Below are 57,671 nucleotides of genomic sequence, written 5' to 3'. Positions count from 1 at the left end.
TAGCCTGATTGAAATTCCCCAAGATCGAGTTTTCTGCATGTTAAAGCGCGTGTTTTACAGCCTGTTAGTCCTGATCGGCTTGCTGCTGTTGACTGTGCTCGGCCTCGATCGCTGGATGAGCTGGAAAACTGCGCCTTATATCTACGACGAGTTACAGGATCTCCCCTACCGCCAGGTCGGCGTGGTACTTGGCACCGCGAAGTATTATCGCACCGGGGTGATTAATCAGTATTACCGCTACCGTATTCAGGGGGCAATAAATGCCTATAACAGCGGTAAGGTGAATTATCTATTACTTAGCGGCGATAACGCGTTGCAGAGTTATAACGAACCGATGACCATGCGCAAAGATTTAATTGCCGCTGGTGTCGATCCAGCTGATATTGTTCTCGACTACGCAGGTTTTCGAACTCTCGACTCTATCGTACGCACGCGCAAAGTCTTCGATACTAACGACTTCATTATTATCACTCAGCGTTTCCACTGTGAACGGGCATTATTTATCGCTCTGCACATGGGTATTCAGGCACAGTGTTATGCCGTACCATCACCCAAAGATATGTGGTCGGTACGTATTCGTGAATTTGCCGCTCGTTTCGGCGCTCTGGCTGATCTTTATATCTTTAAACGTGAGCCACGCTTTTTAGGTCCTCTGGTTCCTATTCCGGCAATGCACCAGGTGCCGGAAGATGCGCAGGGGTATCCGGCCGTTACCCCCGAACAATTACTTGAATTAGAAAAGAAACAAGGAAAGTAGTTATGGATGTTCAGCAGTTTTTTGTCATTGCCGTTTTTTTCCTGATCCCTGTATTTTGTTTTCGCGAAGCCTGGAAAGGCTGGCGTGCTGGCGCAATTGATAAACGGGTTAAAAATTCCCTGGAACCAGTGTATGTCTGGCGTGACAAAAATCCCGGACTCTTCTTCGCTTATATAGTGGCATATAGCGGCTTCGGACTTTTATCCATCGGCATGATTATTTATCTTATTTTTTACCGATAATATTATTTCTTCCTCTTGCTAATTATTGAGAATAATTATTAGTTCACCCACCAGGCTGCGGATATAACATTCTGAACCGCAGCTATTTGTGAATCTTTTCACAGTTTAAATTCCCCCGCACGCTTAGCCTTAATATTAGTACGTTATATTTACCCAAAATAATTTGAGTTGCAGAAAGGTGCGATGTCGCAGCACATGCCACTTGAAGTATTGCGGGTAAAACAGGCGTTCGCCTTAATTACCCATAGCATTAAGGAAGATCACATGCCGCAACAAAATTATCTGGATGAACTCACTCCGGCTTTTACGCCTTTACTGGCGATTAAAGAAGCCTCCCGCTGTTTATTATGTCACGACGCGCCCTGCAGCCAGGCTTGCCCGGCGCAAACCGATCCGGGGAAATTTATTCGCTCAATCTATTTTCGTAATTTTAAAGGCGCTGCCGAGACAATTCGCGAAAATAATGCCCTCGGTGCCGTTTGCGCCAGAGTGTGCCCTACGGAAAAATTATGCCAGAGCGGTTGTACCCGTGCGGGTGTCGATGACCCCATTGATATTGGTCGCTTACAACGTTTTGTTACTGATTTTGAACAACAAACCGGAATGGAGATTTATCAACCGGGCAGCAAGACGCGCGGTAAAGTCGCGATTATTGGTGCAGGCCCAGCCGGATTACAAGCCAGCGTGACGCTGACCAATCTGGGTTACGACGTCACAATTTATGAAAAAGGAGCGCAACCCGGTGGCTGGTTGTGTAACGGTATTCCGCAATTTCGTTTGCCGCAGTCGGTGCTGGATGCGGAAATCGCTCGCATCGAAAAAATGGGGGTGACCATTAAGTGCAACTGTGAAATTGGCAAAACGCTTTCGCTGGAACAACTGAAAGCAGAAAACCGCGCAGTGCTGGTCACCGTGGGGTTATCGAGCGGTTCTCGGCTGCCGCTGTTTGAGCATAGCGACGTTGAGATCGCCGTCGATTTCCTGCAACGCGCGCGTCAGGCACAAGGCGATATCCGCATCCCGCAAAGCGCATTAATTATTGGCGGGGGCGATGTCGCGATGGACGTTGCCAGCACGCTGAAAGTTCTCGGCTGCCAGGCGGTGACCTGTGTGGCGCGCGAAGAGTTAGATGAATTTCCGGCAAGCAAGAAAGAGTTCACCAGCACCCAGAAATTGGGGGTATCGATTATTGATGGCTTTACGCCAGTGGCGGTAGAGGGCAATAAAGTTACCTTTAAACATGTTCGTTTGCCGGGCGAACTGACAATGGCAGCGGACAAAATTATTCTCGCCGTCGGTCAACATGCCGAACTTACCGCTTTTGCGGCGCTGGAGCCGAAGCGCAACATCATCGAAACGAAAAATTACCAGACTCGCGACCCACAACTGTTTGCCGCTGGCGATATTGTTGAGGGCGACAAAACCGTGGTTTATGCCGTGAAGACCGGGAAAGAAGCCGCCGAGGCGATTCATCACTATTTAGAGGGAGCTTGCTCATGTTAACGAAAGATCTTTCTATTACCTTTTGCGGCGTGAAGTTTCCCAACCCGTTCTGCCTTTCTTCTTCGCCGGTAGGCAACTGCTACGAGATGTGCGCCAAAGCCTACGACACAGGCTGGGGCGGCGTGGTGTTCAAAACGATCGGCTTTTTTATCGCCAACGAAGTTTCGCCGCGTTTTGATCATCTGGTGAAAGAAGATACCGGTTTTATTGGCTTCAAAAATATGGAGCAGATTGCCGAACATCCCCTGGAGGAGAATCTGGCCGCTTTGCGTCGGTTGAAAGAAGATTACCCTGACAAGGTGCTGATCGCCTCGATCATGGGGGAAAATGAGCAACAATGGGAGGATCTGGCGCGTCTGGTGCAAAAAGCAGGCGCCGATATGATCGAATGTAATTTCTCCTGCCCGCAGATGACCTCTCATGCGATGGGGAGCGATGTCGGGCAAAGTCCGGAACTGGTAGAAAAATATTGTCGTGCGGTGAAACGCGGTTCCACTTTGCCGATGCTGGCGAAGATGACGCCGAATATCGGTGATATGTGCGAAGTGGCGCTGGCGGCGAAGCGTGGTGGCGCAGATGGCATTGCGGCGATTAACACCGTCAAATCCATCACCAATATCGATCTTAATCAGAAAATTGGTATGCCGATCGTTAACGGTAAATCGAGTATTTCCGGTTATTCCGGTAAAGCGGTGAAACCGATCGCCCTGCGCTTTATTCAGCAAATGCGCACCCATCCGGAACTGCGTGATTTCCCGATTAGCGGTATCGGTGGTATTGAGACCTGGGAAGATGCAGCGGAATTTTTATTACTCGGTGCGGCAACGTTACAGGTGACCACTGGCATCATGCAGTACGGTTATCGCATTGTGGAAGATATGGCGAGCGGGTTGTCACATTATCTTGCCGATCAGGGATTTGATTCGTTGCAGGAGATGGTTGGCCTGGCGAATCATAATATTGTCCCGGCGGAAGATTTAGACCGCAGTTATATCGTCTATCCCCATATTAATCTTGATAAATGTGTCGGCTGTGGGCGCTGTTATATTTCCTGCTACGACGGTGGGCATCAGGCGATGGAATGGGATGAGAAATCGCGCACGCCGCACTGCAATACCGAAAAATGCGTCGGTTGTTTGCTTTGCGGTCATGTCTGTCCGGTGGGGTGCATTGATCTCGGGGAAGTGAAGTTTAAAAAAGGAGAGAAAGAACACCCGGTAACGTTGTAGAACCAGCATCGCATCCGGCATTTAGCTCCTGTCGCCGGATGCGGCGTAAACGCCTTATCCGGCCTACAAAAACCACACAAATCAGTATATTGAGCCCATTGTAGGCCGGATAAAACGCGCCAACGTCTTATCCGGCAATCCCTACATTCATATCACTTCTTACGCGCGTATTTCAGTGAATCCAGCGCCACGGCGAAGATAATAATCGCCCCTTTGATGATGTACTGCCAGTACGGATTTACGCCGATGTACGTCAGGCCATAGTTGATGACCGTAAAGATAATTACCCCGGTCACCACGCCAATGACCGTCCCCACACCGCCGCTGAACGATACGCCGCCCACCACGCACGCCGCGATGGCGTCCAGCTCATACATAAAGCCAAGGTTGTTAGTCGCAGAGCCGATACGTCCGGCTTCTAACATCCCGCCGAAGGCATAGAACACGCCAGACAGCGCATAAATCATCAGCAGGTTCAGGCCGACGTTGACACCAGAAACTTTCGCCGCTTCCGGGTTACCACCGATAGCAAAAATGTTCTTACCGAAGCGGGTTTTGTTCCACAGTACCCAAACGAACGCCACGGCAATCAGCGCGTAGAAGGTAATGTAAGAGAGACGGAAACTCCCCAGCGCGACAAAGCCCTGAGCAAAGGTGGAGAAACCGCTGTCAAAACCAGAAATTGGCGACGCACCCACAAAGTCATAATAGAGCGAGTTGATGCCGTAGACGATAATCATCGTGCCGAGCGTGGTAATGAACGGCGTTACGTTGAGATAAGCGATAATCAGGCCGTTGATTAAACCGATAACTGCGCCAATGGCACAGACAATCAGAATAACCAGTGCAATCGGCATCGTCGCCATTTCCGGGAACACTTTGTTGGCGTTTTCCATCGACTGCAATAACGTCGCGGCTACCACCGCTGCCAGCCCTACCTGGCGCCCGGCAGAAAGATCAGTTCCCTGGGTGACAATTAATCCTGCCACGCCAAGCGCGATAATAATACGTACCGATGACTGGGTGAGAATATTACTTAAGTTCAACAGACTTAAAAAAGTAGGATCCTGGAAAATTATAATCGCCAGCAAAACTAAAAGAACGACGTAAATACCGCCCTCTTTCAGGTAAGTAAGAAAACTTTTCTTATTTAACGCACTCATAGGAAGCCCCTAATCTTAAAGGTGCAAAGACGCAAGACGCAGAATTTCGTTTTGCGTTGTTGTTTTTGTATCGACAATTCCAGAAACGAGACCATTGCTCATCACCAGAATACGGTCTGTTATCCCTAACAACTCTGGCATTTCGGAGGAGATAATAATAATCCCCTTGCCTTTCTTCGCCAGTTCGGCAATTAACTGATAAATTTCAAACTTCGCCCCAACATCAATACCGCGCGTCGGTTCATCGAGCATTAATATTTCTGGTTGCGTTAGCAGCCAGCGACCAATGATCACCTTTTGCTGATTACCGCCGGAAAGTGAACCAATTTGCGTCCGATGCCCCGGTGTTTTTACCCGCATCGAATCAATCACCCACTGGGTATCGCTTTTCATCCGCGAGTTATCCAGTAAACCAACTTTATTTTTGTAGTTGCGAATATTGGAAATTAACGAGTTAAAACCGATATCCAGATAGGCATAAATTCCCGTTGAGCGGCGCTCTTCAGTGACCAGTGCAAATCCGTGGTTAATAGCTTCGTTGGCGTTATGGTTATTGATCTTTTTGCCATGCAGCGTAATGGTGCCAGCCGACTTCTCGCGAATACCAAATAACGTCTCAACGATATCAGTACGTTTCGCCCCCACCAGACCGGCAATACCGAGGATCTCCCCTTTATGCAGATCAAACGAGACATCGCGAATCGACGGCTGGCGCAGCGACGTCAGGTTACGCACTTCCAGAATCACTTCGCCTGGCGTGTTTTGTTTGTCCGGGAAACGCTGGTTAAGAGAACGCCCAACCATCATGGCGATGATCTTGTCCATCGTCAGCCCTGCCAGCGGTTCGGTGGCGATCCACTGACCGTCACGCAATACGGTGACTTCATCACATAACTGGAAAATTTCTTCCATTTTATGCGAGATATAAACAATACCGCAGCCGCGCTCTTTTAATTTACGAATAATAGTGAACAGATGATTGACCTCTTTTTCGGTTAACGAAGAAGTCGGTTCATCCATAATCACAATTTTTGCGTTATAGGAAAACGCTTTGGCGATTTCGATCATTTGCATTTGCGAAACAGATAATGTCCCGACCCGCGCACGCGGATCGATATCAATATCCAGTTCATCAAAAATCGCTTTGGTTTCACAGTACATTTTGTCCTGATCGACAAACATGCCTTTGGTGGGATATCGCCCCAGCCACATGTTGTCCATCACCGAACGTTGTAATACCAGGTTTAACTCCTGGTGTACCATCGAAATCCCATTTTCCAGTGCTTCTTTGGCAGAATGAAAATCGATCTCTTTACCCTGGAATAAAATGGTGCCGGAGTCTTTTTGATAAATACCAAACAGGCATTTTAATAATGTTGATTTTCCTGCGCCGTTTTCTCCCATTAATGCATGGATAGAATGTGGCCGGATTTTTAAATTAACGTTATCAAGTGCCTTAACACCGGGAAAAGACTTGTTGATACCGCTCATTTCCAACAAGTATTCCCCGGAAGACGGAGTCGTTGAGCTGACCATATAATTTTACCTTGTTGGCCATACAATAAGGGCGCAGTAAACGACTGCGCCCAATCAGTCTTATTTCTTGCTGAATTCAGCCAGGTTGTCTTTATCTACGCCGACATAAGGAACGCGGACAACTTTATTGTCGATTTTCCAGTTGGTGCCATCAGCCGCACCTTTGCCATCGGCCAGGTTTTTCGCCAGATCAAAGGTCGCTTTCGCCTGGTTGTTAGCATCGTTCAGCACCGTGCCCGCCAGTGCACCGGATTTCACCAGTGCCAGAGCTTCTGGCAGCGCATCGACGCCAAACACCGGAATGCTGGACTTGTTGTGCGCTTTCAGTGCTTCTACCGCGCCCATTGCCATCGCATCGTTGTTGGCAATAACCACTTCGATTTTGTTGGCGTTCGGGCCAGACAGCCACGCATCCATCTTATCTTTCGCCTGAGCGGTGTCCCACATAGCGGTATCTAATTGTAACTGCTCGGTTTTGATACCTTTATCGTTCAGTTCTTTTATCACGTAGGTAGTACGCGCTTCTGCATCCGGATGGCCCGGTTCACCTTTCAGCAGTACGAACTGAATCTGACCGTCTTTGTTAAGATCCCAACCCTGATTCGCCGCCCAGTGTTTAGCAATCAAATCGCCCTGAATAATGCCGGACTCTTTGGAGTCAGTGCCTACGTAGTAGGCTTTGTCATAGCTATCCAGCGCCTTACGGGAAGGTTCTTTGTTAAAGAAAACCACCGGCACGTTTTGCCCACGCGCTTTCTCAATCACCGTACCCGCAGCAGCCGGGTCAACCAGGTTGATTGCCAGCGCCTTCACCCCTTTCGCCAACAGCACGTCAATCTGATCGTTCTGCTTGGACTGGTCATTCTGTGAATCATTCATCAGCAGCTGGACGTCTGGCGCGGCTTTCGCATCTTGTTCGATAGCCTTACGCACCACGGACATAAAGTTATCGTCGTATTTATAAATCGTCACACCAATACGGGTATCTGCAGCGTGTGCAGCGCCACCGAATAACATGCTGGCCATCACAGCAGACAGGGTTAACACCTTCTTATTCATGGTATCTCCGGTTTTTCTTATGCAGGGTAGTGCTTGAGATAAATGCTCGGCGGGGCAGTATAGTTAATGAAGTGTTACTGAACGCCGAAACTCACGTTTTAAAATTCGTTCTTCCATGCCCGGTAACGCTCCAGAAAACGACTTTAATTGTTGTTATGACGCTATAACCTCGATAAAAGTGATTATTCACTGTTACATATAGGTTACAACGTTAAAACGGTGCAATCATAGCTATCGCATTGTTAATATACTGTGAAATCACTCACAGATTGAAAGCGGTTACATCGCCTGATTTGTTGAGTTAGTGATCGCCGCCGCATTCTGGCGTGTTGCGACAGAATGCCGACGCACTAACGTCGGCATAAAACAGTGGCTGGCTCGCGGATCAATGTTGCCTGCTGCGCCCTGCAAGGCCAGTTCAGTAGCTAATTTTGCCATCGAAGCAATGGGATAACGCACGGTCGTTAATTGCGGGTCGGTGTAACGGGCGATGGGGATATCATCGAAACCGATAATTGAGAGATGTAACGGAATCGCAATGCCATTATCTTTTAATGCCGTCAGTGCGCCAGCGGCCATATTGTCGTTATAAGCAAACACAGCAGTAAGTTGCAGATTGCGTCCCAGCAGCTCGACCATTGCCGTCTCACCGCCGGGCATGTCCGGCGTGCCGGTGCCAATCCAGCTTTCCGGCGGAACAATATCCTGCTCTTTCAGCGCACTCATCCAGCCGGCTTTGCGCATTGCATCATCTTCAATGCCGTGGCTGGAAGAAAGATAACCGATGCGTTGATGACCGTTATTCAGCAACATACGCGTCGCCATTCGGGCACCGCTGAGATTATCCAGGCAAACGCAACGATGGGCGTAACCCGGTACAACGCGATTGATCAGCACCATACCGGGAATGTTGTCCATAAACTGCGCCAGTTCGTCGTCGCTTAACGCTTTCGAATGAACAATCAACGCATTACAACGCTGGCGAATTAACACCTCGATGGCGTGACGCTCTTTTTCCGCTTCATGATAGCTGTTGCCAATCAACACATATTTCTGATGCTGTTGGGCGACGAGATCGACGGCTTTCACCAGTGCGCCAAAAAACGCATCAGAAACGTCCATCACCACCACGCCAACGGTATCGCTCACCTGAGTTGCCAGCGCCTGGGCATTGGCGTTTGGTCGGTAATCCAGTTCGCTTACGGCTTTCATTACCGCTTCACGCGTTTCTGCACTTACCAGCGTGCTGTTATTGAGCACTCGGGAAACCGTTGCCACAGAGACGCCAGCCTGACGCGCTACATCACGAATGGTGATCATATTCACTACCTGTTGTGAGATTGCAGTAGGTTACTGCTTGCTGGCGGCTATTTTGTCAGCACTGAATACAGGACTTCGTGAATCGAGTCACAGCAATGGAAACGATTACAGCCGTTTTGTTAATGAATGTGATCAAGATCGTTATCTTGATGTTTTGGACAATGCAGGTCCCGCAGCACGGAGGGTGAGCTGACGCCAGAGCCATTCTATCGGCCCCTGACGGAAGTAACGTAGCCAGATAACAGAGAAAAGGATATTCGCCAGCCATACCGGAATAACAAACGCCAGCAATTCCAGACGGTCAAACTGCATAAACAAACCGAAGTGGTAAAATAGTGTGGTACAAATCAGCGTTTGTAACAGGTAGTTGGTCAGCGCCATCCGTCCGACGCAGGCGATCGCCAGCACCAGCTTAAAACGGCTTAATTGCGGCCAGTAGCCGAACAGCAACGACGCATAACCCATCGCCTGAAATGGCGCACTCAGTTCACGCGGCATCTGAAGTAAGAAGGCGCACCAGCGATACGCCCAGTCCAGTCGCCATTGTAGTGCGATAGCAGGAAGGTTAATCATCAGCCCAATCGCCACCAGCACAAAACCGGTACGGCGATAGTGGCGCAAGCTGTACTGCCCTTTCAGCCAACCGCTACGCATCAATGCCGCGCCAATTAACATCATCCCCGCCAGTTGCCAGCCATACTGCGCACCCAGTGCCAGTAAACTGTTCCCTACGCCATCGGCACGGTTACTGATGGCTTCCACGCCGCCGTGAAGTTTCCAGTATTTTTCATACAAAATGGCGGACGCATCCGGCGTCCAGGCGCGACTGGTCTGGCTGTCGGAAATCAACCCCAGTAACAGCAAAACGCCAAGCCCTACCAGATATAGCATGACGCCGGTATTAAACAGGCTTTTTACCGATGGCGCATCGCGCACCAGCCGCCAACTGATTAAGCCCACCAGCCCGTAAGCCAGCAGAATATCGCCGTCCCAGAATAACAAGCCGTGAATAAAGCCCAACAAGACTAACAGGGTGAGCCGTGACTGGATCCAGCGTCTGCCACGCGGCAGCAGCATTTGCAGCCCCGCACCAAACAGCAACGCAAAAAGCGTGAGGAATTTCACCTGCCCGATGAGATCGAGAAATACCCATGTCCAGGCGTCAGACGGTGTAATAGCGCCGTACCAGGCGGGGTTGAGATAAGCCGCCTTTGGAAGTCCAAAGGCGCTGATGTTAAGAAGCAGGATCCCCAGAATGGCGACGCCGCGAACAAAATCGAGCGTGACGTTGCGCTCCATGGTTCCTGCCTTTTAATCAGTTGTGATGACGCACGGCGCGCAGAAACTCGTGGCGTGTATTCTGACTGGATTTGAACAAACCACCGAGGGAGGTCGTTGTCGTGGCGCTGGTCGCATCGCGGATACCACGCGCTTTCACGCAGTAATGCACCGCATCGATAGAGACCGCCACGTTATTGGTGCCCAGCAGCGTTTGTAGCGCAATGAGAATTTGCTGGGTCAGACGTTCCTGCACCTGCGGACGCTGGGCAAAGAACTGCACAATACGGTTAATTTTTGACAGACCGATCACCGAATCCTTCGGGATGTAGGCCACCGTCGCTTTGCCATCAATAGTGACAAAATGGTGTTCACAGGTGCTGGTCAGAGTGATATCGCGCACGGTGACCATTTCATCGACCTTCATTTTATTTTCAATGAGGGTGATTTTCGGGAAGTTGGCGTAATCCAGACCGGAGAAAATTTCATCGACATACATTTTGGCGATGCGATGCGGCGTTTCCATCAAACTGTCATCAGCCAGGTCGAGATTCAGTAGCTGCATGATTTCGGTCATATGGCCGGCAATAAGGCTTTTGCGCGTTTCGTTATCCATTTCATGCACGGGCGGGCGTAGCGGTGTTTCCAGTCCTCGCGCAACCAACGCTTCATGAACCAGAGCCGCTTCTTTACTGAGTGATGGCATTTATATTTTCTCCTGCAGGTGTGACGCCTCCGCCCTGCGTGGGGGCAAAGTTATTAAGCTGATTAGCAGCCTGATTATTGTGCGTGAGGTGACGCACATAATCCAGTATTCACAGCGATAATTATTGTAATTGCCGCTGCCTTTCAGCCGTAGATGTTAAAACATCGTTATGCATATGCGGAAGTGAAAGTTACTCACAACACACTGAATAAACGGTATGATGAAAAAATTGCAAACAACATAACAAGGAGCCACGCATGGAAATGCTCGAAGAGCACCGCTGTTTTGAAGGCTGGCAACAACGCTGGCGGCACGACTCCAGTACCTTAAACTGTCCGATGACGTTCAGCATCTTTCTCCCGCCTCCCCGCGATAACGCCCCGCCGCCGGTGCTGTACTGGCTTTCGGGATTAACCTGTAATGACGAAAATTTCACCACTAAAGCGGGTGCCCAGCGCGTAGCGGCGGAACTGGGGATTGTACTGGTAATGCCAGACACCAGCCCGCGCGGCGAACAGGTTGCCAATGATGACGGCTACGATTTAGGCCAGGGCGCAGGGTTTTATCTTAACGCTACGCAACCGCCGTGGTCGGCGCATTATCGGATGTATGATTATCTGCGTGATGAATTACCTGCGCTGATTCAGTCGCAATTTAACGTCAGCGATCGCTGCGCCATTAGCGGTCATTCAATGGGCGGTCACGGTGCGCTGATTATGGCGCTGAAAAACCCAGGTAAATACACCAGCGTTTCTGCCTTTGCGCCGATTGTGAATCCGTGCAGCGTCCCGTGGGGAATCAAAGCGTTTAGCGCCTATCTGGGCGAGGATAAAAATGACTGGGAGGAATGGGACAGTTGCGCGCTGATGTACGCCAGTAATGCGCAGGATGCGATCCCGACGCTTATTGATCAGGGTGATAGCGATCAGTTTCTTGCCGACCAACTCCAGCCTGCGGTGCTGGCAGAGGCCGCACGCCAGAAAGCGTGGCCAATGACGTTACGTATTCAGCCGGGTTATGACCACAGTTACTACTTCATTGCCTCTTTTATAGAGGATCATCTGCGCTTCCATGCGCAGCATTTACTGAAGTAAAACTTAGCCCGGTTCGCCGGGCATCTTCTCATCAGAAGCGATAATCCACCGCCATAAAGTAACGACGACCGTCTTCGTTATAGCTGTAGTCATCACGGCTGAGATCTTTATCAGTCAGGTTCAGCACGCCCGCACGCAGTTTGACGTCTTTGGTCAACTGCCAGGCTGCGCCGGTATTCCAGATCGTATAGCCGCCCGGCGTTTTGGCCGTCGCGCTGTCGGCTCGTTTCTGCCCGGTATAGTGGCCAGAAACATAGAATGACCAGTCTTCGAGCGCCAGCGGTTTCCAGTCCAGCGTACCGTTAGCGGTATGGAACGGCAGGTCGGAAAGTGGTTTGTTTTCGCCATTGCTGACATCACGACCATCGTTATAGGTGTAGTTGAGTGACAGTTTCCATTCGTCATTGAAAGGAATTTTCAACTCCGTTTCCACGCCCTGAATCCGCGCTTTATTAACGTTGTAGTAGCTGAATACCGGTATGCGTCGCCCGTTCGCTCCCGTTTCAAAACCGACAAAGTTCTGGTAACCCGGTGCAGCGTTAACGTCAGACGTGCGGCTGATGCTAATACGATCTTTCACATCGTTGCGGAAAACGGTAACGCTGGATTCAACCCCTTCCAGCCAACCATCTTCGCCCATATAGTAAAGCCCCAGCTCCCAACTTTCGCTGGTTTCTGGTTTCAGATCCGGGCTACCCACAATCTTACATGCGCCACGGCAGGAATTGCTCGTCCAGTCAGGGCTAAGTTGCAGCAGAGAAGGCGCTTTAAAAGCTGTCGCCCAGCCACCTTTCACGGTAACGGTGTCGGTAGCGTTATAGACCAGATAGGCACGCGGGCTCCAGTGATCGCCGTAAGTTTCGTGATCGTCCATACGCACGCCGGTCGTCAGCGCCAGCGGCTCAAAGATCCGCCATTCATCTTCCACAAACAGCGCGTACTGGCTGGCAGACGTTTTGGAACTGGTGCCACCGGTCAGGTTTACTGCATCACTAAGTTTGTCGTGACGCCATTCACCGCCAACCGTGACAAACTGATTAATCGCCGTCAGCGGCAGCGTGTATTTGCCATCAACGGTATTGCTTTCAGAGGTAATTGGGCTGCTGTTGCCAGGGTTTTTGTTTTCGACTTTCTCGCCGTAGTATTTCAGTTCGCTGGTGCCGTAATCCCAGCGACCATTATGGCTGACAGAGTAGTTCTGGCGTTCCAGGCGGTTTTTGTCCAGCGAGTCGGAATCACGATCCTGACGGTCGAAACCGTAACCGGCGGTAAAATCGTGATTTTGATTCGGCGTCCAGGCAAATTCGACATTACCGTCGCGGCTGGAGAATCCTTCAATACGCGGAGTCTCTCCGGTATCGGTGGTGGTTGAGTTTTGCGGGTCATCCTTTTCACGTTTAGCCAGGCTGCCGTAGGCTTTCATTCCCAGCACACCATCAATTAATGGCCCACTGGTGAAGAACTGACCATTGTATGTGTCACCACGATCGCGATGTTCCTGAATGGTGGTATCGATCGTAACAGTGCCCGACCATTTCTGACCGATTTTTTTAGTGATGATATTGACCACGCCGCCGAGCGCATCAGAACCGTACAACGAGGACATCGGGCCACGTACCACTTCAATACGTTCGATGGAATCAACCGGGATCCAGTTCAGATCGAAGTCATTGTGACGAAAGACAGCATTGCGGGAGTTAACGCGTTTACCATCGACGAGAATCAGCGTGTAGCTGCTGTCCAGGCCACGAATACTGACGCCCTTGCGGTTATCCCCTTCGTTAGTCAGTTGTACGCCCGGCACTTCTTTGAGGACATCCTTCAGATTCTGTACTGGTTTACGCTGCAGGTCTTCCTGGGTAATGACGCTGATACTTGCAGGTGCATCTTTAAGGTTTTGTTCAACAGAAGATGCTGTGACAACCATCGTCTCGCCATCATCATCAACCGCCAACACAGGCCATGCACAAGAAATTGCGGACAAACACAGCCCGACCCGTACGAAAGGGTTCAACCTAAACATTCCATATCTCCATGAGGTAACTACGAAAATAAAATGGGTTATCGCTCACATCTTCTTCACGTCCCCTTGCGTACGGCAGCATCGCGGTGGACTTTTTTGTATGCAGGTGATCATCCCAGAAAGCTTGAACAGTCTCTGATTTGTCAGCCTTTTTTGATTTCGGCGTAACGATAATGCAAACGATAACAATTATCAATCCAAATATTAAATTTTATATCCTCGTGTTTTATCAGGGAAATAGAATTGAAAAAGCCCTCTCGGTTGAGAGGGCTTAACAAGGAAGGGTGGAAACTTATTTCTTATCGTTCTGCGGGAACTTCATTTCGCTGTAACGCACGAAGTGGGTTCCTTTAATCAACTTGTAACCAAACCAGATGGCCAGGAACAGCGGGATACCAATATACGTTGCCGCTACGCCGCCCCAGTCGATGGTATCTTTCAGGAACGCCTCGTAGTTCTGGCCCAGGGTAATAATCAGACACAGAATGAAAGCGAAGATCGGTCCCAACGGGAAAAAGCCCGAACGGTACGGCAGGTCGTTAATGTCGTGTCCCTGCAATACATAGCCGCGACGGAAACGATAGTGGCTGATAGCAATCCCCAGCCAGGCGATAAAGCCTGTCATCCCGGAGGTGTTCAGCAGCCACAAATACACCGTCTGGTTACCAAACATGGAGGTCAGGAAACACAGACCGGCAATCACCGTCGTGGCATACAGCGCGTTACGCGGTACACCGCCACGTGACAGTTTGGCGAAAATACGCGGCGCTTTTCCGTCACACGCCAGGGTGTACAGCATACGGGTAGACGCGTACATACCGGAGTTACCCGCCGACAGTACTGCTGTCAGAATGACCGCGTTCATCACCGCCGCCGCAGAAAGCAGCCCCGCGTGCTGGAACACCAGCGTGAACGGGCTGACGCTGATGTCTTTCACATCGTTACGCAGCAGGCTTGGATCGGTGTACGGAATGATCAGGCTGATGATCAGAATCGCAAACACATAGAACAGCAGGATTCGCCAGAATACCTGACGCACCGCACGCGGAATATTTTTCCCAGGATCTTCAGATTCGCCCGCTGCAATACCAATCAGTTCGGTTCCCTGGAAGGAGAAACCAACAATCATTGCCACGCCGATCATCGCCGCAAAACCACCGGCAAACGGTGCTTCACCTATCGTCCAGTTGCTCCAGCCCACAGGCTGCGCACCTTTGAAGATACCGATAATCATCATCACGCCGACGACGATAAAGATAATCACTGTCGTGACTTTGATCAGTGAGAACCAGTACTCCGCTTCACCAAAGCCTCTGACCGAAATGTAGTTCAGCAGGAAAATGACGCCAAGGAACAGCGCACTCCAGATCCAACCGGGAACATCCGGGAACCACCAGCTCATGACCAGCTGCGCAGCCACCAGGTCAACGGCGATAGTCACCGCCCAGTTGTACCAGTAGTTCCAGCCCAGCGCGAAGCCAAAGCCCTCTTCCACATAGTTCTGACCGTAAGTCGCAAACGAACCAGAAACCGGCATATACGCCGCCAGTTCGCCAAGACTGGTCATCAGGAAGTAGACCATCAGGCCAATCAAAATATACGAGAGCAGCGCCCCGCCCGGACCTGCCTGAGAAATCGTTGCGCCAGAGGCAACAAAAAGACCCGTACCGATGGAGCCGCCAATGGCAATCATCGTCAGGTGACGCGCCTTTAATTCACGGCGTAAGCCCGGCGCTTCTGTTGTTTTAGTTTCGGAAACCATACAAAAATGCTATCCATCTTAAAAATGAGGCGCGATTGTAGCAGACGATTTGCAATCCTTCCGGTAGAAATGCGCTTTTATAAGAGACCTTCATGATCGCCCAGGAATTATAAGTAAAGCAGTCTATCTCTTTTCTGGCGAATGCATGACGCTGGCGCTGCGTCACGAAATTGACACAGCACCAGCATGTTCCTGTACCGCAATTTAACGCGGCACATTAGCGGGATCGCAATAGTCCAGAAAGCGCCGTAGCGCGTTGGAAAGGTGTTTTTGCCGATGATGGATACGCCACAACGTACGCATCAGGCGCGGTAGAGGGACAGCAACTTCACTTAATGTGCCAGCCTGTAATTGATCTTCAATTACCCGTCGCGACAGGCAACTAATTCCCAACCCATGACGCACCGCATGTTTGATAGCCTCGGAGTTACCTAATTCCATCGCCATCTCAAATTTCGGTAAATGTGACAGCAACAGATAATCGACAATTTCCCGCGTGCCGGAACCGCGTTCGCGCAGGATCCACGGCGCAGCGGCCAGTTGTTCTAAGGTGACCGGACCACGAGCCAACGGCGAAGTCGGCGCGGCAAAAACCACCAGCTCGTCTTCCAGCCACGGCTCAGAAATGATTTCAGTGCTGTGGCATGGCCCTTCAATAAAGCCAATATCAACGCGGAAATCCAGCACTGCCTGCATCACGTCCTGGCTGTTACCAACGCTAAGTTCAATCGGCAACTGCGGGTAATCATGGCGATAACGGGCGATAACGGCGGGCAGTATGTAATTACCAATGGTGCTACTGGCATAGACACGAATCGCGCCGTTGTCTTCGCGAAACAGTTGTTCGATTTCGACGGCCTGTTCCAGCAACGCCAGCGCACGCGGATAGAGCAGCCGCCCGTGTTCATTAACAACCAGTCTTTTCCCCACGCGATCAAACAGTTGCACGCCTAGCTGCCCTTCCAGATCGGTCAACGCCGCGCTCACTGCTGATTGCGACAACGCCAGCATCACCGACGCCTGGGTGGTGGATCCACTTTTCAATACTTCTGCAAAAACTTCCAACTGCCGGAGGGTGATGTGCATAGTCGCTTACCACTTATAAAGATTAATTATAAATATATAATCAATTTTATTTTTAAACCAGTTAGTCGTAACCTTATGCCCGGATAAAGGAGAGGGTTATGACGAATATCACCTTACAGAAACAACATCGTACACTGTGGCATTTCATTCCGGGGTTAGCCCTGAGTGCAGTTATCACCGGGGTCGCCCTGTGGGGTGGTTCCATTCCCGCTGTTGCGGGTGCCGGGTTTAGTGCCCTCACTCTCGCAATCTTGTTGGGGATGGTTTTAGGCAACACAGTATATCCGCATATCTGGAAAAGCTGTGACGGCGGTGTGCTGTTTGCCAAGCAACATTTACTACGTCTGGGTATTATTCTTTACGGTTTCCGTTTGACGTTTTCACAAATTGCCGATGTCGGTATTAGTGGGATCATCATTGACGTGTTGACACTGTCCAGCACCTTCCTGCTGGCCTGCTTCCTGGGGCAGAAAGTGTTTGGCCTGGACAAGCACACCAGCTGGTTGATCGGTGCCGGTAGCAGTATTTGTGGTGCTGCGGCGGTACTGGCGACTGAGCCGGTAGTGAAAGCAGAAGCCAGTAAAGTGACTGTGGCTGTCGCAACCGTGGTTATTTTCGGAACCATCGCGATTTTCCTCTACCCGGCAATGTATCCGCTGATGACCCAATGGTTTAGCCCGGAAACGTTCGGTATCTACATTGGTTCTACCATGCACGAAGTGGCGCAGGTAGTGGCAGCTGGTCATGCCATCAGCCCGGAAGCTGAGAACGCAGCAGTTATCTCCAAAATGCTGCGCGTGATGATGCTGGCTCCGTTCCTCATCCTGCTGGCGGCACGTGTTAAACAGCTGTCTCCTGCGAATGGCGGCGAGAAAAGCAAAATCACCATTCCGTGGTTTGCCATCCTGTTCATCGTGGTTGCCATCTTTAACTCGTTCCACCTGTTACCGCAGAGCGTGGTGAACATGCTGGTAACGCTGGATACCTTCCTGCTGGCAATGGCGATGGCGGCGCTGGGTCTGACCACTCACGTCAGCGCGCTGAAAAAAGCCGGGGCGAAACCTCTGCTGATGGCACTGGTACTGTTTGCCTGGCTGATTGTTGGTGGTGCTGCGATTAACTATGTAATTCAAAGCGTCATCGCATAAACCACTACATCTTGCTCCTGTTAACCCGCTATCATTACCGTTTTCCTCCAGCGGGTTTAACAGGAGTCCACATATGAAATACATTGGAGCGCACGTTAGTGCTGCTGGCGGTCTGGCAAATGCCGCAATTCGCGCCGCCGAAATCGACGCTACCGCGTTTGCCTTGTTCACCAAAAATCAACGTCAGTGGCGTGCCGCACCGCTCACGACGCAAACCATCGATGAATTCAAAGCCGCCTGTGAAAAATATCACTACACGTCGGCGCAAATTCTTCCCCACGACAGTTATCTGATTAACCTCGGTCATCCGGTCGCTGAAGCTCTGGAAAAATCACGCGATGCGTTTATAGATGAAATGCAGCGTTGCGAACAACTGGGACTTTCTTTGCTCAACTTCCACCCAGGCAGCCATCTGATGCAGATTTCAGAAGAGGATTGTCTGGCGCGCATTGCCGAATCCATCAATATTGCGCTGGATAAAACACAAGGCGTGACAGCGGTGATTGAAAATACCGCCGGTCAGGGCAGCAACTTAGGGTTTAAATTCGAACATCTCGCGGCGATTATCGACGGCGTGGAAGATAAATCCCGCGTCGGCGTCTGCATTGATACCTGCCATGCATTTGCAGCCGGGTATGATTTGCGTACTCCAGCCGAATGCGAGAAAACGTTCGCAGATTTTGCCCGTATTGTCGGCTTTAAATATCTGCGCGGGATGCACCTCAACGATGCGAAAAGCACCTTTGGCAGCCGCGTTGACCGCCATCATAGCCTCGGTGAAGGCAATATCGGTCATGATGCGTTCCGCTGGATCATGCAGGACGACCGTTTCGACGGCATTCCGCTGATCCTTGAAACCATCAACCCGGATATCTGGGCAGAAGAGATCGCCTGGCTAAAAGCACAACAAACTGAAAAAGCGGTAGCCTGAAGATGAATAACCGGGAAAAGGAGATCCTTGCAATTTTACGGCGTAACCCGCTGATTCAGCAAAATGAAATTGCTGACATGCTGCAAATTAGCCGTTCGCGCGTTGCAGCGCATATTATGGATTTAATGCGCAAAGGGCGGATTAAAGGCAAAGGTTACATTCTCACCGAGCAGGAATACTGCGTCGTGGTGGGGACAATCAATATGGATATTCGCGGGATGGCGGATATCCGTTACCCACAAGCGGCTTCTCATCCCGGTACGATTCATTGTTCGGCAGGCGGCGTTGGGCGCAATATCGCCCACAATCTGGCGCTGTTAGGCCGCGACGTCCATTTACTCTCTGTGATTGGCAATGATTTTTATGGCGAGATGCTCTTAGAAGAGACGCGCCGTGCTGGAGTGAATGTCTCTGGCTGCGTTCGTTTACATGGTCAAAGCACATCAACGTATCTGGCAATTGCCAATCAAGACGAACAAACCGTATTGGCGATTAATGATACTCATCTGCTGGAACAGTTAACGCCGCAATTATTGAACGGGTCACGTGATTTACTTCGTCATGCGGGCGTAGTACTGGCAGATTGCAACCTGACTGCCGAGGCGCTGGAGTGGGTCTTTACCCTCGCCGATGAAATTCCGGTATTTGTCGATACCGTTTCAGAATTCAAAGCGGGCAAAATCAAACACTGGCTGGCGCATATTCACACCCTGAAACCCACTTTACCGGAGCTGGAAATTTTGTGGGGAAAGGCGATCACCAGCGATGCTGACCGAAATGTCGCAGTGAATGCGTTGCATCAGCAAGGTGTTCAGCAACTGTTTGTTTATTTGCCCGATGAATCCGTTTATTGCAGCGAAAAGGATGGCGAACAATTTTTGCTGACCGCGCCAGCGCATACGACAGTCGATAGTTTTGGTGCTGACGATGGTTTTATGGCGGGCCTGGTATATAGCTTTCTTGAAGGATACAGTTTCCGCGACAGCGCCCGTTTTGCGATGGCCTGCGCGGCAATTTCGCGCGCCAGCGGCAGCATAAATAACCCTACCCTGTCTGCTGATAACGCGCTTTCATTAGTGCCGATGGTGTAACAATGCTGCCGGATGCGACGCTTGACGCGTCTTATCCGGTCTTATTATCAACACTTAGTGGGTTTTGATGTAGCCGCGAACGCACTCTTCGACTAATCCCCAGAACCAGTCGGTATCAATAGTGATGCCGACTTTGGTATTGGCGGGCTTGCCAAGAACGCCCAGCTCGTCGCAGACGGTACGCCCGTAGCAAGGGCCGCTATTAACGTCCACTTCGACATACATTTCCTGGGTTTTAATGCCATCAGAGTTGATCAGATAACCTATGCAGGTGGCGTCATGTACCGGGCCGCCAGCCAGGCCGTAGTTTTCGAACTGGGTTTTGAGGGTGAAATTCATGATGTCACGGAACAGTTCGCCGGCAGGGCCACCGGCCCTTTCCATCCGCGCAATCACATCCGGGGTACACACGGTCTGGTTAGTGAGATCCAGGCCCATCATCACCAACGGAACGCCGGAGGTGAATACCACGCGTGCCGCTTCTGGATCAGCAAAAATGTTGAACTCGGCAGACGGCGTGAAGTTACCTGTACCATAAGCGCCGCCCATCAGCACAATTTCACGGATTTTTGGCAGGATTGCGGGCTGCATACGCATCGCCACCGCGATGTTTGACAGCGGCCCCACCGGCACCAGAGTGATATCGCCTTCGCTTGCCATCAGGGTATCAATGATGTATTTCACCGCATGGGTGCTTTCAGCCTGGCGGGTCAGCGGTTCGAACACCGGGCCATCCAGACCGGTTTCGCCATGAATATTATCGGCAACGATTTGTTTGCGCATAATTGGCTGCGGCATCCCCGCATAAACCGGAACATTAATCTCCAGTTTCTGACAAACATTCAGACCATTAATTAATGTTTTATCAAGCGTCTGATTACCCGCCACAATGGTGATACCTAATAAATCAATCGCCGGATGTTTCGCGGCCATCATTATGGCAATAGCATCATCATGACCCGGATCACAATCCAGAATAATTTTCCTCTTTTCCATTGTTTATTTCCTCTGTTTCAGTTGCGTTATTTTTTGCTACAACAAAGAAATTTCCACCGGCCGATGATTGAATCTTAACAACAGCGTACGTATGCTAAATATGAGAAATCTCATAGCGGATAAACATCGTGAAAGAAATCCACAATAATGAACTTAAGCAGCAACTGATTAGTGAGTCCGCATTTAATGAGTGCTTTTTAACGGATGTTTCAGCCGATACGCGGCTGTTTCATTTTTTAGCGCGTGACTACATTGTGCAGGAAGGGCAACAGCCGTCCTGGCTATTTTACCTGACGCGAGGCCGCGCCAGGCTTTACGCCACGCTTGCCAATGGGCGCGTGTCGCTGATTGATTTCTTTGCCGCGCCCTGTTTTATTGGCGAGATTGAGTTAATCGATAAAGACCATGAACCACGTGCGGTGCAGGCTATTGAAGAGTGTTGGTGTATTGCACTCCCCATGAAACATTACCGCCCGTTGTTATTAAACGACACGCTATTTTTACGAAAACTCTGCGTCACCTTAAGTCATAAAAATTATCGCAATATTGTTTCTTTAACTCAGAATCAATCATTTCCATTAGTGAATCGCCTGGCAGCATTTATATTACTCTCGCAGGAAGGTGATCTTTATCACGAAAAGCATACGCAAGCGGCAGAGTATTTAGGCGTTTCTTATCGACACCTCTTATATGTTCTCGCACAATTCATTCACGACGGTTTATTAATTAAAAATAAGAAAGGGTATCTCATTAAAAATAGAAAGAAGTTGTTGGGACTGGCGCTGGAGATGGACCCGGAGAATAAATTCTCCGGGATGATGCAGTAAAAATGATTTGCAATAGCGCGATTACCGGATGCGACGATTGATGCGTCTTATCCGGCCTACAAATCGAGCATTACGCCAGCCCAATAAAGAACCCGGCAATGGTCGCACTCATCAGGTTGGAAAGCGTCGCAGCTGCCAGCGCCCGTAAACCAAGCTGGGCGATTTCCGGCGCCCGTTTTGGCGAAATAGCCGAGAACGCCCCAACGACAACACCGATAGAACCAAAGTTAGCAAAACCACAAAGCGCAAAGGAGATAATGGCAACAGTTTTCACGTCCAGCGTGCCGCCCGTTTGCAAATATGGCGAGAAACTCAGGTAAGCGACAAATTCGTTAATCGCCAGTTTCTGCCCAATCAGGCTACCCGCAAGGTTGGCATCACTCCAGTCCACGCCCATGATCCACGCCAGCGGTGCCAGTACATAGCCAAAAATACTTTCCAGAGAGGCATTGGCAAAACCAAACCAGCCGCCAATTCCGCCGATAATGCCGTTAATCAGCGCAATAATCGCCACAAACGCCATCACCACCGTCGCCACACCTGCGGCTATTTTCAGTCCGGTCATCGCACCATTCGCCGCTGCTTCGATAAAGCTTTTTGGCGGCGTTTCGCTGAACGACAGATTTTCAAATGTCACCTGTGAAGGCTCGGTTGCCGGGCTAAGAATACGTGCAAACAAAATACCGCCAGGGATCGCCATCAGCGATGCCGCTAACAGATAGTCAATTGGCACGCCCATTCCGGCGTAACCAATCATCATCGAACCGGCAATAGACGCCATGCCGCTACAAATTGCGGTAAACAACTCGTTGCGATTCATACGATCAATAAACGGTTTTACGATCGCCGGGATCTCGTTTTGCCCAAGGAAAATGGTGGTGACCGCGACAAAAGATTCTATTTTGCTGATGTTGAGGGCTTTCTGGAAAATACTGCCAAGAATGCGAATCAGGAGTCCCATCACGCCAATGTAGTACAGCAGACTGATGAGCGCAGTAACGAAAATAATCGCCGGAAGTACGCGAAAGGCGAAGATAAAGCCCGCGCCATCAAACAGGACATCCATTTTCGGCCCAACCAGCGAACCAAAAATAAAGGCGCTACCCGCATCGCTGTAGGACATGACTTTATGTACGCCCAATGCCGCCTGCTCTACAGCCCATTTTCCCGGTGGGAAGTAGAGCATTATGCCGCCAATGGCGATTTGCAGCAGCAGCGCGGCTCCAACCGTGCGCAAACTGATGCTCTTTTTATTCACTGACAACACAAACGCTATTGCCAGTAACACCACCATCCCCACAACACTTCTCATTATATCCATAATGATTTTCCCTTCATGCCCATAAACCCGGCGCCAGCGCCAGGTTTCGGTTTGTATGATGAGTACGGGCGACGGCTTTCTGCCCGTCAGAAATTAACCCGCGAGACGCTGGTATTCTTTGGCAATTTCGCTCGCCAGAATGGCGTTGTTAAACACCAACTGGATGTTGGATTTCAGGCTGTCGCCACCGGTCAGTTCTGCAACGCGTGCCAGCAGGAACGGCGTGCTTTCTTTACCGATTACACCTTGCTCTTCAGCTTCGGCAACTGCCTGATCAATTGCAGCGTTAATACTTTCTTCCGGCATCGCAAACTGTTCCGGAATTGGGTTTGCCACTACCAGGCCACCGTTCAGACCGCTTTGCCATTTCACCGCCATCGCACGGGCAATTTCGCTGGCGCTGTCGAGACGGATGCTGACTTCAAACGGGCTGGTGCGGCAGAAAAACGCTGGTAATGCTTTGGTCTGATAGCCAATTAACGGCACACCGAAAGTTTCTAAATATTCGGTGGTTAAGCCTAAATCGAGAATAGATTTTGCTCCGGCACAAACTACGGTGACATTAGTGTGCGCCAGTTCCTGTAAATCGGCGGAAATATCGAAGGTATTTTCCGCTCCGCGATGAACACCGCCAATACCGCCAGTGGCAAATACTTTAATTCCGGCAAGCGCCGCAATAATCATGGTGGAAGCCACGGTGGTTGCGCCATTTTTTCCGGCGGCAACAACAAAAGGTAAATCGCGACGGCTAACTTTCGTTACGTTATGTCCTTCACGACCCAGCAATTCAATTTCTTCTTTGCTTAAACCCACTTTCATCACGCCGCCAATAATAGCGATAGTGGCTGGTACAGCGCCCTGCTTACGAATTGTTTCTTCAACTTCAATTGCGGTCTGGGCATTTTGCGGGAACGGCATCCCGTGAGAGATAATGGTCGATTCCAGCGCCACAACCGGTTTTTTGTTTTTTAAAGCGTCCTGCACTTCCGGGGAAATTTGTAATAATTCAGGGGAAATTTTTAATTCAGACATTCTGCGTTCTCCACTAACGATATAACGTTGGCAATCGATAAATCAGGGTTATTGGTGTATTCACAGGAGAGCGCCATTGACGAACATCCCTGTGCAAAACGAACAGATTCGGCAAACGGCATCCCGTCTACCCAACACGAAGCAAGTCCCGCCATCATGGCATCGCCCGCTCCGGTAACGTTAATGACATTGGTTTTAATCGGTGCAGACCAGCCGCTTTCGCCGCTGATATCACTATAATAAACACCATCACCACCCATGCTCAGAACCAGTCGGTTCAGGCCATGTTGATGGAACCAGGCGGCAACCTTTGCTACATCTTCACGCCCGGAAAGCGCAATCCCGCTCAGGGTTTCCGCTTCAAGACGGTTTGGCTTCAGGGTATGAATTTGACTTAATCGCTCGCGTACTTTGACGCATTTCCAGGCCGAAACCGGATCGACAAATACCGGTACGCCAGCGGCATTATCCAGAATCCAGACCAATGTCTCTTCACTGATATTACAGTCTGCGACAATGACCTTTGCCCCCTGAATAAATTCACGGTGCTGTGCGAGATATTCCGCTGAAATACAGTTACTAATATTCATGTCATTTATAGCAACCAGCATTTCACCGGTATTATCGAGTAATGATAAATAGCTCGATGTATTTTCCCCAAGCACAATAAGGCATTTATCGACATAAACACCGGAGTGATTGGTTTGTGTCAGGAGCGATTGACCATAAAAATCACTGCCTACGGCGCTCAGTAGCCAGGCTTTGTTTCCCAGCAACGCCAGATTTTGTGCGATATTGCGCCCTACTCCACCGGGAGTAAATTTTATTTTCCCTGGATTGGAATCCGCATAATTTAATGATTCACGTGAATATCCGGCGACATCAATATTCGCCGAACCTATAATTACGACATAATCCTTTTCGCGCATAGCACGTCCTCTGGTAAAAAATTACCAACCCTTTCAATCCACAAGAATAGAGATAACTGCAAAGACGGTTTAAACATGTGTTCATATTTAAACATGTGCTCATAGTATGCATGTTTTACTTAAAGTAAATTACCGCCAGAGGGGCAAAATGAGCAGATTTGAACAGGCTCACAAAACGCTATTATTGGCGGTTTTAGAAAAAGCGAAGAAATTGTGAAGTGATGCACAGAATGGAAACAATAAAAAAGGGCAGAAATTAATCTGCCCTTGAGGAAATGACGTTACTGTTTGATGAGAGTGTCAGCTTTCTATTGGAAAATAAAACCATTCAAAATCATAGAATTGCCGTCAACAATTTATCACTCACCTTGCACTCATCAAATGATACAGGGCAGAAAATTTCTGCCCTGTAGTTCACGTTTTATTATGCTGCTTTCGCCATAACGTCCGCTTCCGGACGTTTCAGGAAGGCATAAGCCAAACCCGCCACCAGCGTACCAGCAATAATTGCCACCAGGTAACCCAGTACCGGCGTAATGGCGCCTGGGATCAGCAGAACAAACAGACCACCGTGCGGTGCCATCAATTTCGCACCAATCGCCATTGAGATTGCGCCAGTCAGCGCCCCACCAACGATACAGCACGGCAGCACTCGCATCGGATCACGGGCAGCAAACGGAATTGCACCTTCCGAAATAAAGCACAGGCCAAGTACCAGAGCCGCTTTACCGCCTTCCTGCTGCGCTTTGTCGAATTTGCGACGCGCCACCATTGTTGCCAGACCCATTGCCAGCGGAGGCACCATACCTGCCGCCATAATCGCCGCCATCGGGCCATAGGTTTGGGTACTCAGCAGACCCACACCGAATGCATACGCTGCTTTGTTTACCGGACCGCCCATGTCAGTACACATCATGCCACCGAGGATCGCGCCCAGCAGAACCGCATTCGCAGTACCCATGGTTTGCAGCCAGTGAGTCAGACTTTCGAGGATGCCAGCAACCGGTTTACCGATCAGGTAGATCATCGCCAGACCGACCACCAGACTGGAAATCAGCGGAATGATCAGAATCGGTTTCAGCGCCTCCATACTCTGTGGCAGTTTCAGTTGCGTACTGATTAACTTCGCGATGTAACCCGCCAGGAAGCCCGCAATGATCCCGCCAATGAAGCCAGAACCTGTGCTGACCGCCAGCATACCGCCAATCAGACCCGGCGTGAGACCCGGACGATCGGCAATAGAGAAGGCAATGTAACCCGCCAGTACCGGCACCATCAGCGCAAAGGCTGAACCACCGCCAATCTGCATCAGCGCCGCCGCCAGCGTCCCCTGCTCTTTAAACGCTTCGATACCAAAAGCAAAGGAAAGCGCGATACACAGACCCCCCGCAACCACCATTGGCAGCATGTAGGAAACGCCCGTCAGCAGGTGACGATACGCGCCTGCACTCTCTTTCTTACCTTCAGTGGTCGCCGTTTGAGCTTTACCCGCTGGTTCGTAAGGCGTCGCTTCAGCAACCGCTTTATCCAGCTCCTGAGCCGTTTTCTTCAGCGCCAGACCGGTAGAGGTGCGATACATTGGTTTACCGGCAAATTTCGCCAGATCCACTTCGATATCTGCTGCCACAATCACCAGATCCGCTGCTGCCACTTCTTCAGGCGTGATCGCGTTACCCGCACCAACGGAGCCACGGGTTTCAACTTTCACCCACCAGCCACGTTTTTTCGCTTCGGTTTCAATGGCTTCAGCCGCCATAAAGGTGTGTGCTACGCCAGTTGGGCAAGCAGTCACCGCAACCACGCGTTTCGGGCCACTGGCGACAACCGGTGCTGTCGCAGCGACCGGCGCAGTGTAAGGCTTCGCATGGCCTTTGGCTTCACTCAGGAATAGCTCAGGATGCGCGACTGCGCGGGAAATATCGCCCAGCCAGACATTTTTACCGTTCAGCGCGCTGTCGTTCGGGATGGAATCACCCAGAACAATCGCCATTTCAGCGTCGTTCGGATTGTCGATGATTTCCAGTTTTGCTTTTCGCGCCGCCGCGCCCAGCAGGGTCTTCGCCATATAGGCGCGTGCCTGACCGAGATTAGCGTCAATAATCAGCAGCGTTTTCATTATGCCTCTCCTGCTGTCAGTTAAAAGGTTGTAAGTCGACGCGCGCCATCATTGCGGCCAACTGCGGACGATCGGTAATACCCACATTGCTTTGACTGACCGCCAGGGCTGCAACAGCCGTTGCCAGACGCAGTGTGTGTTCACTGGATTCACGCATCAGCAAGCCATAAATGAGGCCGCCAACCATGGAATCCCCTGCGCCAACAGTGCTTACGACATCGACTGACGGTGGTTTGGCGATCCATTCGCCGGAGGCATTAACCCAAAGCGCGCCTTCGGCACCCAGTGAAATGACGACATGCGCGATACCTTGTTCACGTAGCGCATGTGCAGCTTCAATGACATCTTTCATTTCAGGCAGTTTACGGCCTGCCCAGATTTCCAGCTCGCGACGGTTAGGTTTCACCAGCCACGGTGCCGCTTTCAAACCTGCCACTAATGCTTCGCGGCTACTATCAAAGATAATGCAAGGACACTGACTACGCAGGCGAGTCATCCAGTCGGTGAATGCTTCCGGGCTGACGCCTGACGGTAAACTGCCGCTGACACAGACCATATCGAACTGACCGAGCCAGCTCAGAGAATCAGTCACAAAGCGTTCCCAGTCTGCTGGAGTGACTTCAAAACCCGAGAAATTGAGGTCAGTAACTTCGCCGTCTTTTTCCGTCAACTTAACGTTAATACGGGTACGCCCCTGTACAACCTGGAAACGGTTGGCAATGCCCAGCTCGCTGAACAGTTGCTGAAATCCGTCCTGATTGTCTTTACCCAGAAAGCCGCCAACGGTGACATCAATACCCAGATCTTTCAGAACTTTGGCAACGTTGATACCTTTACCCGCCGCATGAAGACCGGTGGTTTTCACCAGGTTCACTTCGCCGCGTTCAATTTCCGGGCAGAAACCAACAAGGTCATACGCCGGATTGAGGGTGATCGTAGCAACACGTCTGCTCATTACGCGCCCTCCCCAAGACCTGCGGCGATGGCGTCGCCAATTGCCTTCAGTGCCTGTTCAGCATCCGCCCCCTGGGCGGTAAAGCGCAGGCGATGACCTTTCTTAACGCCAAGTGCCACAACTTTCATCAGACTACGTCCGTTTGCCGGTTTGCCGGTGCCATCAAGGTTTGTCACGGTAATATCACTGTTAAATTGTTTAATGGTATTGACCAGCATGGTGCCTGGACGAGCATGCAGGCCGTGTTCGTTGCGCACCACAAACTCCGCGCTTAACACGTCGTCAGTCGGCGCATCATCGCTGGTCAGCAGTGCCAGCAATGTTGCCGCATCCGCTTTCAGCAAACGGTCAGCTTTATTGTCGAGTAACAGATCGGCGAGACGCTTAAGAACCGCGACGGGCTGATCGTCATTCATTGCCACACTCACCAGCATGGCTGCCGTTTCGCCCTCCACATCAAAAGCATTTGCCGCGCGGCTTACCGCAATCGCGCTACGCAGGTTGCCTTCGGCGCTATCGCTCAGCCAGATGCCCTGTCCGAGATTCAGAGGTTGTTCATTGATGGCTTTAGTGACGAAGGTGGCGTCAACGGCACCCGCTTCTTTCAGACGTGCAGCGTTCAGCGCCTGCAGAGTCAGCAGATCGCTGGCGACAATATCCAGCGTCAGCATTTCGTTATCGAGTTTCAGCTGCTCACTCTGCTTTTCGCCCATCAGCAATGCGCGAAGTTCTTCTGCTGTCGTTGCTGACTTCAGTTGTTCAGCAACGGAATCATCGCTTAGCACGTGGGTCAGCTGGCGCAGCAGGCCCAGGTGTTCGTCCGAGCTGGCGGCAATACCGATCGCCACGTACGCTACCTGACCGTCACCCCAGGTGACGCCTTCCGGGAACTGAAATACCTGAACGCCGGTTTTCAGCACCTGATCGCGGGTGTCGGTGGTGCCGTGAGGAATAGCAATACCATTGCCGAGGAACGTTGAGGTTTGCTGCTCGCGCGCCAGCATGCCATTGACGTAGCCTTCAGCTACATTACCGGCCCGCACCAGCGCCGCAGCGACCTGGCGAATCGCCTCTTCTTTGTCTCCGGCCTTTTCGCCCGGATGGATGTCCTGTACGGATAACTGGAACATAGTTCTCCTCTCTTGCTGAATTGAAACGATTCAGCTTCTATGAGAAAAAAAGCGCCAACCTGGCTTACGGTTAAAGACAAGATCGCGCTGAAACGTTTCAATAAAGCATAATACTTCTGTTTCAGCACGCAAGGGAAGCTGTAAACTTATGACCAAAATTTTGATGCGCTGCACAATTTTTTGTCATTTTTCCTAATTGCTGACGGGAAAACTCGTTGCCATCAATTTAATTTCAGCAGCGTCAGCAGACAATCAACAAGAGTGAAATGGCATTTTGATTATTCGTGGCGAGTTTGATTTCACTGACTGTTTATTTTCTGACAAGCAGCGTAAACTCCGCGTCTCCATCTTTCAGTGATCGACCAGCATGCATAACTCCCCCGCAGTCTCCAGCGCGAAATCGTTTGACCTGACATCGACGGCGTTTTTAATCGTTGCCTTTCTCACCGGTATTGCGGGCGCTCTGCAAACCCCGACGCTCAGTATATTCCTTACCGATGAAGTGCACGCCCGTCCGGCGATGGTGGGATTCTTCTTTACCGGCAGTGCTGTCATCGGGATTCTGGTGAGTCAATTTCTCGCCGGACGCTCTGATAAGCGCGGCGATCGTAAATCACTGATTGTCTTTTGCTGCCTGTTAGGCGTGCTGGCCTGCACCCTTTTTGCCTGGAACCGCAACTACTTTGTTTTGCTGTTCGTTGGTGTCTTTCTTAGTAGCTTTGGCTCTACCGCCAACCCGCAAATGTTTGCTCTCGCCCGTGAGCACGCTGACAAAACCGGGCGTGAAGCGGTGATGTTCAGCTCTTTTTTACGCGCTCAGGTTTCGTTGGCATGGGTCATTGGTCCGCCGCTGGCTTATGCCCTGGCGATGGGGTTCAGCTTTACGGTGATGTATCTCAGCGCAGCAGTGGCGTTTATTGTCTGCGGCCTGATGGTGTGGTTATTTTTACCGTCGATGCAAAAAGAGGTTCCGCTGGCGACCGGCACGGTTGAAGCGCCGCGCCGTAATCGTCGCGATACGCTACTGCTGTTTGTCATTTGTACGTTGATGTGGGGGTCAAATAGCCTGTACATCATCAACATGCCACTGTTTATTATCAACGAATTGCATCTTCCCGAGAAACTGGCGGGCGTGATGATGGGAACCGCCGCAGGCCTGGAAATCCCGACCATGTTGATCGCGGGTTATTTTGCCAAACGTCTGGGTAAGCGTTTCTTAATGCGCGTTGCCGCCGTGGGTGGCGTCTGTTTTTACGCAGGTATGCTGATGGCGCATTCACCTGTCATTCTGTTGGGCTTGCAGCTGCTGAATGCTATTTTTATTGGCATTCTGGGTGGCATCGGGATGCTCTATTTTCAGGATCTGATGCCCGGTCAGGCGGGTTCAGCAACCACGCTCTATACCAATACCTCGCGTGTGGGCTGGATCATCGCGGGGTCAGTGGCGGGCATAGTCGCCGAAATCTGGAATTATCACGCCGTGTTCTGGTTTGCGATGGTGATGATTATCGCCACTCTGTTCTGCTTACTGCGGATTAAAGATGTTTAAGGCGCGGTCAGTATTTCCAGATCGATAAGCCAGGTCATCGCCTGCTGACGCGTGTTACCGCACATTTCAGCACTGGCTTGTAAACCTGCGCAAACTTTCGGACGTAGCGGCGAAGTAAAAATTTTACAACGTTGCTGTTCATCAAGCTGAATGCAGGGCGTATTGGCGGGCTTGCCATCTGGCATACCGGGTATAGGGCTGGAAATTGAAGGGGCAGTGCAACACGCCCCGCAACCCGGACGGCATTCCATACGTTGTTCTCTTAAGGTTAACCACCGGATTGATGAGCGCGCACAGTACCACCTTTTTTGCACCAGCAAAAGTGCGAATACCACTTGCCTGAAAGGCTCGTCGCGAGTAGTTTGACGCGATATTTTTGACATTTTCGATAACAGGAATTTTTCGATGCCAAGAGCGAACGAAATTAAAAAAGGTATGGTACTGAATTACAACGGCAAATTGCTGCTGGTTAAGGATATTGATATTCAGTCTCCCACCGCCCGTGGTGCCGCTACGCTGTACAAAATGCGTTTTTCTGATGTCCGTACCGGGCTGAAAGTGGAAGAACGCTTCAAAGGCGATGATATCGTTGACACCGTAACGCTGACCCGTCGTTACGTTGACTTCTCCTACGTCGATGGCAACGAATATGTCTTTATGGATAAAGAAGACTATACCCCGTATACCTTCACTAAAGATCAGATCGAAGAAGAGCTGCTGTTTATGCCGGAAGGCGGTATGCCGGATATGCAGGTTCTGACCTGGGACGGTCAACTTCTGGCGCTTGAACTGCCGCAAACCGTTGATCTGGAAATTGTTGAAACCGCACCGGGCATCAAAGGCGCGTCTGCCAGCGCCCGTAACAAACCGGCGACATTGAGCACCGGTCTGGTCATTCAAGTACCAGAATACTTAAGCCCAGGCGAAAAAATTCGTATCCATATCGAAGAACGCCGCTATATGGGTCGTGCTGACTGACTTCAGCCAGATATCAGAAAAGGGATGGCTCAGACTGTCCCTTTTTTAATTTATTATACCAATCTTCTATTTTGCGCTTCCTGAACATCGTTCTCCCGCAATATTCACCACTAAATTGATCGCCCTCACACTTCATCGCATTAACAATCCAGACCAATTTCAATTGCTGTCATATAACTTTACACTGTCGTTGTTAATTAATCGTTACTAAGACGTGACTCCTATGAATACAATCGCCTCCGTTACGCTCCCGCAGCATGTACACTCGCCCCGCTACGATCGGCAACAATTGAAATCTCGTATCGTTCATTTTGGATTTGGAGCCTTCCACCGTGCGCATCAGGCGCTATTAACCGACCGTGTGCTGAATGCCCAGGGCGGCGACTGGGGGATCTGTGAAATCAGCCTGTTCAGTGGCGATCAGTTGATGAGCCAGCTTCGCGCGCAGGATCATTTATACACCGTGTTAGAGAAAGGCGCAGACGGCAACCAGGCTATTATTATTGGAGCCGTTCGCGAGTGCCTGAATGCAAAACTGGATTCCTTAGCGGCGATTATTGAGAAGTTTTGCGAGCCGCAGGTGGCGATTGTTTCCCTGACGATTACCGAAAAAGGCTATTGCATCGACCCGGCTACCGGCACACTCGACATCAGCAATCCACGTATCGTTCACGATCTTCAAAGTCCCGAAGATCCTCACTCCGCGCCAGGCATTCTCGTCGAAGCACTAAAGCGCCGCCGTGAACGCGGCCTTGCCCCGTTTACCGTGCTCTCCTGCGACAACATTCCCGATAATGGCCATGTGGTGAAAAACGCGGTGCTGGGGATGGCGGAAAAACGTTCGCCAGAACTTGCGGAATGGATAAAAGATCACGTCAGCTTTCCGGGAACCATGGTAGACCGCATTGTCCCGGCAGCAACAGACGAATCACTGGCGGAAATTAGCCAGCATCTGGGCGTGAATGATCCCTGTGCGATTAGCTGCGAGCCGTTTATCCAATGGGTGGTGGAAGATAACTTCGTCGCGGGGCGCCCTGCCTGGGAAGTCGCTGGCGTGCAGATGGTCAATGATGTTCTGCCGTGGGAGGAGATGAAACTGCGTATGCTTAATGGTAGTCACTCTTTTCTCGCTTATCTGGGTTATCTCGCAGGATTCGCCCATATCAGTGATTGTATGCAGGATCGCGCATTTCTCCATGCCGCCAGAACATTAATGCTGGATGAGCAAGCGCCGACGCTGCGGATCAAAGATGTCGATTTAACACAATATGCGGATAAGTTAATTGCACGTTTTGCTAACCCGGCGCTGAAACATAAGACCTGGCAAATCGCGATGGATGGCAGCCAGAAATTACCGCAGCGTATGCTGGCAGGCATTCGCATACATCTGGCGCGCGGAACGAACTGGTCATTGTTGGCATTAGGCGTTGCTGGCTGGATGCGCTATGTGAGCGGTGTTGATGATGCCGGAAATGCTATTGATGTTCGCGATCCGCTTAGCGATAAAATTCGCGACCTGGTCGCGGGCAGCAGCAATGAACAACGCGTAACCGCCCTGCTTTCCCTGCGTGAAGTTTTCGGTGATGACCTGCCAAATAACCCGCATTTTGTGCAGGCTATCGAAGAAGCCTGGCAACAAATCGCGCAGTTTGGGGCGCATCAGGCGCTATTAAACACTCTCAAAATTTAACGATTTCTGCGGTTAAAGCGGATGAAGCCCGTCTTCGTCCGCTCTCCCCTTCTCTTTTCTGCCTTTTTTAGCCAGGATTAACGCACAGTTAACTTATCAGAGTATTGCGGAGCCGCTGTGACCAGGACCAACCTCATCACCGGTTTTCTCGGCAGCGGGAAAACCACGTCGATTCTTCATCTATTAGCCCATAAAGATCCCAACGAAAAATGGGCGGTGCTGGTTAATGAATTTGGAGAAGTCGGAATTGATGGCGCTTTGCTCGCCGATAGCGGCGCATTGCTGAAAGAGATCCCCGGCGGCTGCATGTGCTGCGTTAATGGTTTACCCATGCAGGTAGGTCTGAATACCTTACTGCGTCAGGGAAAACCAGACCGCTTGTTGATAGAGCCAACCGGGCTGGGCCATCCGAAACAGATCCTCGATCTGTTAACCGCACCAGTTTATGAACCGTGGATCGACTTGCGCGCCACGTTGTGTATTCTCGATCCACGCCTGCTGCTGGATGAAAAAAGTGTCAATAATGAAAACTTCCGTGACCAGTTGGCTGCCGCAGACATCATTGTCGCCAATAAATCCGACCGCGCGACGCCCGAAAGCGAGCAAGCGTTGCAACGCTGGTGGCAACAAAATGGTGGCGATCGGCAATTAATTCACAGCGAACATGGGCAAATTGAAGGTCATCTTCTGGATTTACCCCGTCGCAATTTAACTGAGTTGCCTGCCAGCGCCGCCCATTCACATCAGCATGGCGTGAAAAAAGGGTTAGCGGCGTTAAGCCTGCCAGAACATCAACGCTGGCGTCGCAGTCTGAACAGCGGACAAGGACATCAGGCCTGTGGCTGGATATTCGACGCTGATACGGTGTTCGACACCATCGGCATTCTGGAATGGGCACGACTTGCACCAGTAGAGCGAGTGAAAGGCGTTATGCGCATTCCGGAAGGCCTTGTGCGAATCAACCGTCAGGGCGATGACCTGCACATTGAAACGCAAAACGTTGCACCACCGGATAGCCGTATTGAGCTGATTTCCAGTAGCGAAACTGACTGGAACGCCTTACAAAGCGCGCTGTTGAAGCTTCGTTTAGCGACCACCGCGTAAGGTTGCCTGCGTTTTTCAGTAAGATAATTAGAGAAAATATGATTAAAAATTTGCCGCAAATAGTGTTGTTGAACATTGTCGGCCTCGTGCTGTTTCTTTCCTGGTACATACCCGTTAATCATGGATTCTGGTTATCGATTGATACGAATATTTTTTATTTCTTTAATCAGAAACTGGTCGAAAGTAAGGCCTTTTTGTGGCTGGTTGCATTGACCAACAATCGCGCTTTCGACGGTTGTTCACTGCTGACGATGGGAATGTTGATGCTGAGTTTCTGGCTGAAAGAAAATGCCCCTGGCAGACGACGTATCGTAATTATTGGTCTGGTCATGCTGTTAACCGCAGTGGTATTAAACCAGCTGGGTCAGGCATTAATTCCGGTAAAACGGGCCAGCCCGACATTAACCTTTACAGATATTAACCGCGTCAGCGAACTGCTACCTGTACCCACGAAAGATGCATCACGAGATAGCTTTCCCGGCGATCACGGCATGATGTTACTTATTTTTTCCGCCTTTATGTGGCGCTATTTCGGAAAAGTCGCAGGTCTTATCGGCATTATTATTTTTGTGGTTTTTGCATTTCCCAGAGTAATGATTGGCGCGCACTGGTTTACCGATATCATTGTCGGCTCCATGACCGTGATATTGATCGGTTTACCCTGGGTGCTGTTGACGCCATTAAGTGATCGATTAATCACCTTTTTTGACAAATCACTACCGGGAAAAAGCAAACATTTCCAAAACAAATAACTCACAGTAATTAACATCATCAGGTTTATTTTTATAGTAAGGATAATCCTGATGATGCGCACGATTGCTTTCATTCATCGAATACAATGCTCATTCTTTAAGCAAATGAATAGGTTGCATGTTTTTCGCACAATCGTTCTTTAATTGACCAATCCCACTTATTAACTTTCTGTATCACTTTTTCTTATAAAAAATCATGTAAAACCGCTCGCCAAGACCGCGCCAATCGGGTAATCTCGGACTCGTTTTGCCTCGGCGTTAAATTATCCTCACAGCATATAATTTTGTGCGTTAGTCCACAGATTTGGCCTTAAGGAATTGTTTCAACATGCCCAGGTAATTAGTCTCGTGTCGCTTGGCATTTTTTATAACGATATTTATCGTTAAGGACTTCAAGGGAAAACAAACAACATGGTCAAATCTCAACCGATTTTGAGATATATCTTGCGCGGCATTCCCGCGATTGCAGTAGCGGTTCTGCTTTCTGCATGTAGTGCAAACAACACCGCAAAGAATATGCATCCTGAGACACGTGCAGTGGGTAGTGAAACATCATCACTGCAAGCTTCTCAGGATGAATTTGAAAACCTGGTTCGTAATGTCGACGTGAAATCGCGAATTATGGATCAGTATGCTGACTGGAAAGGCGTTCGTTATCGTCTGGGCGGCAGCACCAAAAAAGGTATCGATTGTTCTGGTTTCGTACAACGTACATTCCGTGAACAATTTGGCTTAGAGCTTCCGCGTTCAACGTATGAACAGCAGGAAATGGGGAAATCAGTTTCCCGTAGTAATTTGCGTACAGGCGACTTAGTCCTGTTCCGCGCGGGTTCAACCGGACGCCATGTTGGTATTTATATCGGTAATAATCAGTTTGTTCACGCATCCACCAGCAGTGGTGTAATTATTTCCAGCATGAATGAGCCGTACTGGAAGAAGCGTTACAACGAAGCACGTCGGGTTCTCAGCCGTAGCTAATAAATCGTTTGGATGCAATCCCTTGGCTATCCTGACGAGTTAACGAAAAGCACTGCTTAGGCAGTGCTTTTTGGTTTTTCTCATCCGAGAAAATGATGTTTCCACATCTTGAACCAGGCTATAGTCCCGTCATTCTTTCCTTTTAGTGTTGTCGTATTTTCAGGATATTATCGGAACCATGTTCATACGAGCTCCCTCTTCTGGACGTAAGATCCTGCTCACCTGCATTATTGCGGGCGTGATGATTGCGATACTGGTCAGCTGCCTTCAGTTTTTAGTGGCCTGGCATAAACACGAAGTCAAATACGACACCTTGATTAGCGACGTACAAAAATATCTCAATACCTATTTTGCCGACCTGAAATCCACCACTGACAGGCTCCAGCCGCTTACCTTAGATACCTGCCAGCAAGCTAACCCGGAGCTGACTGCACGCGCAGCATTTAGCATGAACGTGCGAACGTTTGTGCTGGTAAAGGATAAAAAGAGCTTCTGTTCTTCTGCAACTGGTGAGATGGACATCCCACTCAGTGAACTGATTCCGGCACTAAACATCGGCAAAGATATTGATATGGCAATATTGCCAGGCACACCGATGGTGCCCAATAAACCAACGATCGTCATCTGGTATCGTAACCCTTTATTAAAAAATAGCGGCGTTTTTGCAGCATTGAATCTGAACCTGACGCCGTATATTTTCTATAGCTATCACCAGCAAGATTTCAACGGTATCGCGCTCATTATTGGTGATACTGCGCTATCGACTTTTACGTCGCATTTGATGAACGTCCGTGAGTTAACCGGCACGCCGGTACGTGAAACCAAAATTGCAGGCCTTCCGCTGACCGTTCGGCTTTATGCTGATGACTGGACATGGAACGATGTGTGGTACGCGTTTCTACTGGGTGGTATGAGTGGAACTGTCGTTGGCCTGCTCTGCTATTACCTGATGAGCGTGCGCATGCGCCCAGGCAGAGAAATTATGATGGCCATCAAACGTGAGCAATTTTACGTGGTGTATCAACCGGTGGTTAATACGCAAACACTGCGGGTAACTGGCCTGGAAGTACTGCTACGCTGGCGTCACCCGGTAGTGGGTGAAATTCCCCCGGACGCCTTCATTCACTATGCCGAATCGCAAAAGATGATTGTACCTCTCACCCAGCATCTGTTTGAGCTGATTGCTCGTGATGCCGCAGAATTAGAAAACATACTGCCGGTGGGCGTGAAATTTGGCATTAACATCGCGCCGGATCATCTGCACAGCGAGAGCTTTAAAGCAGATATCCAAAAACTGCTCACTTCCCTGCCCGCACACCATTTCCAGATTGTGCTGGAAATTACCGAGCGCGATATGCTGAAAGAGCAAGAAGCCACGCAACTCTTCGCCTGGCTGCATTCAGTCGGCGTAGAAATTGCTATTGATGACTTCGGCACCGGGCACAGCGCGCTTATTTATCTGGAACGTTTCACGCTCGATTACCTGAAAATTGACCGTGGCTTTATCAACGCCATAGGTACGGAAACGGTCACCTCACCCGTACTTGACGCGGTGCTGACGCTGGCGAAACGTCTCAATATGCTGACAGTTGCTGAAGGGGTCGAAACACCGGAACAGGCGCGCTGGCTGCGCGAACGTGGCGTTAATTTCCTGCAAGGTTACTGGATTAGTCGCCCCCTGCCGCTGGATGATTTTATCCGCTGGCTGGAGAAACCTCATACGCCACAGTGGTAAGGTGTGCGTGCGTCCCTTATTATTCATAGTGAAAGTATGCCGGATTGCGGCTAATGATGAGTAAAAGGAAATCCGTTGCAGATGATTGTGCGCATACTGCTGCTGTTTATCGCTCTGTTCACCTTTGGTGCGCAGGCGCAGGCTATCAAGGAAAGCTATGCCTTTGCAGTGCTGGGAGAACCCCGGTACGCGTTTAATTTCAACCATTTTGATTATGTGAACCCCGCCGCGCCAAAAGGTGGGCAGATAACGTTGTCAGCCCTCGGCACCTTCGATAATTTCAACCGTTATGCATTGCGCGGCAACCCCGGCGCACGCACCGAGCAGTTGTACGACACGCTATTTACCACCTCCGATGACGAGCCAGGCAGTTATTACCCGCTGATTGCCGAAAGCGCGCGCTATGCTGACGATTATTCCTGGGTGGAAGTCGCCATTAATCCGCGTGCCCGTTTTCATGACGGTTCGCCTATTACTGCCCGCGATGTTGAATTCACTTTTCAAAAATTTATGACCGAAGGCGTGCCGCAATTTCGTCTGGTTTATAAAGGCACTACCGTTAAAGCCATTGCGCCGTTAACCGTGCGCATTGAATTAGCCAAACCCGGTAAAGAAGATATGCTGAGTCTGTTTTCGCTGCCGGTATTTCCAGAAAAGTACTGGAAAGATCACAAACTTAGTGACCCGCTCGCCACGCCTCCGCTTGCCAGTGGTCCGTACCGAATTACGTCCTGGAAAATGGGGCAGAATATTGTTTATTCCCGCGTGAAAGATTACTGGGCGGCAAACTTACCGGTAAACCGTGGGCGCTGGAATTTCGACACCATTCGCTACGATTATTACCTCGATGATAATGTCGCTTTTGAAGCATTTAAAGCCGGTGCTTTTGATTTGCGTATGGAAAACGACGCCAAAAACTGGGCCACGCGCTATACCGGTAAAAATTTCGACAAAAAATACATTATCAAAGACGAACAAAAGAACGAGTCGGCACAGGATACGCGCTGGCTGGCGTTTAACATTCAGCGTCCGGTATTCAGCGATCGCCGGGTCCGGGAAGCGATCACTCTCGCCTTTGACTTTGAATGGATGAACAAGGCGTTGTTTTACAATGCCTGGAGTCGCACGAACAGTTATTTTCAGAATACCGAATACGCGGCCAGAAATTACCCGGACGCAGCTGAACTGGTGCTTCTGGCGCCGATGAAAAAAGAGTTACCACCAGAAGTCTTCACGCAAATCTACCAGCCGCCGGTATCCAAAGGCGATGGCTACGATCGTGACAACCTGTTAAAAGCCGACAAACTTCTCAACGAAGCGGGCTGGGTGCTGAAGGGCCAGCAACGCGTAAATACCACAACGGGTCAACCGCTCAGCTTTGAGTTATTGCTGCCTTCGAGCAGCAATAGTCAGTGGGTATTGCCGTTCCAGCACAGCCTGCAACGGCTGGGTATCAGTATGGACATTCGCAAGGTGGATAACTCGCAAATTACCAACCGAATGCGCAGTCGCGACTATGACATGATGCCGCGCGTGTGGCGAGCAATGCCGTGGCCCAGTTCCGATTTACAGATTTCCTGGTCATCGGAATATATCAATTCCACTTATAATGCACCCGGCGTGCAAAGTCCGGTTATCGACTCGCTGATCAACCAGATTATTGCCGCGCAGGGAAATAAAGAAAAATTACTGCCGTTAGGGCGCGCACTGGATCGCGTATTAACGTGGAATTATTACATGCTGCCAATGTGGTACATGGCGGAAGACCGTCTCGCCTGGTGGGATAAATTCTCCCAACCCGCTGTGCGCCCTATTTACAGCCTCGGTATCGATACCTGGTGGTATGACGTCAATAAAGCGGCCAAACTGCCGTCAGCCAGACAACAGGGAGAGTAGATGGGCGCTTATCTGATTCGCCGTCTGTTGCTGGTGATCCCAACGTTATGGGCGATTATCACCATCAACTTTTTCATCGTGCAAATTGCGCCTGGCGGTCCGGTCGACCAGGCCATCGCCGCCATTGAGTTTGGTAATGCCGGAGTATTACCCGGCGCAGGCGGTGAAGGTGTTCGTGCCAGCCATGCGCAAACGGGCGTCGGCAATATCAGCGACAGTAATTACCGTGGCGGACGCGGATTAGATCCAGAAGTGATCGCCGAGATCACTCATCGCTACGGTTTCGATAAGCCGATCCACGAACGTTACTTCAAAATGCTCTGGGACTACATCCGCTTTGATTTTGGCGACAGCTTGTTTCGCAGCGCCTCGGTGCTGACGCTGATTAAAGACAGTCTGCCGGTTTCCATCACCCTCGGATTATGGAGCACGCTGATTATCTATCTGGTGTCGATTCCGTTAGGCATTCGCAAAGCTGTTTATAATGGGAGCCGCTTTGACGTCTGGAGTAGCGCATTTATCATCATCGGTTACGCCATTCCGGCCTTTTTATTTGCCATCTTGCTGATTGTCTTCTTCGCAGGCGACAGCTATTTCGACCTGTTCCCTCTACGCGGCTTGGTTTCCGCTAACTTTGATTCGCTGCCGTGGTATCAGAAAATCACTGATTATCTGTGGCATATCACGTTACCCGTGCTGGCGACAGTGATTGGCGGCTTTGCGGCACTTACGATGCTGACCAAAAACTCATTCCTTGATGAAGTGCGCAAGCAATACGTGGTTACCGCGCGTGCGAAAGGGGTCAGTGAGAAAAATATTCTCTGGAAACATGTGTTTCGTAACGCCATGCTGCTGGTGATTGCCGGTTTTCCGGCGACGTTTATCAGCATGTTTTTCACCGGTTCGCTGTTGATTGAGGTGATGTTTTCGCTCAATGGCCTCGGCTTACTGGGCTACGAAGCGACCGTCTCGCGCGATTATCCGGTGATGTTTGGCACCTTGTATATTTTCACCCTAATTGGCCTGCTGCTGAATATCGTCAGTGATATCAGCTATACGCTGGTCGATCCGCGTATTGATTTTGAGGGACGTTAATGTCGCGACTCAGCCCCGTCAATCAGGCCCGTTGGGCGCGTTTTCGCCATAACCGTCGCGGCTACTGGTCGTTATGGATTTTCCTCGTCTTGTTTGGTTTGAGTTTGTGTTCTGAACTTATCGCCAACGATAAACCGTTGCTGGTGCGTTATGACGGCAGCTGGTATTTCCCGTTGCTGAAAAACTACAGCGAAAGCGATTTTGGCGGTCCGCTGGCAAGCCAGGCAGATTATCAGGACCCGTGGCTGAAGCAACGGCTGGAAAATAACGGCTGGGTACTGTGGGCACCGATTCGCTTTGATGCTACCAGTATCAACTTTGCTACCGATAAGCCCTTCCCTTCTCCCCCCTCCCGGCAAAACTGGCTGGGAACGGATGCCAACGGCGGCGATGTGCTGGCACGTATTCTCTATGGCACGCGGATCTCAGTTCTGTTTGGCCTGATGCTGACCCTCTGCTCCAGCGTGATGGGCGTGCTGGCGGGGGCGCTACAAGGCTATTACGGCGGTAAAGTCGATCTTTGGGGACAACGCTTTATTGAAGTATGGTCGGGAATGCCGACGCTGTTTTTGATCATTTTACTTTCCAGCGTCGTACAGCCTAACTTCTGGTGGCTGCTGGCAATTACTGTCTTGTTTGGCTGGATGAGTCTGGTCGGTGTGGTGCGGGCGGAGTTTTTACGTACCCGTAATTTCGACTACATCCGCGCGGCGCAGGCGCTTGGCGTCAGCGATCGCAGTATCATTCTGCGTCATATGTTGCCAAATGCCATGGTCGCTACCCTTACCTTTTTACCGTTTATTTTATGCAGTTCAATAACTACCCTGACCTCGCTCGATTTCCTCGGCTTCGGTCTGCCGCTCGGTTCACCGTCGCTCGGCGAACTGCTGTTACAAGGGAAAAATAACCTCCAGGCCCCGTGGCTTGGGATCACCGCCTTCTTGTCGGTGGCGATATTATTGTCTTTGCTGATTTTTATTGGTGAAGCCGTCCGCGACGCATTTGATCCTAATAAGGCGGTGTAGTATGACGCAAACTCTGTTAGCGATTGAAAACTTGTCGGTGGGTTTTCGCCATCAGCAAACTGTCCGTACCGTAGTGAATGATGTTTCACTACAGATTGAGGCTGGCGAAACGCTGGCGCTGGTGGGCGAGTCAGGTTCTGGCAAGAGCGTTACTGCGCTGTCGATTTTACGTCTGCTCCCTTCCCCGCCGGTAGAATATCTTGCTGGAGATATTCGTTTTCATGGCGAATCGCTACTTCATGCCAGCGAGCAAACGTTGCGCGGCGTACGCGGTAATAAGGTAGCCATGATCTTCCAGGAGCCAATGGTGTCGTTAAATCCATTGCATACTCTGGAAAAACAGCTTTATGAAGTGCTTTCACTCCATCGCGGGATGCGACGAGAAGCGGCACGTGGCGAGATATTAAATTGCCTTGATCGCGTCGGTATCCGTCAGGCAGCAAAACGACTGGCAGATTACCCTCATCAGCTCTCAGGCGGCGAACGCCAGCGGGTGATGATTGCGATGGCGCTGTTAACGCGACCGGAATTATTAATTGCCGATGAACCGACTACCGCACTGGACGTCTCTGTCCAGGCGCAGATTTTACAGTTGTTGCGCGAACTGCAACATGAACTGAATATGGGGATGCTGTTTATTACTCATAACCTCAGCATCGTCAGAAAACTGGCTCACCGCGTGGCAGTGATGCAAAACGGTCACTGCGTGGAGCAAAATAACGCCACTGCGCTATTTGCCTCTCCTGTTCATCCTTACACGCAAAAGCTACTCAACAGCGAGCCGTCAGGCGACCCGGTGCCGTTGCCAGAACCAGCCTCAACGCTGCTTGATGTTGAACAGCTTCAGGTTGCCTTCCCCATTCGCAAAGGGATTTTGAAACACGTTGTCGATCATAACGTGGTAGTGAAAGACATCAGTTTTACGCTACGGGCAGGTGAAACGCTGGGTTTAGTGGGCGAGTCCGGTTCCGGGAAAAGCACGACAGGACTGGCGCTGCTGCGACTGATTAACTCTCAGGGCAGCATCGTCTTTGACGGTCAGCCATTGCAAAATTTAAATCGCCGCCAGCTGTTACCTATTCGTCATCGCATTCAGGTGGTATTTCAGGATCCAAACTCCTCGCTCAACCCACGACTCAACGTTTTGCAGATTATTGAGGAAGGCTTACGGGTTCACCAGCCGACGCTTTCTGCCGCACAACGCGAACAACAAGTGATAGCCGTGATGCATGAAGTGGGGTTAGATCCTGAAACACGCCACCGCTATCCGGCAGAGTTTTCCGGGGGGCAACGACAACGCATAGCGATTGCCAGAGCGTTGATTCTTAAGCCTTCACTGATTATTCTTGATGAGCCAACATCGTCGCTCGACAAAACGGTACAGGCGCAAATATTGACGCTATTGAAATCATTGCAACAAAAGCATCAACTGGCCTATTTGTTTATCAGCCACGATTTGCACGTTGTCCGCGCGTTATGTCATCAGGTTATCGTACTGCGACAAGGGGAAGTGGTGGAACAAGGGCCGTGCGCACGCGTATTTGCCGCACCACAGCAGGAGTATACGCGTCAGCTACTGGCGTTAAGCTGACGCTTAAAAAGGATTGTAATTTGAGAAGGGCTCGGCAATTGCCACACCAAAATTTTTCAATCGGCATGTCGCCGCAAACTCATCATGGCGATTTACAAACAGGCACGGCTCACCTTCACACTCCAGTACCGAGCATGGAACTTCAATGTCGCTTAACGCCTGGCTTAGTTTGTACATCACCGACCATGCATTATCACCATCCGGGCTAAGCAATTTAAGCGCCACCAGGCTGTTGTCACCGCACGGTCCATTTTGCGGAATCGGTTCAACCTTCGAACCTGCGAAACCAGCAGACCAGCGATAGTTCTGCGGCAGTCGATGGACGATTGAGAGTTGTAATGAAGTCACTTATTTTCCCCGGAAGCACATTTACTTCACAATTTATTTACATCAATTTTAACACATCAACAACAACCCGTCTTTAAACAGATCGTAAAGATTGATGCCTCGCCTGCGTGGCCTCTATGGCTCTGATTTAAATAATATCTGCGGGCGTGGTCGCGTTTGCGGGGCTATATGTACCCGTTTCTGCGATCTAACTCAACCTTTTTAACTACAATGATGTGACTTTTTACATAAATTGATTTTACATAAAATAAACATATATCGGGGGAATGATGGATTTGTGGTTGACATGCATCAACAAAGGAAGCCTTTTAGCTTCCCCGTTGTGCAATAGATCACCGTTTTTTCGGCCGACTGGCGTACAGACAGAAGAGAATGGAGCAGGTCGCACAGAACGCAATCGACCAGATCATCGGCCATGCGGAGTTAAAGGTCGCAAGGGAGAGCAATGCACCGACAATGGCGCCAATACCAAAGCGGAAGGTTCCTGCCAGCGATGATGCCGTTCCCGCCATATGGGGAAACTCATCCAGAATGACCGCCATCGCATTAGATGACACCATCGACACGCAGCCCACAAACGCCGCCACACCAACCACCAGCGACCAGAACCCCAACCCCAGCAGCGCACTGATGACCATCCACGCTGCCATAATAAATTGTATCCACAGCCCCGACCGGAACATATTCAGCGCGCCAATGCGGCGAACAAAGCGACTGTTAAAGATGGTCATCACGAACAAGAAAACAATATTCAGCGCAAAGTAATAACCAAAGTTTTCCGGCGCGACGTGGTTAATTTCAATGTAGACAAACGGTCCGGCGCTTAAGAATGAGAACATCCCGGCAAAGCTGAAACCGCTGGCCAGCATATAACTCAGGACGCGCTTATGGCGGAACAGTGCGGCGAAGTTGCCAATGGTGGTACGGATGTGAAACGGCTGACGACGCTCCGGCGGTAACGTTTCTTTGATCAGGAAGAAGATCATCGCCGAAGCCAGAATCGCCGCCACGGCGAGGATCCAGAAAATGTAATGCCAGCTCAGCCACACCAGCACCCAACCGCCAACAATCGGCGCCATCAGAGGCGCGATGGTCGTTACCAGCATGACAAACGACATCATCCGCGAGAACTCTTCTTTCGGGTAGATGTCGCGCATCAGGGCGTTGATGACCACGCTGGCCGCCGCCGCTGCCAGCCCGTGAAAGAAACGCATCACAATCAGCTGATCGATAGTTTGCGCCAGTGCACACGCCACCGCCGCCGCAGCAAATACCAGCGTACCGCCAAGAACCACCGGCTTACGCCCGAAGCTATCTGCCATCGGCCCGTAGATTAACTGCCCCAACGCAAAACCCAGAATATAGGTACTCAGGGTCATCTGCGTACTGCCCGCTGGCACACCAAACTGCGCAGAAATCACTGGCAGCGCGGGCAGATACATATCAATCGACAGCGGCATCAACATGGCCAGCAGGCCAAGGATAAAAACAATAGCAAACGACGAATGCTGTCGGGTGGTCACAACGGGCTCCTGAAAGTTATTAAAGTGTTAGACGACGCTGGCAACTTCTTCTTCAGTTAATGGACGATATTCACCGGGTGCTAAATCAGCATCCAGCGTAATGCCGCCAATACGTTCACGATGCAGCTCAACCACGTGGTTACCCACGGCGGCGAACATGCGTTTCACCTGATGATAACGCCCTTCGCTGATGGTCAGACGTACCTGCGTCGGCGTAATCACTTCCAGCACAGCAGGCTTAGTGAGATCTTTTTCGTTATGTAACTGCACGCCTTTAGCAAACTGCTCTGCCGTATCGGCTGCCACCGGGGACTCCAGCGTCACCAGGTAGGTTTTCTCGCAATGATGACGTGGAGAAGTAATGCGGTGCGACCACTGACCATCATCTGTCATCAGCACCAGGCCGGTAGTGTCGATATCCAGCCGCCCTGCTGCGTGTAGTTTCCACGCCACAGGTTCATCCAGAAAATAGAGCACCGTTGGGTGATCCGGATCGTCAGTAGAACAAACATAGCCCTGAGGCTTATTGAGCATGAAGTAACGTGGTCCGTGTTGCTGTGCCAGCGGGTTTCCATCGTAAGCCACACTGTGTTCAGGGAGCAGTTTAAACGCTGCATTGCGGACGATTTCGCCATCGACGGTGACACGAGTAGCACGGATTTCACGCCCGGCAATAGCACGGCTAACGCCGAGTTGCTGTGCGATAAATTTATCAAGTCGCATGTGTGTGATTTTGCCTGTAAAAAACGGAGGTCGGGTAATGACCCGAAAATCTGAACTGTTGTTCGCCCAGTATAGCGGTCTAATAACTTCCCTCAAGAGAAAAAGATCCGTGGCATACTATTAGCAGAATAATCTACCTACGCGAGACCATGATTTTTACACTCCGTCCATATCAGCAAGAAGCCGTGGATGCCACGCTCAACCATTTTCGTCGTCATAAAACTCCTGCCGTTATCGTGCTGCCTACTGGTGCAGGTAAAAGCCTGGTGATAGCGGAACTGGCACGGCTGGCGCGTGGTCGCGTGCTGGTGCTGGCGCACGTCAAAGAGCTGGTGGCGCAAAACCATGCAAAATATCAGGCTCTGGGGCTGGAAGCCGATATTTTTGCCGCCGGGCTGAAGCGTAAAGAGAGCCACGGTAAAGTGGTGTTTGGCAGCGTGCAGTCGGTCGCACGCAATCTCGATGCCTTTCAGGGTGAATTTTCGCTGTTGATTGTCGATGAATGCCACCGCATTGGCGACGATGAAGAGAGCCAGTATCAGCAAATCCTTACTCACCTGACAAAAGTGAATCCCCACTTACGCCTGTTGGGGCTGACCGCCACGCCTTTTCGGCTGGGCAAAGGCTGGATCTACCAGTTCCATTATCACGGCATGGTACGTGGCGACGAGAAAGCCCTTTTCCGTGACTGCATTTATGAGCTGCCGCTGCGTTATATGATTAAACACGGCTATCTGACGCCACCAGAACGGCTTGATATGCCGGTAGTGCAATACGATTTCAGCCGCTTGCAGGCACAGAGTAATGGGCTGTTCAGCGAAGCCGATCTCAACCGCGAGCTGAAAAAACAACAACGTATTACGCCGCACATCATCAGCCAGATTATGGAGTTCGCCGCAACGCGCAAAGGGGTGATGATTTTCGCCGCGACGGTTGAACACGCAAAAGAGATTGTGGGATTGCTGCCCGCCGAAGATGCAGCACTCATTACCGGTGACACACCCGGCGCTGAACGTGATGTATTAATTGAAGATTTTAAAGCCCAGCGTTTTCGCTATCTGGTCAACGTTGCGGTACTGACCACCGGATTTGACGCCCCGCACGTCGATCTTATCGCCATCCTGCGCCCTACTGAATCAGTGAGTCTTTACCAACAAATTGTCGGACGCGGTCTGCGTCTGGCGCCCGGCAAGACTGATTGCTTAATTCTTGATTATGCGGGTAATCCTCACGATCTCTACGCGCCAGAAGTTGGCACCCCAAAAGGCAAAAGTGACAACGTTCCGGTACAGGTTTTCTGCCCTGCCTGCGGTTTTGCCAACACCTTCTGGGGCAAAACGACCGCCGACGGTACATTGATTGAACACTTTGGTCGTCGCTGTCAGGGGTGGTTTGAAGATGACGACGGTCATCGCGAACAGTGTGACTTCCGTTTCCGTTTTAAAAATTGCCCACAATGTAACGCGGAAAACGATATTGCCGCCCGACGCTGCCGCGAATGTGACACGGTACTGGTTGATCCAGACGACATGTTAAAAGCGGCGCTACGACTGAAAGACGCGCTGGTATTACGCTGTAGCGGTATGTCTTTGCAGCATGGGCACGATGAGAAAGGCGAATGGTTGAAAATTACCTATTACGATGAAGACGGCGCGGATGTGAGTGAGCGTTTCCGTCTGCAAACGCCCGCCCAGCGTACCGCCTTCGAACAACTTTTTATCCGCCCGCATACGCGCACACCGGGCATCCCTCTGCGCTGGATCACCGCTGCCGATATCCTCGCCCAGCAAGCGTTACTGCGCCATCCGGATTTTGTTGTTGCGCGAATGAAAGGTCAGTACTGGCAAGTGCGTGAAAAAGTGTTCGATTACGAAGGTCGTTTTCGTCGGGCGCATGAATTACGCGGTTAATGGTAGTTTTGATTGATGTATAAGGCGATTGAGTATAGAATCTCGCCCGCTTTTGCATACGCAAAGCAGATCACTTACCTGTTGCTGGGTCGCCTGTAGCAGGATTAATTTAAGAGAGAAAGAAATGTTTACTATTAACGCAGAAGTACGTAAAGAGCAGGGTAAGGGTGCGAGCCGCCGCCTGCGTGCCGCTAACAAGTTCCCGGCAATCATCTACGGTGGCAAAGAAGCGCCGCTGGCTATCGAGCTGGATCACGACAAAGTCATGAACATGCAAGTTAAAGCTGAATTCTACAGCGAAGTTCTGACCATCGTTGTTGACGGTAAAGAAATCAAAGTTAAAGCTCAGGATGTACAGCGTCACCCGTACAAACCGAAGCTGCAGCACATCGACTTCGTTCGCGCTTAATTGCTGAATAAGTTGTAAAAAACCCCGCTCCGGCGGGGTTTTTTGTATCCGCAGATTATGCCTGATGCGACGCAGTGCGTCTTATCAGGCATACAGGTATTACCGTTATTTGCAGGCCAGAGAAGGCGTCACGCCGCATCTGGCATTCATTACGTAAAACCGATTAATTACCGCCAGACGTCCGGCGCTGAAGCTGATCGCGCAAGTTCGGCGGCGTGCCCTTAATGGTCAGGGTATCGGTCGCCGGGTCCCAGAAAATCCGTTCGCCTAACAGCATTGCATCAAAGTTGATGGTTAAGCCACCACCACTACCGGCAAACTTAGTCAACTGACGCAGCGTGCTACGATCTGCCGGGAAGCTCTCTTCCAGTTCATAGCCTTTTTCAGCCGCAAATTCCGTGAAGCTCACTTCGCTGACGCCCGCCAGTTCTTTCGACAGCGACTCCAGCTCGATCTCTTCGCCCGCCTGCAATTGCTCATTACAGTAGCTATAAACCTGCTGGCGAACGTTCTGCCGTTCTGCTTTATCCAGTTGCGCTTCGGCGGTAAAGTCATCGACCGCCTGTAACAGTCCACGGTTTTGCGCTTTCGCATTCAATCCTTCGCTGGCACCGAGGAAGTCCATAAAGAAATCAGCCACTTTGCGCCCTACTCGCCCTTTCAGGAAAGTGAGATAACGGGTCGATTCTGGATTGGTTTCCCACTCGGTCAAATCAATACGCGCAACGATATCAGCATGATTAATATCGAGATAATGGGTCGGGTTGATGTCGAGGTTTTCGTTAACGCGCATACTGCTTAAATTGTTCAGTACGCAAATCAGCAAATACTCAACCGCCAGATAGCGATAGTGACAAAACAGCACGAAGCCGCCGTCAGCAAAAGGATATTTCGCCAGTTCGTCACGCAGGCGACCAGTTGCTGCCCGACTAAATGCCAGAAAGTCTTCTTCGCCCTGACGCTGTAAGCGCAGCGTCTGCGCCAGTTCACTTTCCTCGCTAAACAAACCGTAGGCTTTATTCTTGGCGCTATAGACACGATGCAGCTCCGCCACCATCTCAACGACGGTTTCCGTCGGTTCCAGCAATGAATCGCGCAGCACCAGCTCAAGGTTCTGCTCATCACGCTTGATAAGCTGGTGCAGAGCAATCTGGTTGATATCCAGACTCATGATAAACTCTCCTTTTAGACCGGGCGGTATTCAACCACCGCTGGTTAAGCGACGCAATAAAAGATGGCGGTCATTTTACAGAAGGTGGCGTAACGCGAATGATTTAAAGTATAAAAAAGCAGAAAAAAAACCGTTGCTACGGTAATATGTTGCCCTTTCATCAACTAACTGATTTCGATTTATGCCACAAATTTCCCGCTACAGTGATGAACAGGTTGAACAATTGCTCGCAGAGCTGCTCAACGTACTGGAAAAACATAAGGCTCCGACCGACCTTTCCCTGATGGTGTTAGGCAATATGGTCACCAACCTTATCAACACCAGCATTGCCCCGGCTCAGCGCCAGGCGATTGCCAACTCTTTTGCCCGCGCCTTACAGTCCTCTATCAACGAAGACAAAGCGCACTAAGGGAAACAGATAACAGGTTATGGTAACTCATCGTCAGCGCTACCGTGAAAAAGTCTCCCAGATGGTCAGTTGGGGGCACTGGTTTGCACTGTTCAATATTCTGCTTTCGCTCGTCATTGGCAGCCGTTACCTGTTTATCGCCGACTGGCCGACAACGCTTGCGGGTCGTATTTATTCCTACGTAAGCATTATCGGTCATTTCAGCTTCCTGGTGTTCGCCACCTATTTGCTGATCCTCTTCCCGCTGACCTTTATTGTCGGCTCCCAGAGGCTGATGAGGTTTTTGTCCGTCATTCTGGCAACAGCGGGAATGACGCTATTACTGATCGATAGCGAAGTCTTTACCCGTTTCCATCTCCATCTTAATCCCATCGTCTGGCAGTTGGTTATCAACCCGGACGAAAATGAGATGGCGCGCGACTGGCAGCTGATGTTCATCAGTGTGCCGGTAATATTATTGCTTGAACTGGTATTTGCGACGTGGAGCTGGCAAAAGCTGCGCAGCCTGACACGTCGTCGGCGCTTCGCCCGTCCGCTGGCCGCATTCTTATTCATCGCCTTTATTGCCTCGCATGTGGTTTATATTTGGGCCGATGCTAACTTCTATCGCCCGATCACCATGCAGCGCGCCAACCTGCCGCTTTCGTACCCGATGACGGCGCGACGTTTTCTTGAGAAGCATGGCTTGCTTGATGCACAAGAGTATCAACGCCGTCTTATTGAGCAAGGCAATCCAGATGCTGTTTCCGTACAGTATCCGTTAAGCGAACTGCGCTACCGCGATATGGGCACCGGGCAAAACGTCTTGCTGATTACTGTCGATGGACTGAACTACTCACGCTTTGAGAAGCAGATGCCTGCGCTGGCAGGCTTTGCGGAACAAAATATTTCGTTCACGCGCCATATGAGTTCCGGCAACACGACCGACAACGGCATCTTTGGCCTGTTCTATGGCATATCGCCAAGTTATATGGACGGCATTCTGTCGACCCGTACACCTGCGGCATTAATTACCGCGCTTAACCAGCAAGGATATCAACTGGGGTTATTCTCATCCGATGGCTTTACCAGCCCGTTGTATCGTCAGGCATTGTTGTCAGACTTCTCAATGCCGAGCGTTCGCACGCAATCCGATGAGCAGACTGCTACACAGTGGATCAACTGGCTGAGCCGCTACGCGCAAGAAGATAATCGCTGGTTCTCATGGGTATCTTTCAATGGCACCAACATTGACGACAGCAACCAGCAAGCATTTGCACGGAAATATAGCCGCGCGGCAGGTAATGTCGATGACCAGATTAACCGCGTTCTTGATGCGCTGAAAGCGTCCGGCAAGCTGGACAATACGGTGGTGATTATTACTGCCGGTCGGGGCATTCCGCTGGTCAAAGAGGAAGAAACCTTTGACTGGTCCCACGGTCATCTTCAGGTGCCGTTAGTGATTCACTGGCCAGGCACACCGGCACAGCGAATTAATACCCTGACCGACCATACCGATCTGATGACCACGCTGATGCAACGTCTGCTACACGTCAGCACACCGGCGAGCGAATATTCGCAAGGTCAGGATTTGTTCAACCCTGAGCGCCGTCATTACTGGGTGACTGCGGCGGATAACAATACGCTGGCAATTACCACCCCGAAAATGACGCTGGTACTGAACAATAACGGTAAATACCGCACTTACAACTTACGTGGCGAAAGAGTGAAAGACGAAAAACCACAGTTAAGTTTGTTATTGCAAGTGCTGACAGACGAGAAGCGTTTCATCGCTAACTGATTAATTATAAATCAGTTAGCAAAATATCTTACTTGCAATCGGTGTGGAAAACGGTACTATAAGCAGCCACGAGTCGGCACGTAGCGCAGCCTGGTAGCGCACCGTCATGGGGTGTCGGGGGTCGGAGGTTCAAATCCTCTCGTGCCGACCAAAAATCCCTTAAGAACCAGCCTGTTATGGCTGGTTTTTTTATGATTGTTTTTTATGCGGAGAAATACCGGGGAATAATTGGGGTAAAACACCTTTAGGCTATTCACTTAGCCTACCACCATCAAAATCTTTCCGAATGTATCCATCTCTTTTTTCTTATGCAGCTAAAACGAAGTCTTGATACTGTTTATTTACACAGATAAGAATAATACTGTCTACAAACGCAGTACAAAAGAAGTGTTATGCGTATTGAGATCTCCATAGCCAAAGACAAAATGACCAAATGCCAAACGGCGCTGTGGACGCGTTAAAGGAAGAATTAACCCAACACATTGGCAAGCGTTATGACGATGTGGAGATGATCGTAAAAGCCACCAGCAACGATAGTTTTTCAGTTAGACATACTGCAGATAAAGATTGAGCTAAAACTTTCGTTCAGGAAACTCTGAATGATACCTGAGAGTCTACTGAAGAGTTGTTTGTTCACTAGTTAGCACGTAGGAAATCATTCAATACTCGCACTATCGGAAGTTCACCAGCCAGTCGTAGCACGTCCTTGCAAACGATGTGCCTACGGTTTCAATCACCTCTCACCATCAGTTCTATCAATAATAATTAAACAGCGCCTAGACAAAATAAATAACAACAAGTCAACAACCTCGACAGGATGCCGATGGGATGATGAAGAGATAAGAAAGAATAACCAGTAAAGCCCTAAAACGTCAGCGTTCAGACGCGTTTTTTACTTAACCGGTAACAAATACGTTGTATCATAGCAAAATAAAATGATTGTTCTAAATCAGATTAACTCCTCACTTTTGTACAATGTCGCTTACAGGTATACCATGAAATCCGAGACGCTAACTGTCCAACAACTTTTTCAAGACCGCCGACAATACTGTGTTCCATTCTATCAACGTGCCTATGTATGGACTCAGCGAAACCAATGGTCAGCTCTACTGGAGGATATCCTAGAGAAAGCACAATCCCGGCTCTCGGGTACAAAACCAACTCCCCATTTCCTTGGTGCAGTGGTACTGGAACCTCAACCAAAAAAAGGATTATTAGGTGTAGATTCCATACATATTATTGATGGTCAGCAACGATTGACCACTCTTCAATATGTTCTGGCATCCATCCGATTAGCATTACGTGCGACAGATCTTTCCAACTTAGAGCCTCTCATTTCGCCTTGCCTGAAAAACTCAAACGAAGACACAATGCGAAATAAAGAAGTAGAGCGATTCAAACTGTGGCCAACTTTTCGGGATCAAACTCATTTTATTCAAAGTTTTAATGTTGAAAATATTGACGATATCCGGAATGTATTCTCTGATAGTTTCACGCAGCATGGTACGTTGCGTAAGCATTTTAATCACCCGCCATCACTAGAAGCATTATGTTTTTTTACTGAAGCCTTTATAAAGTGGATTAAAATAGAAAATCACTCACCACGAGAAAATGCTGTAGCGTTAATTGAGGCTGTCTTGACGGATCTGAAACTAGTAAGCATATTTCTCGAGGCTGAAGATGACGCTCAAATAATTTTTGAAACATTAAATGGCAGAGGTGCGGAACTTCATGCCACAGATCTTATTCGCAATTATATTTTTATGTGCGCTGAACATGAAAATATTGATGCTGTTGAATTATATGAGAATGAGTGGAAGATCTTTGAAGATACGTACTGGTCAGAAAGACAACGTCGTGGTCGTATTAATAAACCACGCATGGAGTGGCTAGTGCATGCGACATTGCAATCAGAAAGGCAACGTGAAATCGATCTGTCTCGTCTTTACAATGAGTATCGTGATTATGTAAGTAAGGACTTGCCTTCACAACGAGCAGATCTGCAAGTAAAGCGCCTCAAACAATATGCATCACAATATAAAGAATTGGTTGGTGGTTTTGGCACAACCCACATCTCACACTTTGGACATCGCATCGCAGCCTATGATGTGACGACACTTTATCCGCTTGCTTTATTCATTTCGATAGCTAACATCGCCGATGATGAGAAAGCAGCCATGTATAATGATCTTGTCTCCTACGTAGTACGAAGAGCCGTATGTGGCCTGACGCCAAAGAATTACAACAATGTATTTATGAATGTATTGCGGCACTTGTCTAAAACGGAAATTTCCAGTGTTGAGTTACGTAATATCCTCAATAGCTTAAATGGCGAAGCCTCTCGTTGGCCTGGGGACTCAGAATTTCTCAACGCTTGCATCAATGCTCCACTTTATCCTGGCAGACTCGACGCACCGAAAATGCGCTCAATGTTAACGGAACTTGAAAGAGAACTTTGTCGCCAAGTGAAGACAGAGAAGCCTGATGTTCCAAATCTTTCTAATCTCGATATCGATCATCTTATGCCTCAAAGTTGGTATTCCTGTTGGCCTCTCGAAAATGGTCATATGGTGACAAATTCAGATGCTACGGTATTGAACCAAATTGTTCTGTCTGGAACCGATCTTACCCCTGAACAGCTACTGGTAAGGAAACGGCAACAAGCGATAGCTACGTTGGGAAATCTAACTTTGCTTAACCTTAGCGTAAACCGTTCTGTTCAGAATGCTGTATTTCTGAAAAAACGTGATGCTCTCATCGTCCACACCAATCTACGACTGAATATTCCACTTATAGTTAAGGATAAATGGGATGAGGATGAAATCCTGGAGCGGGGTAAAAAGTTGGGGGAAATTGCATTGAAAGTATGGCCAAAACACGATTAATGCAATTAATAAAATGATTATAGCGGCCTTACATTAGTAAGGCCGCTACTCACTATTAAATCCTTTAATTTGCAACAAGAACAGCAGTGTCAGCCCTAGGTCTCGGACTTTGTACCGCTTATCTTGTCTTCAAAAATCAGCTCGCATTGTAAATAGACCCGTTTTAGTTCCATGCATTTTTTGAGAACCCGGCCAAATAATGGTGAAGTCGGTATGTAAGTATCCCGCATAATCGTGCCATTCATATTTAGAGATCATCCGGCATAATCAATCTGCCAACGAAGGAGATCGCTATGCGTAAAGCCCGTTTTACTGAGCATCAGATCATCGCTGTGATTAAGTCAGTTGAAGCCGGACGAACCGTTAAAGATGTCTGCCGGGAGGCCGGTATCTCTGAAGCCACCTACTACAACTGGAAGTCCAGATACGGCGGCATGGAGGCTTCTGATATTAAAAAAATCAAGGATCTTGAGGACGAGAACCGCCGTCTCAAACAGATGTTTGCTGACCTGAGTCTGGAGAACCGGGCGCTGAAAGACGTTATCGAAAAAAAGCTTTAAAACCAGCCTTTAAGCGTGAGCTGGTCACTCATCTGATAACGACATTCGGACTCAGTATCCGTCAGGCCTGCCGGAGTCTGAACCTGAGCAGAACGGTTTACCATTACCGCCCGGATACCACGCGTGATGAACCCGTTATTGCCGCCCTGCAGGCTGCGGCTGAGCGATACCCGCGATACGGCTTTCCGAAGCTTTTCCAGATTCTGCGACGGCAAGGATACTCGTGGAATCACAAAAGGCTCCACCGTATTTACTGTCTGCTGAAGCTGAATTTTCGCCGTAAGGGCAAACAACGACTGCCGGTACGCAATCCCTCACCACTGGCTACGCCAGAAGCGCTGAACCAGAGCTGGTCTGTCGATTTTATGCATGATGCGCTGGCCTGTGGCCGTCGTTTTCGCACGTTCAATGTCGTTGATGACTTTAATCGTGAGGCGTTATCGATTGAAATCGATCTGAATCTGCCAGCTCTGCGAGTGGTCCGTGTACTTGACAGGATCGCGGCAAACCGCAGTTATCCGGTCATGCTGCGCATGGATAATGGTCCGGAATTTATCTCTCTGGCGCTGGCTGAATGGGCAGAGATACACGCAGTAAAACTGGAGTTCATCCAGCCGGGTAAGCCGACGCAGAACGCTTTCATTGAGCGTTTTAACAGGACATACCGTACAGAAATACTCGATTTTTATCTGTTCAGAACGCTGAATGAAGTACGGGAAATTACGGAGAAATGGTTATCAGAATATAACTGTGAACGCCCGCATGAATCACTGAACAATATGACACCGGAGGAATACCGACTTCACCATTATTTGGCCGGGTTCTCAAAAAATGCATGGAACTAAAACGGGTCTATTTACAGTATCAGTATGATTGATTTTTCTACAGCTTAAGATATTTCAATTGCAAACTATTGCATAATTAATCTTACACTGAAGTACTAGCAGCAAACGATTTAGGTTGCCAAGGGGATGACTTCGATTTAATATTTAATTTAATACTGAGCATAGAAGGCATAAATTATAATGATTGACTATATATCACAATTACCTTTACCAGTAGATCAGATCCCTCAAGGTCTTAAAGATTTATTATCTATAGAGGATATTACTAATCCACAGAAAGAGGTCATTGTCACACATAGATACGAAAAAAATCTTTTTAAAGATAATCATGAGTGTGCTCATATGACAATGGCTACCGTACCACAAGAAGATATCAATAATATCAAAGTTCTCCAGGAGTCTACTAATGGTTTAGTTTCATTTTCGACTCCTGACTGTAGGTCTAAAGGCGGAGCAAGAGATTATAGTTTATCAATTTCAGGTTATAAGTATATTGTAGCTTCTTGGGGTGATAGTTCTCACTTTTCATTTTTTTTAGCTGAAGATGTATGGATGATGCTTGGTCTAAAACCCAGACTTATAGGTGACACTGAGCAAAAAGTCATTTTCGATGAGGTAAGCTTGCCCGATTATGGAGTCGCACAAGGGGATGTGTCAAGCGAGTATTACTTTAGAAGTAATAAAGATGTGAAATGGACAATGCGTAATGATTATCTAAGAAAATACCTCTGGATGAGAAATTATGTTGGTGTACGTGTTTTTTACTATGAAGCACGTATTCAAAGAACGACGGAAGTAATTAACTTATTGTCTGGGTCAAAACATTTCAAGTTTGATTTGCCTTGGATAGATTTTGAGATAGTAGATAATGGGGACAATATATTATTGCAAGCATGGGGAAGTGTACAATCTGTTCAGCCTGAACTTTGTAAAAAATTAAATATAGATGAATTAATATGGCCGGGATATGATACTCCTATGACGAGTTCAAGAGCCAAAGACATCAGAAACAATGAATATGTCTTGGTTAATGACTCTTTCCTTACTAAATATGAAAAAGATTCTTCATATGATGCTATTCCATTTTATGACGGCTATTCTTATAGGGTTGCTCCAAGCTACGGTGGACAATGGTCCTTTAGGGATTGCATCAGGGTTGGAAGAAACTTAGTCAGAATTCCGTTTTATGAGCTGTATCGAGGAATTCCTGAAGAGGAGGTTTATCATGTTTTTGATTATGCTAAGGATCCAAACCAAATCACTGAAAATGATTTAAGCGGAGAACATATTGTATCTAAAACATTTAAATTCGCTAGAGAACTAGCAAGACTTAGCGATAATCTTGTAGCACTTGGTAGAAGTATTGGTGTTACTTTATCCAATGCAGACATTTTAGAAATTAATCGCACAGAGTTAGAATCAGAAGGAATCTCTAACTATCCAGTATTGCAGAAGCTAGCATTTGTTGCGCCAAATGACAT

At 49.6% G+C, this 57,671-nt stretch carries 48 protein-coding genes, 1 tRNA gene and 1 pseudogene (1 of these 50 only partly in view); 29 read left to right on the top strand and 21 right to left on the bottom strand.

Annotated elements, in window-relative coordinates; translation table 11 throughout:
- The first annotated feature begins 37 nt into the window (after nucleotides 1-37).
- From sanA to preA, 4 genes are all read left to right on the top strand, one after another.
- Complete coding sequence (sanA, locus tag A7Z29_RS06355; protein ID WP_000920075.1) at nucleotides 38-757, top strand: outer membrane permeability protein SanA; 720 nt, start codon at nucleotides 38-40, stop codon at nucleotides 755-757.
- Between the two features lie 2 nt (nucleotides 758-759).
- Nucleotides 760-999: a DUF2542 family protein gene (locus tag A7Z29_RS06350; protein ID WP_000383083.1), complete on the top strand. Its 240-nt coding sequence runs from the start codon at nucleotides 760-762 to the stop codon at nucleotides 997-999.
- A gap of 264 nt (nucleotides 1,000-1,263) precedes the next feature.
- Entirely contained in the window at nucleotides 1,264-2,502 is a 1,239-nt protein-coding gene (locus A7Z29_RS06345; RefSeq protein ID WP_001136354.1) for an NAD(P)-dependent oxidoreductase, read from the top strand.
- Nucleotides 2,496-3,731 carry an NAD-dependent dihydropyrimidine dehydrogenase subunit PreA gene (preA, locus tag A7Z29_RS06340; RefSeq protein WP_000956051.1) on the top strand — a complete coding sequence of 412 codons (1,236 nt, stop codon included), beginning with the start codon at nucleotides 2,496-2,498 and terminating at the stop codon, nucleotides 3,729-3,731. The genes A7Z29_RS06345 and preA overlap by 7 nt, the downstream gene beginning before the upstream one ends.
- A 152-nt stretch (nucleotides 3,732-3,883) precedes the next feature.
- Here preA and mglC read toward each other — a convergent pair whose 3' ends face one another.
- The 6 genes from mglC to folE form a co-directional block, all read right to left on the bottom strand.
- Nucleotides 3,884-4,894 (bottom strand): galactose/methyl galactoside ABC transporter permease MglC, encoded by a 1,011-nt coding sequence (gene mglC / locus A7Z29_RS06335; RefSeq protein ID WP_001275122.1) that lies wholly within the window; start codon nucleotides 4,892-4,894, stop codon nucleotides 3,884-3,886.
- Between the two features lie 15 nt (nucleotides 4,895-4,909).
- Nucleotides 4,910-6,430, bottom strand: a complete 1,521-nt coding sequence (gene mglA, locus A7Z29_RS06330) for a galactose/methyl galactoside ABC transporter ATP-binding protein MglA (RefSeq protein WP_105289957.1) — start codon at nucleotides 6,428-6,430, stop codon at nucleotides 4,910-4,912.
- 60 nt (nucleotides 6,431-6,490) lie between these two features.
- Nucleotides 6,491-7,489: a galactose/glucose ABC transporter substrate-binding protein MglB gene (mglB, locus tag A7Z29_RS06325; RefSeq protein WP_105289956.1), complete on the bottom strand. Its 999-nt coding sequence runs from the start codon at nucleotides 7,487-7,489 to the stop codon at nucleotides 6,491-6,493.
- Between the two features lie 279 nt (nucleotides 7,490-7,768).
- Nucleotides 7,769-8,809, bottom strand: coding sequence for an HTH-type transcriptional regulator GalS (galS, locus tag A7Z29_RS06320; RefSeq protein ID WP_000628680.1), 1,041 nt, complete (start codon nucleotides 8,807-8,809; stop codon nucleotides 7,769-7,771).
- Nucleotides 8,810-8,950: 141 nt separating this feature from the next.
- Nucleotides 8,951-10,108 (bottom strand): DUF418 domain-containing protein YeiB, encoded by a 1,158-nt coding sequence (gene yeiB, locus A7Z29_RS06310; protein ID WP_105289954.1) that lies wholly within the window; start codon nucleotides 10,106-10,108, stop codon nucleotides 8,951-8,953.
- Between the two features lie 16 nt (nucleotides 10,109-10,124).
- Nucleotides 10,125-10,793 (bottom strand): GTP cyclohydrolase I FolE, encoded by a 669-nt coding sequence (gene folE / locus A7Z29_RS06305; RefSeq protein ID WP_001139613.1) that lies wholly within the window; start codon nucleotides 10,791-10,793, stop codon nucleotides 10,125-10,127.
- Between the two features lie 257 nt (nucleotides 10,794-11,050).
- Between folE and yeiG the strand changes: the two genes are divergently transcribed.
- Entirely contained in the window at nucleotides 11,051-11,887 is an 837-nt protein-coding gene (yeiG, locus tag A7Z29_RS06290; RefSeq protein ID WP_000425475.1) for an S-formylglutathione hydrolase, read from the top strand.
- Between the two features lie 31 nt (nucleotides 11,888-11,918).
- On the opposite strand, the gene cirA is transcribed toward yeiG, so the two are convergent.
- From cirA to yieE, 3 genes are all read right to left on the bottom strand, one after another.
- On the bottom strand, nucleotides 11,919-13,910 hold the full coding sequence (gene cirA, locus A7Z29_RS06285; RefSeq protein ID WP_000489214.1) for a catecholate siderophore receptor CirA: 1,992 nt from the start codon (nucleotides 13,908-13,910) through the stop codon (nucleotides 11,919-11,921).
- A gap of 292 nt (nucleotides 13,911-14,202) precedes the next feature.
- Nucleotides 14,203-15,672: a lysine-specific permease gene (gene lysP / locus A7Z29_RS06275; RefSeq protein ID WP_000253268.1), complete on the bottom strand. Its 1,470-nt coding sequence runs from the start codon at nucleotides 15,670-15,672 to the stop codon at nucleotides 14,203-14,205.
- Between the two features lie 204 nt (nucleotides 15,673-15,876).
- The gene (gene yieE, locus A7Z29_RS06265; protein WP_000548303.1) at nucleotides 15,877-16,758 is read right to left on the bottom strand and encodes a DNA-binding transcriptional regulator YeiE; all 882 of its coding nucleotides are present in this window, start codon (nucleotides 16,756-16,758) and stop codon (nucleotides 15,877-15,879) included.
- A 98-nt stretch (nucleotides 16,759-16,856) separates the two neighbouring features.
- Between yieE and A7Z29_RS06260 the strand changes: the two genes are divergently transcribed.
- The 3 genes from A7Z29_RS06260 to A7Z29_RS06250 all read left to right on the top strand — a co-directional run bounded on the left by A7Z29_RS06260 (nucleotide 16,857) and on the right by A7Z29_RS06250 (nucleotide 19,928).
- Nucleotides 16,857-17,906, top strand: coding sequence for a YeiH family protein (locus A7Z29_RS06260; protein WP_032225697.1), 1,050 nt, complete (start codon nucleotides 16,857-16,859; stop codon nucleotides 17,904-17,906).
- 73 nt (nucleotides 17,907-17,979) lie between these two features.
- The gene (gene nfo / locus A7Z29_RS06255) at nucleotides 17,980-18,837 is read left to right on the top strand and encodes a deoxyribonuclease IV (RefSeq protein WP_000873880.1); all 858 of its coding nucleotides are present in this window, start codon (nucleotides 17,980-17,982) and stop codon (nucleotides 18,835-18,837) included.
- A gap of 2 nt (nucleotides 18,838-18,839) precedes the next feature.
- On the top strand, nucleotides 18,840-19,928 hold the full coding sequence (locus A7Z29_RS06250; protein WP_105289953.1) for a sugar kinase: 1,089 nt from the start codon (nucleotides 18,840-18,842) through the stop codon (nucleotides 19,926-19,928).
- Nucleotides 19,929-19,982: 54 nt separating this feature from the next.
- Here A7Z29_RS06250 and rihB read toward each other — a convergent pair whose 3' ends face one another.
- The gene (gene rihB / locus A7Z29_RS06245) at nucleotides 19,983-20,924 is read right to left on the bottom strand and encodes a ribosylpyrimidine nucleosidase (protein WP_000415410.1); all 942 of its coding nucleotides are present in this window, start codon (nucleotides 20,922-20,924) and stop codon (nucleotides 19,983-19,985) included.
- A gap of 128 nt (nucleotides 20,925-21,052) precedes the next feature.
- Between rihB and A7Z29_RS06240 the strand changes: the two genes are divergently transcribed.
- Nucleotides 21,053-21,751 (top strand): transcriptional regulator YeiL, encoded by a 699-nt coding sequence (locus A7Z29_RS06240; protein ID WP_032225701.1) that lies wholly within the window; start codon nucleotides 21,053-21,055, stop codon nucleotides 21,749-21,751.
- Between the two features lie 70 nt (nucleotides 21,752-21,821).
- Here A7Z29_RS06240 and A7Z29_RS06235 read toward each other — a convergent pair whose 3' ends face one another.
- The 6 genes from A7Z29_RS06235 to fruB form a co-directional block, all read right to left on the bottom strand.
- Entirely contained in the window at nucleotides 21,822-23,072 is a 1,251-nt protein-coding gene (locus tag A7Z29_RS06235; RefSeq protein ID WP_000353890.1) for a NupC/NupG family nucleoside CNT transporter, read from the bottom strand.
- Between the two features lie 93 nt (nucleotides 23,073-23,165).
- Nucleotides 23,166-24,104, bottom strand: a complete 939-nt coding sequence (gene psuG / locus A7Z29_RS06230) for a pseudouridine-5'-phosphate glycosidase (RefSeq protein ID WP_001292473.1) — start codon at nucleotides 24,102-24,104, stop codon at nucleotides 23,166-23,168.
- Nucleotides 24,092-25,033 carry a pseudouridine kinase gene (locus tag A7Z29_RS06225; RefSeq protein WP_105289952.1) on the bottom strand — a complete coding sequence of 314 codons (942 nt, stop codon included), beginning with the start codon at nucleotides 25,031-25,033 and terminating at the stop codon, nucleotides 24,092-24,094. The genes psuG and A7Z29_RS06225 overlap by 13 nt, the downstream gene beginning before the upstream one ends.
- Before the next feature lie 424 nt (nucleotides 25,034-25,457).
- The gene (gene fruA / locus A7Z29_RS06220) at nucleotides 25,458-27,149 is read right to left on the bottom strand and encodes a PTS fructose transporter subunit IIBC (protein WP_105289951.1); all 1,692 of its coding nucleotides are present in this window, start codon (nucleotides 27,147-27,149) and stop codon (nucleotides 25,458-25,460) included.
- A 16-nt stretch (nucleotides 27,150-27,165) separates the two neighbouring features.
- The gene (gene fruK, locus A7Z29_RS06215) at nucleotides 27,166-28,104 is read right to left on the bottom strand and encodes a 1-phosphofructokinase (RefSeq protein ID WP_000091270.1); all 939 of its coding nucleotides are present in this window, start codon (nucleotides 28,102-28,104) and stop codon (nucleotides 27,166-27,168) included.
- A complete protein-coding gene (gene fruB / locus A7Z29_RS06210; protein WP_000487271.1) occupies nucleotides 28,104-29,234 on the bottom strand; it encodes a fused PTS fructose transporter subunit IIA/HPr protein in 1,131 nt (376 codons plus the stop codon). The genes fruK and fruB overlap by 1 nt, the downstream gene beginning before the upstream one ends.
- A 367-nt stretch (nucleotides 29,235-29,601) precedes the next feature.
- On the opposite strand from fruB, the gene setB reads away from it, so the two are divergent.
- Nucleotides 29,602-30,783, top strand: coding sequence for a sugar efflux transporter SetB (gene setB / locus A7Z29_RS06205; RefSeq protein ID WP_032225709.1), 1,182 nt, complete (start codon nucleotides 29,602-29,604; stop codon nucleotides 30,781-30,783).
- Here the strand turns inward: setB and A7Z29_RS06200 are convergent.
- The gene (locus A7Z29_RS06200) at nucleotides 30,780-31,034 is read right to left on the bottom strand and encodes a YkgJ family cysteine cluster protein (RefSeq protein ID WP_024165195.1); all 255 of its coding nucleotides are present in this window, start codon (nucleotides 31,032-31,034) and stop codon (nucleotides 30,780-30,782) included. The genes setB and A7Z29_RS06200 overlap by 4 nt on opposite strands.
- 154 nt (nucleotides 31,035-31,188) lie before the next feature.
- Between A7Z29_RS06200 and yeiP the strand changes: the two genes are divergently transcribed.
- The 10 genes from yeiP (at nucleotide 31,189) to yejF (ending at nucleotide 43,627) form a co-directional block, all read left to right on the top strand.
- Nucleotides 31,189-31,761 carry an elongation factor P-like protein YeiP gene (gene yeiP / locus A7Z29_RS06195; protein ID WP_001136827.1) on the top strand — a complete coding sequence of 191 codons (573 nt, stop codon included), beginning with the start codon at nucleotides 31,189-31,191 and terminating at the stop codon, nucleotides 31,759-31,761.
- 223 nt (nucleotides 31,762-31,984) lie between these two features.
- A complete protein-coding gene (locus A7Z29_RS06190; RefSeq protein WP_105289950.1) occupies nucleotides 31,985-33,451 on the top strand; it encodes a mannitol dehydrogenase family protein in 1,467 nt (488 codons plus the stop codon).
- A gap of 117 nt (nucleotides 33,452-33,568) precedes the next feature.
- Complete coding sequence (gene yeiR / locus A7Z29_RS06185) at nucleotides 33,569-34,555, top strand: zinc-binding GTPase YeiR (protein WP_000198832.1); 987 nt, start codon at nucleotides 33,569-33,571, stop codon at nucleotides 34,553-34,555.
- A gap of 38 nt (nucleotides 34,556-34,593) precedes the next feature.
- Nucleotides 34,594-35,307 carry a Kdo(2)-lipid A phosphotransferase gene (gene lpxT / locus A7Z29_RS06180; RefSeq protein ID WP_010347233.1) on the top strand — a complete coding sequence of 238 codons (714 nt, stop codon included), beginning with the start codon at nucleotides 34,594-34,596 and terminating at the stop codon, nucleotides 35,305-35,307.
- A gap of 411 nt (nucleotides 35,308-35,718) precedes the next feature.
- Nucleotides 35,719-36,285 (top strand): bifunctional murein DD-endopeptidase/murein LD-carboxypeptidase, encoded by a 567-nt coding sequence (gene mepS / locus A7Z29_RS06175; protein WP_000241011.1) that lies wholly within the window; start codon nucleotides 35,719-35,721, stop codon nucleotides 36,283-36,285.
- 178 nt (nucleotides 36,286-36,463) lie between these two features.
- Nucleotides 36,464-38,020 (top strand): cyclic di-GMP phosphodiesterase, encoded by a 1,557-nt coding sequence (locus tag A7Z29_RS06170; protein ID WP_105289949.1) that lies wholly within the window; start codon nucleotides 36,464-36,466, stop codon nucleotides 38,018-38,020.
- An 81-nt stretch (nucleotides 38,021-38,101) separates the two neighbouring features.
- On the top strand, nucleotides 38,102-39,916 hold the full coding sequence (locus A7Z29_RS06165; RefSeq protein WP_105289948.1) for an extracellular solute-binding protein: 1,815 nt from the start codon (nucleotides 38,102-38,104) through the stop codon (nucleotides 39,914-39,916).
- Nucleotides 39,917-41,011: a microcin C ABC transporter permease YejB gene (locus tag A7Z29_RS06160; RefSeq protein ID WP_094323823.1), complete on the top strand. Its 1,095-nt coding sequence runs from the start codon at nucleotides 39,917-39,919 to the stop codon at nucleotides 41,009-41,011. It begins immediately after the preceding gene.
- Nucleotides 41,011-42,036, top strand: coding sequence for an ABC transporter permease (locus A7Z29_RS06155; protein ID WP_105289947.1), 1,026 nt, complete (start codon nucleotides 41,011-41,013; stop codon nucleotides 42,034-42,036). Before A7Z29_RS06160 ends, A7Z29_RS06155 begins: the two co-directional genes overlap by 1 nt.
- A 1-nt stretch (nucleotide 42,037) precedes the next feature.
- Nucleotides 42,038-43,627 (top strand): microcin C ABC transporter ATP-binding protein YejF, encoded by a 1,590-nt coding sequence (yejF, locus tag A7Z29_RS06150; protein WP_105289946.1) that lies wholly within the window; start codon nucleotides 42,038-42,040, stop codon nucleotides 43,625-43,627.
- 3 nt (nucleotides 43,628-43,630) lie between these two features.
- Here the strand turns inward: yejF and A7Z29_RS06145 are convergent, their stop codons facing one another.
- From A7Z29_RS06145 to rsuA, 3 genes are all read right to left on the bottom strand, one after another.
- Complete coding sequence (locus A7Z29_RS06145) at nucleotides 43,631-43,975, bottom strand: YejG family protein (RefSeq protein ID WP_000202796.1); 345 nt, start codon at nucleotides 43,973-43,975, stop codon at nucleotides 43,631-43,633.
- Nucleotides 43,976-44,307: 332 nt separating this feature from the next.
- Nucleotides 44,308-45,498, bottom strand: a complete 1,191-nt coding sequence (gene bcr, locus A7Z29_RS06135; protein WP_000213383.1) for a multidrug efflux MFS transporter Bcr — start codon at nucleotides 45,496-45,498, stop codon at nucleotides 44,308-44,310.
- A 27-nt stretch (nucleotides 45,499-45,525) separates the two neighbouring features.
- Nucleotides 45,526-46,221 carry a 16S rRNA pseudouridine(516) synthase RsuA gene (gene rsuA, locus A7Z29_RS06130; protein ID WP_024212366.1) on the bottom strand — a complete coding sequence of 232 codons (696 nt, stop codon included), beginning with the start codon at nucleotides 46,219-46,221 and terminating at the stop codon, nucleotides 45,526-45,528.
- A 149-nt stretch (nucleotides 46,222-46,370) separates the two neighbouring features.
- On the opposite strand from rsuA, the gene A7Z29_RS06120 reads away from it, so the two are divergent.
- Entirely contained in the window at nucleotides 46,371-48,131 is a 1,761-nt protein-coding gene (locus A7Z29_RS06120) for a DEAD/DEAH box helicase (RefSeq protein WP_000578056.1), read from the top strand.
- A gap of 124 nt (nucleotides 48,132-48,255) precedes the next feature.
- Complete coding sequence (gene rplY / locus A7Z29_RS06115) at nucleotides 48,256-48,540, top strand: 50S ribosomal protein L25 (RefSeq protein WP_000494185.1); 285 nt, start codon at nucleotides 48,256-48,258, stop codon at nucleotides 48,538-48,540.
- A 163-nt stretch (nucleotides 48,541-48,703) separates the two neighbouring features.
- Here rplY and yejK read toward each other — a convergent pair whose 3' ends face one another.
- On the bottom strand, nucleotides 48,704-49,711 hold the full coding sequence (gene yejK, locus A7Z29_RS06110) for a nucleoid-associated protein YejK (protein ID WP_000050780.1): 1,008 nt from the start codon (nucleotides 49,709-49,711) through the stop codon (nucleotides 48,704-48,706).
- A 181-nt stretch (nucleotides 49,712-49,892) separates the two neighbouring features.
- Here yejK and A7Z29_RS06105 point away from each other — a divergent pair, with 181 nt between their 5' ends.
- The 7 genes and pseudogenes from A7Z29_RS06105 to A7Z29_RS06070 form a co-directional block, all read left to right on the top strand.
- A complete protein-coding gene (locus A7Z29_RS06105) occupies nucleotides 49,893-50,120 on the top strand; it encodes a YejL family protein (protein WP_001135667.1) in 228 nt (75 codons plus the stop codon).
- A 19-nt stretch (nucleotides 50,121-50,139) separates the two neighbouring features.
- Entirely contained in the window at nucleotides 50,140-51,900 is a 1,761-nt protein-coding gene (gene yejM / locus A7Z29_RS06100) for an LPS biosynthesis-modulating metalloenzyme YejM (protein WP_105289945.1), read from the top strand.
- Nucleotides 51,901-51,974: 74 nt separating this feature from the next.
- Nucleotides 51,975-52,051, top strand: a tRNA-Pro gene (locus tag A7Z29_RS06095).
- A 241-nt stretch (nucleotides 52,052-52,292) separates the two neighbouring features.
- Nucleotides 52,293-52,510 (top strand): annotated as a pseudogene (locus A7Z29_RS06090) (DinI-like family protein).
- Nucleotides 52,511-52,895: 385 nt separating this feature from the next.
- Nucleotides 52,896-54,785: a DUF262 domain-containing protein gene (locus A7Z29_RS06085; RefSeq protein ID WP_105289944.1), complete on the top strand. Its 1,890-nt coding sequence runs from the start codon at nucleotides 52,896-52,898 to the stop codon at nucleotides 54,783-54,785.
- 293 nt (nucleotides 54,786-55,078) lie between these two features.
- A protein-coding gene (locus A7Z29_RS06075; protein ID WP_105289943.1) for an IS3 family transposase occupies nucleotides 55,079-56,190 on the top strand; the annotation gives its coding sequence in 2 pieces (ribosomal slippage) (nucleotides 55,079-55,340 and nucleotides 55,340-56,190; 1,113 coding nt in all).
- A gap of 180 nt (nucleotides 56,191-56,370) precedes the next feature.
- Nucleotides 56,371-57,671, top strand: partial view of a hypothetical protein gene (locus A7Z29_RS06070; protein WP_105289942.1) — the 5' portion only. It continues 451 nt past the right edge of the window; only the first 1,301 of its 1,752 coding nucleotides appear in the window; the start codon lies at nucleotides 56,371-56,373; its stop codon lies off the right edge, out of view.

It is taken from the genome of Escherichia sp. MOD1-EC6842 (assembly GCF_002965705.1).
In the GTDB taxonomy this organism is placed as follows: domain Bacteria; phylum Pseudomonadota; class Gammaproteobacteria; order Enterobacterales; family Enterobacteriaceae; genus Escherichia; species Escherichia ruysiae.
This window is presented reverse-complemented; position numbering and strand designations above follow the sequence as displayed.

Coding starts and splice junctions, on each gene's coding strand:
- sanA (WP_000920075.1), top strand. CDS start 38: ATGTTAAAGCGCGTGTTTTACAGCCTGTTAGTCCTGATCGGCTTGCTG.
- A7Z29_RS06350 (WP_000383083.1), top strand. CDS start 760: ATGGATGTTCAGCAGTTTTTTGTCATTGCCGTTTTTTTCCTGATCCCT.
- A7Z29_RS06345 (WP_001136354.1), top strand. CDS start 1,264: ATGCCGCAACAAAATTATCTGGATGAACTCACTCCGGCTTTTACGCCT.
- preA (WP_000956051.1), top strand. CDS start 2,496: ATGTTAACGAAAGATCTTTCTATTACCTTTTGCGGCGTGAAGTTTCCC.
- mglC (WP_001275122.1), bottom strand. CDS start 4,894: ATGAGTGCGTTAAATAAGAAAAGTTTTCTTACTTACCTGAAAGAGGGC.
- mglA (WP_105289957.1), bottom strand. CDS start 6,430: ATGGTCAGCTCAACGACTCCGTCTTCCGGGGAATACTTGTTGGAAATG.
- mglB (WP_105289956.1), bottom strand. CDS start 7,489: ATGAATAAGAAGGTGTTAACCCTGTCTGCTGTGATGGCCAGCATGTTA.
- galS (WP_000628680.1), bottom strand. CDS start 8,809: ATGATCACCATTCGTGATGTAGCGCGTCAGGCTGGCGTCTCTGTGGCA.
- yeiB (WP_105289954.1), bottom strand. CDS start 10,108: ATGGAGCGCAACGTCACGCTCGATTTTGTTCGCGGCGTCGCCATTCTG.
- folE (WP_001139613.1), bottom strand. CDS start 10,793: ATGCCATCACTCAGTAAAGAAGCGGCTCTGGTTCATGAAGCGTTGGTT.
- yeiG (WP_000425475.1), top strand. CDS start 11,051: ATGGAAATGCTCGAAGAGCACCGCTGTTTTGAAGGCTGGCAACAACGC.
- cirA (WP_000489214.1), bottom strand. CDS start 13,910: ATGTTTAGGTTGAACCCTTTCGTACGGGTCGGGCTGTGTTTGTCCGCA.
- lysP (WP_000253268.1), bottom strand. CDS start 15,672: ATGGTTTCCGAAACTAAAACAACAGAAGCGCCGGGCTTACGCCGTGAA.
- yieE (WP_000548303.1), bottom strand. CDS start 16,758: ATGCACATCACCCTCCGGCAGTTGGAAGTTTTTGCAGAAGTATTGAAA.
- A7Z29_RS06260 (WP_032225697.1), top strand. CDS start 16,857: ATGACGAATATCACCTTACAGAAACAACATCGTACACTGTGGCATTTC.
- nfo (WP_000873880.1), top strand. CDS start 17,980: ATGAAATACATTGGAGCGCACGTTAGTGCTGCTGGCGGTCTGGCAAAT.
- A7Z29_RS06250 (WP_105289953.1), top strand. CDS start 18,840: ATGAATAACCGGGAAAAGGAGATCCTTGCAATTTTACGGCGTAACCCG.
- rihB (WP_000415410.1), bottom strand. CDS start 20,924: ATGGAAAAGAGGAAAATTATTCTGGATTGTGATCCGGGTCATGATGAT.
- A7Z29_RS06235 (WP_000353890.1), bottom strand. CDS start 23,072: ATGGATATAATGAGAAGTGTTGTGGGGATGGTGGTGTTACTGGCAATA.
- psuG (WP_001292473.1), bottom strand. CDS start 24,104: ATGTCTGAATTAAAAATTTCCCCTGAATTATTACAAATTTCCCCGGAA.
- A7Z29_RS06225 (WP_105289952.1), bottom strand. CDS start 25,033: ATGCGCGAAAAGGATTATGTCGTAATTATAGGTTCGGCGAATATTGAT.
- fruA (WP_105289951.1), bottom strand. CDS start 27,149: ATGAAAACGCTGCTGATTATTGACGCTAATCTCGGTCAGGCACGCGCC.
- fruK (WP_000091270.1), bottom strand. CDS start 28,104: ATGAGCAGACGTGTTGCTACGATCACCCTCAATCCGGCGTATGACCTT.
- fruB (WP_000487271.1), bottom strand. CDS start 29,234: ATGTTCCAGTTATCCGTACAGGACATCCATCCGGGCGAAAAGGCCGGA.
- setB (WP_032225709.1), top strand. CDS start 29,602: ATGCATAACTCCCCCGCAGTCTCCAGCGCGAAATCGTTTGACCTGACA.
- A7Z29_RS06200 (WP_024165195.1), bottom strand. CDS start 31,034: ATGGAATGCCGTCCGGGTTGCGGGGCGTGTTGCACTGCCCCTTCAATT.
- yeiP (WP_001136827.1), top strand. CDS start 31,189: ATGCCAAGAGCGAACGAAATTAAAAAAGGTATGGTACTGAATTACAAC.
- A7Z29_RS06190 (WP_105289950.1), top strand. CDS start 31,985: ATGAATACAATCGCCTCCGTTACGCTCCCGCAGCATGTACACTCGCCC.
- lpxT (WP_010347233.1), top strand. CDS start 34,594: ATGATTAAAAATTTGCCGCAAATAGTGTTGTTGAACATTGTCGGCCTC.
- mepS (WP_000241011.1), top strand. CDS start 35,719: ATGGTCAAATCTCAACCGATTTTGAGATATATCTTGCGCGGCATTCCC.
- A7Z29_RS06170 (WP_105289949.1), top strand. CDS start 36,464: ATGTTCATACGAGCTCCCTCTTCTGGACGTAAGATCCTGCTCACCTGC.
- A7Z29_RS06165 (WP_105289948.1), top strand. CDS start 38,102: ATGATTGTGCGCATACTGCTGCTGTTTATCGCTCTGTTCACCTTTGGT.
- A7Z29_RS06160 (WP_094323823.1), top strand. CDS start 39,917: ATGGGCGCTTATCTGATTCGCCGTCTGTTGCTGGTGATCCCAACGTTA.
- A7Z29_RS06155 (WP_105289947.1), top strand. CDS start 41,011: ATGTCGCGACTCAGCCCCGTCAATCAGGCCCGTTGGGCGCGTTTTCGC.
- yejF (WP_105289946.1), top strand. CDS start 42,038: ATGACGCAAACTCTGTTAGCGATTGAAAACTTGTCGGTGGGTTTTCGC.
- rsuA (WP_024212366.1), bottom strand. CDS start 46,221: ATGCGACTTGATAAATTTATCGCACAGCAACTCGGCGTTAGCCGTGCT.
- A7Z29_RS06120 (WP_000578056.1), top strand. CDS start 46,371: ATGATTTTTACACTCCGTCCATATCAGCAAGAAGCCGTGGATGCCACG.
- rplY (WP_000494185.1), top strand. CDS start 48,256: ATGTTTACTATTAACGCAGAAGTACGTAAAGAGCAGGGTAAGGGTGCG.
- yejK (WP_000050780.1), bottom strand. CDS start 49,711: ATGAGTCTGGATATCAACCAGATTGCTCTGCACCAGCTTATCAAGCGT.
- A7Z29_RS06105 (WP_001135667.1), top strand. CDS start 49,893: ATGCCACAAATTTCCCGCTACAGTGATGAACAGGTTGAACAATTGCTC.
- yejM (WP_105289945.1), top strand. CDS start 50,140: ATGGTAACTCATCGTCAGCGCTACCGTGAAAAAGTCTCCCAGATGGTC.
- A7Z29_RS06085 (WP_105289944.1), top strand. CDS start 52,896: ATGAAATCCGAGACGCTAACTGTCCAACAACTTTTTCAAGACCGCCGA.